The sequence below is a fragment of the Micromonospora purpureochromogenes genome (genome assembly GCF_900091515.1).
Classification (GTDB): Bacteria; Actinomycetota; Actinomycetes; order Mycobacteriales; family Micromonosporaceae; genus Micromonospora; species Micromonospora purpureochromogenes.
In genome coordinates this window covers 2310152-2366944 of record NZ_LT607410.1, presented here as the reverse complement: position 1 = coordinate 2366944, position 56793 = coordinate 2310152, and the positions used below count along the sequence as shown (strand labels likewise).

The window sequence follows — 56793 nt, the reverse complement described above, 5'->3', positions numbered from 1 at the left end:
GTCGCCGGTCAGCCGACCTGGCTCAAGCCCGCCGTCACCCCGCGCGCCGCCGGGGTGCCCGCCCAGGCCGGCCCGGCCCGCCAGGACGTGACAGCCGCCGCCGCGCCGGCTGAGGCGCCGCTGCCGGACGTGCTGACCCCGACCACGCCCGCCGCACCCGCCGCAGCCACGGACACCAACGGGACCGCCTGGGCGGCGCCGACCATGGCGCTGCCGATGGTCGCGACCGGCCTGGTCATCCAGCCCGGCATGGAGCTGCCCATGCCCGACGAGTACGCCGGCCCGCAGGCCGTCGACCGGCTCGCCACCCTGGACGTGGCGGGGGCCGGGTTCGGCGCGCTGGAACGGATCGTCGGCTTCGCCGCCGCCACCCAGGGCACCGCGACCCCCGCCCCGTGGGCGAGCGTGCGGGTGCTGCTGCTGCACGGGGACCACCAGGGCGGCGCCGCCGCCGGCACGGTCCCCGGCGAGTCGTCGCGCCGGGCCCGGCAGGCGCGGGCCGGCCGGGGCGCGCTGGCCCGGCTGGCCGCCGAGAGCGGCGCCAGCCTCCAGGTGGTGGACACCCCGTCCTCGGCGCCGATGGAGCAGGAGCCGGCGCTGGCCGGCGCCGCCGTCGAGTCGGCCCTGCGCTACGGCTGGCGGCTGGCCGAGGAGGCCGCCGACGCGGGCGTACAGCTGCTGGTGCTGGGGGCGTGCGGCGCCGGCACGGAGGCGGCGGCCGCCGCGGTGCTGGCGGCGACCGCCGGCGCGGAGGCTCCGGCGGTGCTCGGCCGGGTGATCACCGCCAGCGGCGAGATCGACGACGCGGCGTGGATGACCCGCTGCGCGGCGGTCCGGGACGCGCTGCACCGGACCCGCCGCTCCCCGCGCGACGCCAAGGACGTGCTGGCCGAGCTGGGCGGCGGCGACATCGCGGTGGCCACCGGCGTGCTGCTCGGCGCCACCGCCCGCCGGCTGCCGGTGATGCTCGACGGCCCGGTCGGCGTGGCCGCCGGCATGATCAGCCGCGACCTGGCCGGGCAGGCCCGGCACTGGTGCGTGCTCGCCGACCACGGCGGCCACCCGGCGGTCCGGCTCGCCGCCGACGTACTCGGCCTGACCCCGCTGCTGGACCTGCGGCTGGACCTGGGCGAGGGGGCGAACGCGCTGACCGCGCTGCCGCTGCTGCGCTCGGTGCTGGCGCTGGCCGCCGCGCTGCCGGCGCACCCCCTGCTCGGCGGCGGGGATCCCGACTCCGAGGAGCCGGACTTCGCCGAGCCGGAACCCGCGGGCCCCGGCCCGACCACCGTGGAGCCGGGCGGCGCCGAACCGGACGTCTCCGAGCCCGACTTCAGCGAGCCGGAGCCGGCCGGCCCGGGGCCGACGACCACGGAGCCGGACCCGTCCGGCTGGCGTGCCGGCTGAGTCGCGGGTCGCCGACGGCCTGCGGCTGGCGCTGACCACCTTCACCACGCTGCCGGTGCGCGCCGGCCGGATCGACCGTCCGACGGCGGGCGCCGCGATGGCGCTCGCCCCGCTGGTCGGGGCGTTGCTCGGCGCGGTGCTCGCCGGGGTGCTGCTGCTGTTGGCCGCGTTCGCTCCCCCGCTGGTCGCCGCCGGGGTGACGGTGGGCTGCGCCGCCCTGCTCACCCGGGGGCTGCACCTGGACGGGCTGGCCGACACCGTGGACGCGCTGGGGTCGTACCGGCGGGGAGCGGCGGCGCTGGAGATCATGAAGAAGCCGGACGTGGGGCCGTTCGGGGTGGTCGCGCTGGTGGTCGTACTCCTGCTCCAGACGGCGGCCCTCGCGGAGCTGGCGGGGCGGTCGTGGCCGGCGGTGCTCGCGGGCGTGGTGGCCGCGACGGCGGCGGGGCGGCTCGCGGTGACGGTGGCCTGCCGGCGCGGGGTGCCGGCGGCCCGGCCGGAGGGGTTGGGCGCGCTGGTCGCCGGGACGGTGGGACCGGTGGCGCCGGCGGTCGGCGCGGTCGCCGTCGCGCTGGCGGCGGTGCCGGCGGTACCGGGCCGCCCGTGGCAGGGGCCGGTCGCCGTCGCGGCGGCGCTCACCGTCGCGGTGGGGCTGCTCCGCCACGTGGTACGCCGGCTCGGCGGTGTCACCGGCGACGTCCTCGGCGCCGCCGTCGAGGTGGTCACCACGCTGGTCTACCTGGGACTGGTGCTGTCCGGCTGAACACGGCACCGGGCGGCGGGTAGCGTTTGCCCCGACAGCACCGGCACGGCCTTCCGGGGGACGACTTGCTCATCACGGACGACTTCCTCCCCATCCCGGTGCCGGAGTCGCTGAGCGCGACGTACCTGGTGCCGATGGCGGGGCTGCCCCGGGTGAGCCCGAAGACGGCGGTGCGGGCGCTGGAGGGCCGGCTGGCCGAGCCGGTGCACGGGTTGGCGACGCAGATGCTGGACAGCCCGCTGATGACCGTGGACACCCGGTCGATCGACGAGTTCCCGCAGTTGCCGCCGGATCTGCTCTCCGCGTTCGGCGCCACCGAGGCGCAGCTCGGCCGGCTGGCCGCGGCCAGCCACCTGGTGGTGGTGCAGGCCGAGTACCGGCCGGGCTGGCCGCCGGCGCACGAGTGGGCGGCCCGCGCGGTGGCCGCCGCGGTCGCCGAGTCCGTCGACGGCGACGTGGTGGACGTGTTCGGGTTGCAGTTCCTCGACCCGGCGGCCGCGCTGCGCTCACTGCCGGACGCCGAGGGCCGGGTACGCCTGGTCGACTGGGTGCTGGTGCCCTATTCCTCCGACGCGGAGGGGCTCTGGTTCACCACCAAGGGGCTGCGCCGCTTCGGCCTGCTGGAGCTGCAGACCCAGGGCGTGCCGGACCACCTCACCCGGGCCTGGGGCGCGGTGATGACCGGGGCCGCCCGGCGGCTGCTGCGGGACTGGACCGACGGGCTGGCCGGCGAGGAGGTGCCGGCGTTCGTGCAGCTGCCCGTGCTGGCCACGGTGACCGGGCACGACATCGCGGTGGCGTACGGCAACCCGGAGCAGCACGGCGCGACCGCCCCGGTGCTGCTGCGGCTGGAGCTGGACCCGGCCACCGACCCGGAGGCCGACTCGTTCCTCAGCCTGCGCCCGCCGCCCGGGCACCCGGGCCCGCCCGGGAAGTACTTCGCCGCGGCCTGCGCGACGCTCTTCTCCGGCATCCAGCCCGACGTCCGCTACGCCCGGCCCGGCGACGCGATGAGCAAGGCGATCGCCACCGCCCGGGCCGGGCTGGACGACATCCGGGCCCGGTTCCTCGCCGGCAAGCTGCCGCCCGAGTCGCAGCTCGTGGTCAAGTACGGCCTGCCCGGCGACGAGGGCCCCGAGTTCGTCTGGGCCGGGGTGACCTCGTGGGAGGTGCCGGAGCGGATCGTGGGGGCCAGCGCCAGCGACGCCAACACCGACCCCACCGTCCGGATCGGCGCCCCCGTCGTGGTCGAGGCCACCGACGTGGTCGACTGGGCCCTCCTCGACGGCACCGGCGTCATCGAGGGCGGCTGGACCCAGGCCGTCCTCGACGCCGGCGAACCCCCCACCGCCTGACCCCCGCCCCCTTTGCCCTCGTTGATCAAGAAGTTTGCGTCGGATCCGGCGCTCGGGCCGACGCAAACTTCTTGATCAACAGGAGGTTACTTGACCGAGGGGGTCACGAAGGGGGGTCGGGTGACCCGCATCTGGGCGCGGCGGCCGCGGATGTCGACCTCGACGAGGTCCCCGTCGGCGAGCTTGGCGTCCGTGTCGAGCAGCGCCAGGGCGATGCCCTGCTTCTTCGTGGGCGAGAACGTGCCGCTGGTGATCGTGCCGAGCTCGGTGTCGCCGGCGTACACGGTCATGCCGGGGCGCGGGATGGCCCGGTCGACGGCCGCCAGGCCGCGCAGCGTACGCCGCGGGCCGGCGGCCTTCTCGGCGAGCAGCGCGTCGCGGCCCCAGAAGGCCGGCTTGTCCCAGCCGACCGCCCAGCCGGAGCGGGCCTGCACCGGCGTGATCTCCAGCGACAGGTCCTGCCCGTGCAGCGGGTAGCCCATCTCGGTGCGCAGCGTGTCCCGGGCGGCCAGCCCGCAGGCCCGCAGCTCGTACGCCGCCCCGGCGGCGAACAGCGCGTCCCAGACCGCGACGGCGTGCTCGGCCGGCACCACCAGCTCGTAGCCCAGCTCCCCGGTGTAGCCGGTGCGGCAGACGGTCAGCTCCACGCCGGCCAGGGTGGCGGCGGAGAAGCTCATGTAGCCGTGCTCCACCGGCAGGCCCAGCCCGCCGAGCAGTTCCGCCGAGCGCGGCCCCTGCACGGCCAGCACCGCGTACGCCTCGTGCTCGTCGGTGACGGTGATCCCGGCCGGCGCGGCGGCGCGCAGCCGGCGCACCACCTCGGCGGTGTTCGCCGCGTTCGGGATGAGGAAGACGTGGTCGTCGGCGTGCAGGTAGGCGATGATGTCGTCCACCACGCCGCCGGTCGCGTCGTCGCAGCAGAGCGTGTACTGCGCCCGGCCCGGGCCGATGCGGCCCAGGTCGTTGCTGAGGCAGGCGTTGACGAAGTCCGCCGCGCCCGGCCCGGTCACCCGCGCCTTGCCCAGGTGGGAGACGTCGAAGACGCCCACGGCGGTACGCACCGCCGTGTGTTCCTTCAGCACGCCGCCGCCGGCGTACTCCAGCGGCATCTCCCAACCCCCGAAGGGGGCGAACTTGGCGCCGAGAGCGGTGTGCCGCTCGTGCAGCGGGGAACGGCGCAGCCGGGTCGCGGCGGCGTCGGAGGTCACGTCCGTCATGGGTGGCAACTTACCGGGGTACCCGCCGCTGGTTAGCATCGGCGGGACCCGCCGGGACAGCCATCGGCGGGACAGCCAAGCTTCCGGCGGGTAGGTTGCCGCCGGAGACCTTCATCGCCGGTACGCGACGACGCGACCGGCCCGGCCCGCCCGGAGTAGCTTCAGTGACATCGCCCAGCACCACCCTGAGCCTGGTCGACACCGACCCCGCCGAGCTTGCCGTCGACGCGATCGTGATCGGCGTGCACAGCCAGACCGGAGAGCAGGACGCCACCAGCGGCCTCGCCGGCACCCTGCTGCTCGCCAGTGGCGCGGAGAGCATCGCCGCCGCCTTCGACGGCAAGCTGACCGAGACGCTTGCGCTGCTCGGCGCGACCGGCGCTCCGGGCGAGGTGACCAAGCTGGCCACGCTGGGCACGGTCACCGCGCCGATCGTCGCCGCGGTCGGGCTCGGCCCCGAGCCGACCGGCGCCGCCCCCGCCCCGGAGACGCTGCGCCGGGCCGCCGGCGCCGTCGTCCGGGCACTCGCCGGCGCGCCCCGGGTGGCGCTCAGCATGCCGCTGCCCGACGACGCCGACGCCCCGGCCGCGCTGCGCGCGGTCGCCGAGGGCGCGCTGCTCGGCGGCTACCGGTTCGCCGGCTACAAGACCAAGCCGCAGCCGACCCGGCGCACGCCGGTGGCCGAGGTGCTGATCTCCGTGCCGGACGCCGGTGACGCGACCGCCCGGGGCGAGATCGACCGGGCCACCGCGGTGGCCGGTGCGGTGCGTACCAGCCGGGACTGGGTGAACACCGCCCCGAACGAGCTGCGTCCGCCGGCCTTCGCCGAGGCCGTCGCGGCGGCCGCCCGCGCGGCCGGGCTCGGCGTCGAGGTGCTGGACTTCGAGGCGCTGCGCGCCGGCGGGTACGGCGGCATCGTCGCCGTCGGGCAGGGCTCGGAGGCCCCGCCGCGCCTGGTCAAGCTCACGTACACCCCGTCGGGTGGCGGCAGCGGCAAGCGGGTGGCGCTGGTCGGCAAGGGCATCACCTTCGACACCGGTGGCATCTCGATCAAGCCGGCGCAGGGCATGTGGGAGATGAAGTCCGACATGGCCGGTGCGGCCGCCGTCGGCGCCGCGATGCTGGCGATCGCCGCGGTGAAGCCGTCGGTGGCGGTGACCGCGTACCTGCCGATGGCGGAGAACATGCCGTCGGGCACCAGCTACCGGCCGGGTGACGTGATCACCATGTTCAACGGCAAGAAGGTCGAGGTGCTCAACACCGACGCCGAGGGCCGCATGATCCTGGGCGACGCGATGGCGCGGGCCTGCGCGGACGGCACCGACTACCTCTTCGAGACGTCCACCCTCACCGGTGGGCAGGTCATCGCGCTGGGCAAGAAGATCGCCGGCGTGATGGGCACCCCGGAGCTGTGCGAGCGGGTCAAGACCGTCGGCGAGTCCGTCGGCGAGCCGGCCTGGCCGATGCCGCTGCCGGACGACGTGCGCAAGGGCATGGACTCCGACGTCGCGGACATCTCCCAGGTCAACGCCGGCATGGACCGGGCCGGGCACATGCTGCAGGGCGGCGTGTTCCTGCGCGAGTTCGTCACCGAGGATGTGGCCTGGGCGCACATCGACATCGCCGGCCCGGGCTACCACTCGGGCGAGGCGACCGGCTACTGGACCAAGGGCGGCACCGGCGTCCCGGTCCGCACCCTGGTGCAGCTGGTCGAGGACGTCGCCGCCAACGGCTGACGCCCACCCCCAACCCACGACCGGGGCGCCTCCCCCACCGGGAGGCGCCCCGCCCGCATTCCACCAAGCTCCGCGCACTTTCCCGGAAAGCGTGGCCATCCGGCGCGGAACAGCCACGCTTTCCGTGAAAGTGCGCCCACGGCGTTGGGGGTGGGCGCGGACCGCGGCGGGGGTCAGAAGAGTTCGGGGCGGCGTTTGCGGCGCTCGTTGTAGTCGCGCATCCGCTGCGGGTAGCCCATCAGGCGGACGTCGTAGATGGGGACGGCCAGCCGGTGGGCGAAGCGGCGGGCCCCCTCGGGGCTGTCGACGCGACGGCGGGTCCACTCCCCGTCGTCGGCGATCAGGATGACGGTGGTCTCGGTGACCGTGGTCCGCGGCTCGATGTACGCCTCGACGCCCCGCCGGGTCCGGACGAAGTTCTCAAGATGGTCCAGATCAGCCCGGTCGGCGGGGCGGCCACGACTGACCGCGCCCGTCTGCTTTCGTCGCCGGAATAGCCCCACCGACTGTCTCCTCCCCCGTGCCGTCATCGAAGACGGTGCCAAGAGTACGTGTCGACGACGTGTCGTTGGGCACCTCGGTACGCGCACCGCATCCCCTAGTGACAAGATGACCGAGGTGGGGTGTGTCCCTGTTGCCCCACCGTGACCCCCGATGCAGCGACGCGACCTGGGAGTTGGACGTGAGCGAGCCGAACGAGACCTTCGACATCGTCATTCTCGGAGGTGGCAGCGGCGGCTACGCGGCGGCGCTGCGTGCCGCCCAGTTGGATCTCTCGGTCGCGCTGATCGAGAAGGGGAAGCTCGGCGGCACCTGCCTGCACAACGGCTGCATCCCCACCAAGGCGCTGCTGCACGCGGCCGAGATCGCCGACCAGACCCGCGAGTCGGAGCAGTTCGGGGTGAAGGCCGAACTGGTCGGCATCGACATGGCGGGGGTCAACTCGTACAAGGACGGCGTGGTCTCCCGCCTCTACAAGGGCCTGCAGGGCCTGGTGGGCAGCGCCAAGAACGTCACCTTCGTGGCCGGTGCCGGCAAGCTGGTCGGCAAGAACGTCGTCGAGGTCGACGGCAAGCGCTACACCGGCCGCAACGTCATCCTGGCCTCCGGCTCGTACGCCAAGAGCCTGCCCGGCCTGGAGATCGACGGCGAGCGGATCATCACCAGCGACCACGCGCTGACCCTGGACCGGGTCCCGGCGTCGGTGATCGTGCTCGGCGGCGGCGTGATCGGCGTCGAGTTCGCCAGCGTGTGGAAGTCCTTCGGCGTGGACGTCACGATCGTCGAGGCGCTGCCCCGCCTGGTCGCCGCCGAGGACGAGGAGTCGTCCAAGGCGCTGGAGCGGGCCTTCCGCAAGCGGAAGATCAACTTCAAGGTCGGCAAGCCGTTCGAGAAGGTCGAGAAGACCGACAACGGCGTCAAGCTGACCATCGCCGGCGGCGAGACCGTCGAGGCCGAGCTGCTGCTGGTCGCCGTCGGGCGCGGCCCGAACACCGCCAACCTCGGGTACGAGGAGCAGGGCGTGAAGATGGACCGCGGCTACGTGCTGACCGACGAGCGGCTGCGCACCAGCGTGCCGAACGTCTACGCGGTCGGCGACATCGTGCCCGGCCTCCAGCTCGCCCACCGCGGCTTCCAGCAGGGCATCTTCGTCGCCGAGGAGATCGCCGGCCAGAACCCGGCCGTGATCGACGAGGCCGGCATCCCGCGGGTCACCTACTCCGACCCGGAGCTGGCGTCGGTGGGTCTGACCGAGACGAAGGCCAAGGAGCAGTACGGCGCGGACAAGGTCAAGACCTACAACTACAACCTGGGTGGCAACGGCAAGAGCCAGATCCTCAAGACGGCCGGCTTCGTGAAGCTGGTCCGGGTGGAGGACGGCCCGGTGGTCGGCGTGCACATGGTCGGCGCCCGGGTCGGTGAGCTCGTCGGTGAGGCGCAGCTCATCTACAACTGGGAGGCGTACCCGGCCGAGGTGGCGCAGCTCGTGCACGCCCACCCGACGCAGAGCGAGGCCCTGGGCGAGGCGCACCTGGCCCTCGCCGGCAAGCCGCTGCACTCGCACGCCTGATCAAGAACTGATTCCGCGGCGTCCGGCGGCAGACGGGCGAGATCGCACAGGGGAATGAAGGAGTCATAAGAGATGCCGGTATCGGTCACCATGCCTCGGCTCGGAGAGAGCGTCACCGAGGGCACCGTCACCCGCTGGCTCAAGCAGGAGGGCGACACCGTCGAGGTCGACGAGCCGCTGCTCGAGGTGTCGACCGACAAGGTCGATACCGAGATCCCGTCCCCCGCGGCGGGCGTGCTGAGCCGGATCGTGGTCGGCGAGGACGAGACCGCCGAGGTGGGCAGCGAGCTGGCCGTCATCGCCGGTGAGGGCGAGCAGGCCGGTGGCGGCGAGGCCGCCCCGCAGCAGGCGGCCGAGCCGGCCGCCGAGCCCACCGCCGCCGCGGCGGGCACCGGCCCGGAGCCCGAGCAGGAGCAGCCCGCGGCGCCGCAGCCGCAGGCCGAGGCCGCCCCGGCGCCGTCGGGCGAGGGCACCCCGGTGAAGATGCCGGCCCTGGGCGAGAGCGTCACCGAGGGTACGGTCACCCGCTGGCTCAAGCAGGTCGGCGAGACCGTCGAGGTGGACGAGCCGCTGCTGGAGGTCTCCACCGACAAGGTCGACACGGAGATCCCGTCGCCGGTCGCCGGCACCGTCCTGGAGATCAAGGTCGCCGAGGACGAGACCGCCGAGGTGGGCGCCGACCTGGCGATCATCGGTGCCGCCGGGGCCGCCCCGGCCCCGGCGAAGCCGGAGCCGAAGCCCGAGCCCAAGGCGGAGGCCAAGCCCGAGCCGAAGCCCGAGCCGAAGCCGGAGCCGAAGCCGGAGCCGAAGGCCGAGGCCAAGCCGGAGCCCAAGGTCGAGGAGCCGACCCCGGGCCTGTCGTACAACGAGCCCGCGGCCGAGGCGGAGACCGCCGCCGAGCCGGCCAAGGCCGAGCAGGCGGCGCAGCCGTCCGCGCCGACCCCGACCCCGCAGCGGCCCACCGCCCCCGCGCAGGGCGGCGGCGAGGAGGCGGCCGGCTACGTGACCCCGCTGGTGCGCAAGCTGGCCGGCGAGCACGGTGTCGACCTCTCCTCGGTCAACGGCACCGGTGTCGGCGGCCGGATCCGCAAGCAGGACGTGCTGGAGGCGGCGGAGAAGGCCAAGGCGGCCAAGGCCGCGCCGGCCCCCGCGCCGCAGCCCGCCGCGGCGGCCCCGGCCAAGCCGGCCGCGAAGCCGCAGCCGAGCGGCAAGCGCGGCACGACCGAGAAGCTGCCCCGGATCCGCAAGGCCATCGCCAAGCGGATGCACGAGTCGCTGCACGAGATGGCGCAGCTCACCACGGTGATCGAGGTGGACGTCACCAAGATCGCCAAGCTGCGGGCGCAGGCCAAGGATTCGTTCCAGCAGCGGCACGGCGTCAAGCTGTCGTTCCTGCCGTTCTTCGCGCTGGCGGCCATCGAGGCGCTGCAGGCGTTCCCGATCGTCAACGCCAGCATGGACCTCGAGGCCGGGACGATCACCTACCCGGACGCCGAGCACCTCGGCATCGCCGTGGACACCGAGCGGGGTCTCCTGGTCCCGGTCATCCACAACGCCGGTGACCTGAACCTGGGCGGCATCGCCAAGCGGGTCGCCGACCTGGCCGAGCGCACCCGGACCAACAAGATCAGCCCGGACGAGATCGCCGGCGCGACCTTCACGCTGACCAACACCGGCAGCCGGGGCGCGCTCTTCGACACCCCGATCGTGCCGTCGCCGCAGTCGGCGATGCTCGGCACCGGTGCCGTGGTCAAGCGCCCGGTCGTGGTCAACGACCCGGAGCTGGGCGAGGTCATCGCGGTCCGCTCGATGATCTACCTGGCCCTCTCCTACGACCACCGGCTGATCGACGGCGCCGACGCGGCCCGTTTCCTGGTCGCGGTCAAGGAGCGCCTGGAGGGCGGCAACTTCGAGGCCGACCTCGGCCTCTGATCCTCCCGTACGCGCACAGGGCGCCCCGGTCACACCGACCGGGGCGCCCTGCGCCGTTCCGCCCTGCGTGCGGCGGTCGCGGAAACCGGTGCCGCACCCGCGTCAGGCCCGGAGGGTCTCCTCGGAGACCGTCCAGAGCCGCTCCGCGGCCTCCGGGTCGCGGGCGTACGGCGCGTAGCCGGTGCGGGTGCCCGGCTGGTTCGGCCCGGCCTCCTGGCAGTCCTCGAAGTAGCGCCCGCCGATGCCGTCGAGCAGCGGTGAGGTGGCGACCAGCACGGACGTGGCCGCGCCCTGCTCGGTGCTCTTCCAGTAGGCCGCGCCGCCGCCGCTCTGCGCGCGCATCCGGTTCAGTTCCTCCTCGCTGATGTAGCGCTGGAGGTTGGTCCGGATCGCCCCGGGCATCAACGCGTTGCTGGTGATGCCGTCGTCGGCCCAGCGCCTGGTCAGCTCCACCGCGAAGAGCACGTTGGCCGTCTTGGACTGCCCGTAGGCCTCCCACGGGTCGTACGGACGCCGGGTGAAGTGGATGTCGTCGAAGACCACCGGCGAGCGCAGGTGGGCCGCCGAGCTGACCGACACGACGCGCGCGCCCCCGGCCGCCGCCAGCGCCCGGTGCAGCCCGGTGGCCAGGGCGAAGTGACCCAGGTGGTTGGTCGCGAACTGCATCTCCCAGCCCTGCGGGGTGCGCATCTCGGGCGAGGCCATGATGCCGGCGTTGTCGACCAGGATGTGCAGCGGCCCGTCCCAGGTGCGCACGAATCCGGCCATCGACGACTGGTCGGCGAGGTCGAGCGGCGCGACGAGGATCCGGTCGTTGCCGGTGGTGTCCGTGATGTCCGCGGCGGCCCGCTGGCCGGCGTCGAGGTTGCGGACGGCGAGGGTGACCTCGGCCGCGGCGGCGGCGAGCGCACGGGCGGTCTCCACGCCGATGCCGGACGCCCCACCGGTGACGACGGCCCGTCGACCGCTGAGGTCGATGCCGCGCACGACGTCCATGGCGGTGGACTCGCGGGAGAACGGCGTGCTGACAGGTGTGCTGGTGGTCATGATCCATCCTTGTCCGAGGCGGCGGCGGGCGGCTGCTGGACGCCGCGGTGCGGCGTTTTCCCACGAAAGGCGCGGAGGTAACGCTGGAGCGATCGCCCGCGATCCCAGGCGTCGGCATGGGCACGTTCTACCGCTCGCCGGGCTGAGCGCGGTGTCCCGGGGAATCGCCTCCGGGCCGAGCCGACGCTGCGAGAGTGGACGGGTGGGCATCGGGCGGTGGCGGTGGCGCAGATGGCTGGGGCCCGCGGTCTCGGTCGCTCCCGGCGCCCGGGTGGACCGCTTCGAGGTCTTCTTCGACCTGGTCTTCGTCTTCTCGTTCTTCATCATCACCCGGGCCACCGCCGTGCAGATCACTGGTTCGGCGTTGCTGCACGGCATGCTGGTGCTGGCGGTGCTCTGGTGGACCTGGGTGGTGCACAGCGTGGTGGCCACCCGGGTCCGGCTCGGCCATGGCTTCGTCCCGGTGCTGATGGTCGTCGGGATGGCGGCGCTCTTCTGCTTCGCGCTCTCCCTGCCGCAGGCGTTCCGCGACCCGCGCGGTGGCGCGGCGGGGCCGGTGGTCGTGGCGGTCAGCTATGTGGTGATCCGCGCGGTGCACTTCATCCTCTACCTGCACGTCGTCCAGGACAGCCCGGACGAGCGCCGGCAGACGCTCCGGTTCGCCCCGGAGATGACGCTCAGCACCCTCCTGCTGCTGGCCGCGGCGTTGATTCCCACCTGGATCGACGACCTGGGCGTAGCGGGGATGGTCCGGGACGGCCTGTGGCTGACGGTGGTGGTGCTCCAGTACTCGACCGGGCTCATCGGCGGCGCCAAGGGCTGGGCGGTGGCCTCAGCCGAGCACTGGACGGAACGCTACGAGCTCATCCTGATCATCGCGCTGGGCGAGTCGGTGATCTCGGTCGGCGTCGGCAGCAATCTGCTCGGCCAGCCGCCGACCTGGCCCGCGGTCGCGGCGGCGGTGCTGGGCATCTTCTTCACCGCCGCGCTCTGGTGGGCCCACTACGACGTGATCGGCCCGGCCGCCCGGATCGCTCTGCACGCCACGCAGGGCCTCTCCCGGGTGGGGATGGCCCGGGACGCGTACGCCTACTTCTTCCTGCCGATGATCGCCGGGATCATCCTGTTCGCCCTGGGCGCCGAGGGGATCGTCCACGAGATCGCCAATCCGTCGGTGCCGATCCATGAGCCGCCGCACGGCCCCGGCGTACCCCTGCTCTTCGGCGGGGTGATCTGCTACCTGTGCGGGAACATGCTGTTCCAGTGGCGCACGCTGGGCACGCTCTCCTGGACCCGGGTCGGCGCCGTGCTCGCGCTCGCCGCCGGCATTCCGATCGGCTCGCACCTGCCCGGGCTGGCCGCCCTCACCCTGCTGACCGCGATCTGCGTGGCGCTGGTGGTCCTCGAGGTGGTGATTATGGCGGACGCCCGGCACGCGCTGCACGAGGTGGTCTTCCAGGAGAGGACCACCCACGAGGCGCGCGAGGCGGAGTGGCGGGCCCGTTGGCACGAGGACGGGACCGACGACAGGGGCACCTCGACGTAGGATCACCGGCAGCGTCGCGGTGCACCCGGCAAGGAGACCGCCGAGGGCATGGAGGCGCGGGACAGCATGGGACCCACGTGCACCCCTCCACCGAGCCGGGCGACCGCCTGACCGCCCTCGGCAACCAGATGATCGAGATCCACCTCTGGCTCCGCGAGGAGCTGGCCGCGCTGCGCGCCGGCCTCGACTCCCGCACCGGTCCGCGCGATCTGCGCGCCCACTGCCTCACCTTCTGCTCCGCGCTCACCCGCCACCACACCGGCGAGGACGGCGGTGCGTTCCGGGTGCTGGCCGAGCAGGCGCCGCAGCTGCGCCCGGTCCTCGACGAACTCGCCGCCGACCACGAGGTGGTCGCGGCCGTCCTGCGCCGCGTCGAGGAGCTGGCCGCCGACCCGGCCGGGGTCGACGGGGTACGCGCCGAACTGGACGGCCTGAGCGCGCTGCTCGAATCGCACTTCGTCTACGAGGAGAAGAAGCTGGTCGCCGCCCTGAACGCGGCGCGCGGCGGGACGACCGAGGAGCTGCTCGGCGTGCCGCTGCCCGAGTGAGGATTCGCCGGTCAGCAGAATGGGCCCGTCCGGGCTGGCCGGCGGGGTCGCCGACGGCGCAGGCTGGCCCGGTGACCGTCTTCTGCCTCCAGGCCACCCCCACCGACGCGGCGAGCTGGCTGGACCTGGCCCGCCGCGCCGAGGCCGCCGGCTTCGACGCGCTGCTCGCCGCCGACCACCCCGGGGCCGTGCCGTCCCCGTTCGTGGCGCTGGCCGCCGCCGCGTCGGTGACCTCGACGATCGGCCTCGGCTCGTACGTGTCGAACCTCGGCGTCCGCGAGCCGATGTTGCTCGCCACCGACGTGGCCACCCTCGACCTGGTCTCCGGTGGCCGGGCCCGGCTCGGCGTCGGCGCCGGCCACACCCCGGCCGAGTGGCGCGCCGTCGGCCGCGAGCGCCCGGACGTCGCCGGCCGGGTACGCCGTTGCGTGGCCGTCGCCGAGGCGGTCCGCGCCCTGCTCGACGGCGACGAGGTCACCGTGGACTCTCCCGAGCTGACCGTGCGGGAGGCCCGACTGACCGCGCCCCGCCCGGTGCAGGACCGGATTCCGCTGACCATGGGCACCGCCAACTCGACGCTGCTGCGCTGGGCCGGCGCGCACGCCGAGGTGGTCGGGCTGACCGGCTTCGGGCGTACCCTCGTCGACGGCCACGCCCACGACGTGCGCTGGCGGACCGACCAGATCGAGGCGCAGCTCGACCACGTCGCGGCCGGCGCGGACGGTCGGGACGACCCGCCCGCGCTGGAGGCGCTGGTGCAGAAGGTGGTGGTCACCGACGACGCGGAGGCCGCAGCGGCGGAGACCGCGCGCGACGTCGGCCTGACCGTCGCCCAGGTGCTGGCCACGCCGTTCGTGCTGATCGGGACGGCGGACGAGATCGCCGCGGCGGTCGCGGAGCACCGGCGCCGCTGGGGCGTCACCCGCTTCGTGGTACGCCGGGACGCCCTCGAACCACTCGCTCCGGTGCTCGCCCGGCTGTCCTGACCTGCAGCAGGAGCGGCCGGGAGTCAGCGGCGAGCCGACTCCGGCCCGGGCGCCACGCGTGTCGCCGTGACGCTGTCGAGCTGATGACGTGGACGACTCACGATCGGCCGTCTCCGGCGTCGGCGACGGACCCACCGGGGGCACGGGTGGCGCGGCCGTCGCGGTCGCCGCCGTGGTCGACGAGGGGCGTGCCAGGGAGCCGCTGGTAGAACCGGATCTTCTCGCGGAGATGGGCGTACTGACGTTCCAGCAGGCGCATCTGCTCCTCGACCCGTTCGGCGTGCCGCTCCAACAGGGCCTGCCGTTGGCCGGCGGTGTGCTCACCGTCGCGGGCCAGCTCGGCGTACCGGCACATCTCGGCGATCGGCATGCCCGTGTCCCGCAGGCAGCGGAACAGCAGCAGCCAGCTCAGGTCGTCGTCGGTGAAGACCCGACGGCCGCCGGAGGTGCGGCCGATGTCGCTGAGCAGGCCGATCTTTTCGTAGTAGCGGAGGGTGTCGAGGCTGAACCCGCTCCGGGTCGCCGCCTCCGAGGGGGTATAGCCGCGCATGTCGTCCAACGCTAGGGCTTGACCTGGAGCGCGCTCCAGGTTGAAGGCTGACCGCATGACGATGACACGGACACTGGGCCGCAGCGGGATCGACGTCAGCGCCCTCGGCATGGGGTGCTGGGCGATCGGTGGACCGCTCTGGGGCCCGGGCGGAGAGCCGTTCGGCTGGGGCGAGGTGGACGACGACGAGTCGGTGCGCACCATCCACCGCGCCCTCGACCTCGGCGTCACGCTCTTCGACACGGCCAGCAACTACGGCGCCGGGCACAGCGAGCGGGTCCTCGGTCGCGCCCTCGCCGGCCGCCGCGACCGGGCGGTGATCGCCACCAAGTTCGGCAACCGCTCGGACGAGCCGACCCGCCGGTGGACCGGCGAGGACGGCAGCCCGGCCTACGCGGTGGCCAGCCTGGAGGAGTCGCTGCGCCGGCTCGGCACCGACCATGTCGACCTCTACCAGTTGCACATCAACGGCCTGCCGGCGTCCGCCGCGCTCGACCTGGTCGACACCCTGGAGGACCTGGTCACCCAGGGCAAGATCCACGCGTACGGCTGGAGCACCGACAGCCCTGCGTCCGCGCGCGCGTTCGCCGAGGCCGGTCCGCACTGCGCGGCGATCCAGCACGACGAGTCGGTGTTCAAGGACAACGCCGAGCTGCTCGCCGTCTGCGACGCGTTCGACCTGGCCAGTCTCAACCGGGGGCCGCTCGCCATGGGCCTGCTCACCGGCTCGACGCGGGCGGTCGGGGCGGACGACGTGCGCGGAAGGGCACCGGAGTGGCTGGTCTGGTTCACCGACGGCCGCCCGGCGCCGCAATGGTCGGCCCGGCTCGCCGAGATCCGGGAGGCGCTCACCGCCGACGGTCGTACCCTCGCTAAGGGTGCGCTGGGCTGGCTGCTCGCGCGCAGCCCACGTACGGTGCCCATCCCGGGCTGCCGCACCGTCGCGCAGGCCGAGGAGAACTTCGGCACCCTCGCCCGCGGGCCGCTGCCGGCCGAGGCGTTCGCGGAGGTGGAACGCCTGCTCGCCGACCTACGCGCCGTGCCGGTCGCCTGATCCGGGGCTGGCCCCGCGACCCGGCGGCTGGCGGGTCGCGGGCCGCTCCCGATGAGCCGATCCGTAAACGGGCTGAACGCATCCGAACCCGCCTCCGTACCCGAAGATATGAGCATGCGGATCCTCATGGCCGGCGCGTCCGGCTTCCTCGGCACCCGGCTGGTCGACCGCTTCACCGCCGACGGGCACCAGGTCACCCGGCTGGTGCGACGGCCGCCCCGGACCCCCGACGAGCGACAGTGGAACCCCTCCGCCGCGCAGCTCGACCCGGCCGTGGTGGCCGAGGCCGACGCGGTGGTCAACCTGGCCGGCGCGGGCGTCGGCGACAAGCGCTGGAACGACGACTACAGGAAGCTCATCCGGTCCAGCCGGGTGGACACCACCACCACCCTGGCCATCGCCATCGCCGGGCTGCCGGCCGCCGACCGGCCGACGGTGCTGCTCAACTCCTCCGCCGTCGGCTGGTACGGCAACACCGGCGACCGGGCGGTCGAGGAGGACTCCCCGGCCGGCGAGGGTTTCCTGGCCGACGTCTGCCGGGTGTGGGAGGCGGCGACCCGGCCGGCCGAGGACGCCGGGGTGCGGGTCGTGCGGCTGCGCACCGGGCTGCCGCTGCACCGCGACGGCGGGCTGCTCAAGCCGCAGCTGCTGCCGTTCAAGCTGGGCATCGCCGGGAAGCTGGGCAGCGGCCGGCAGTGGCTGCCGTGGATCTCGATGCGGGACTGGCTGGACGCCGCGCGGTTCCTGCTCGACCGCGACGACATCGGCGGCCCGGTCAACGTGGTCGGTCCGGCCCCGGTCACCAACGCCGAGTTCACCAAGGAACTGGCCCGCCAGCTGCACCGTCCGGCGATCATGCCGATCCCCGCGCTGGCCCTCAAGGTCGCCCTGGGCGGCTTCGCCCAGGAGGCCCTCACCAGCACCCGCGTCCTCCCCGCCGTCCTCACCAAGGCCAACTTCCCCTACACCCACCCCGACCTGGCCAGTGCGCTGCACGCCGCGCTGACGGAGTGACCCCCCGTTCCAAGGCGGTGATCATGAAGTTGTTGCCCCGACACGCCGGGGCGCGGGGCAACAACTTCAATGATCGACGGGGTGGGGACGGGGGTCAGCAGCCGATGATCCAGTAGGAGGGGGCGGTCTGCTTGAGGGTGCTGGTGTTGAAGGTGTTGTAGAGCCCCATTCGTTGGTTGCTGCCCAGGGCGTAGGCGTAGCCGCCGGACTGGTAGGCGCGGCCGGCGGTCACGTGGGCGTAGTTGCTGGCGGTGACGCAGGTGGGGGCGGTGGTCGGGGTCGGGGAGGCCGTGGCGGTGGGGGTGGGGGTGACGCCGTCGCCGAGGCCGAAGAAGAGGGCGTCCCGGTAGGTCGAGCAGATGGTGTCCAGGAAGTACGAGGTCGCGGTGCCGCACTGGTCGGCGGCCGAGCCGGGGTCGACCGGCGTGCCGTGGCCCATGCCGGAGACCCGGTAGAGCCGGACGGCGTCGTTGCCGTACACCTCCAGGCTGGTGCCGCCGGTCAGTGACGCGGTGCTGGTCGGGGTCTGCGACACACCGAGCACGTTGGTCCACTGGTCGCGGGACTCGGTGGCGTTCATCGGCACCACCGTGGTGTCCGAGGTGCCGTGCCAGATGGCCACCCGGGGGCGGCGGCCGGTGTAGCCGGAGTAGGCGTTGCGGACCAGGTCGCCCCAGGCCGCCGGGCTCTTGTCCACCCCGGTGTACTGGCAGGTGTTGGTCGACGCCGGCGGCGAGCAGCGGTACGGCAGCCCGGCGATGACCGAGCCGGCGGCGAAGACGTCCGGGTAGGTGGCGAGCATGACCGAGGTCATCGCCCCGCCGGCGGACAGCCCGCTGACGAAGATCCGGTTGCCGTCGAGGCCGTAGTTGGTCTTGGCGTGGTCGACCATCTGCTTGATCGACAGCGCCTCGCCCTGGCCTCGGCTGATGTCCCCCTCGACGAACCAGTTGAAGCAGCTCAGCGACTGGTTGGCGCTGGACTGCTGAGGCACGATCAGGGCGAACTTCCACTGGTCGGCGTACTTCTGCCAGCCGGAGTTGGCGAAGTAGCCGGCGGCGTTCTGGGTGCAGCCGTGCAGCAGCACCACGGCCGGGGCGTTGGCCGGCAGCCCGTCCGGGCGGTAGGCGTACATGGCGAGGTTGCCCGGATTCGAGCCGAAGTTGGTGACCTGGGTCAGCGTGGCGGCCTGGGCGGGCACGGCGACCGCGACCAGGGCGGCCGCGGCGACGACGACGCCAGCCAGCGCCCCGGCGAGCCGGGCGAGTACGGATGGGGAACGGTGCACGGCGACCTCCTGTTGCGGTGTGTGAACTGGGTCACCCCCGAGTTGCCGAGACGTTACGTCCGTGTTTCAGAGCAGCGACATGGCCAGCGCTCACACATTCGTCATCGCCGATGTGGCGGTCGGGGGCCCGGCACCCCGGACCCCCGACCCCACCCTCAGCAGTTGCGCAGCTCCGGGCTCTGGTTGCGGATCTGCGCCAGCGGCGAGACGAACTGCCGGTGGGCGTCGCCGCCGACCAGCGCCGGCGGGAAGGCCGCCACCCGGTGGCAGTTCTGGAAGGCCAGCGTCACGTTGAAGTGCCGCTCCAGCCCGCCCCGGATGGCGTCGCTGGCCAGCGCGCGCAGCAACTGCCCGCGCTCGGCCTCCGACGGCGGCGGCACGGCGTGCTCGGCCATCCGGCCGCCGTCGGCCGCGCGCGCGGCGACGTCGGCGACCACCGACCAGGCGTACGGCAGGGACCGCCGGACACAGTCGACGAACTCCTCGTCGTCGACCCGGCCGGCCTCGGCCCGCTCCAGCAGGGCGGTGGGTACGTCGAGAGACATGGCGCTCCTCCGATCTGCGCACTGACGCGCGATCTGCGCGATGGCGCGACTTCTGCAATTGGAAGTCATTTCCAACAAGGAATCAAGGTTCCGCGCCCGACCGGCTTTCGTGTCTGAGCGGTGCCGCCAGATCCGGTTGGTAACGTCCGCTCCGTGCCGACCTCCCCGACCCTGGCCGCCGACCAGCCGCCCGCCGCCGCACCCGCCACCGGCCAGGGTCGCCGGGCCGATCTGAGCGTGGTGCTGGCCGCCGTGGTGCTGGCCGTCTGGGTGACCAGCGGCCTCTGGCGCGACCCGAGCAGCCGGGCGATCACGGTCAACTCCAGCGACCAGGCGCTCTTCGAGTGGCTGCTCGCCTTTGGTGGGCACGCGCTGACCCACGGGGAGAACCCGTTCTTCACCCACCTGGTCAACGTCCCGGACGGGGTGAACCTCGCGGTCAACACCTCGATCACCGTCTACGCGGCGGTCTTCGCCCCGCTGACGTACCTGATCGGGCCGCCGGCGACGTTCCTGGTGATCCTCACCCTCAACCTGGTCGCCACCGCGCTGGCCTGGTACTGGCTGCTCTCCCGGCACCTGGTCCGCAGCCGGCTGGCCGCCGGTGTCGGGGCGCTGTTCATCGCCTACTCCCCCGGCATGGTCTCGCACGCCAACGCGCACCTGAACTGGACCGCCGGCTGGCTGGTGCCGCTGCTGACCTGGGGGGTGTTCGCGCTGCGCCGGCCCGGGCGCTGGCTGCGCGGCGGGATCGTGCTCGGCGTGCTGGTCGCGGTCGCGTTCTCGATCGCCGCCGAGGGGCTCTTCTTCACCGCGCTGGCGCTCGCCGTCTTCCTCGCCGTCTGGGCGCTGCACCCGGCCCGGCGGGCCGAGGCGCGGGCGGCGCTGCCGCCCTTCCTGCGCGGGCTCGGCGTGACCGCGCTGGTGGCGGGGGCGCTGCTGGCGTACCCGCTCTGGCTGCACTTCGCCGGCCCGCAGCGCTTCCACGGCACCGGTTTCGACGCCGTGATCCACTCCGAGGACATCGCCGCGTTCGGGGCGTACCCGCAGCGGTCGCTGGCCGGCGCGGCGGGCCTGGGCACCAACCTGGCACCCAACCCGACCGAGGAGAACTCCTTCTTCGGACTGCCGCTGCTGCTGCTCGCCGTGGCCTGCTTCGGGGCGCTGTGGCGGCGGGCCGATGCGGGCCGCCGGGCCACGCTGGCCGCGCTGGGCGTCACCGCCGCGCTCTTCTCGGTGCTGTCCTGGGGGTCGCTGGCGAAGTGGGACGGGCGGCGCACCGACCAGCTGCTGCCGTTCGGCCTGCTGGACGGGCTGCCGGTGGTCAACGCCGCGCTGCCGTCCCGGCTGGCGCTGGTGGTCGCGCCGGTGATCGGCCTGCTGCTGGCGTACACCGTCGACCAGCTCCGGGGCGAACCGCCCCGGCGACGGCGCGTGGCGACGGCGTGGGCTGTCGGCTTCGCGGCCGCGCTGGTGCCGCTGCTGCCCACGCCGCTGGCGACCAGCGCCCGACCGCCGGTGCCGGAGTTCATCACGGCCGGGACCTGGCGGCAGCACGTCTCGCCCGGCGGGGTGCTCACCCCGCTGCCGCTGACCCTGGACGTGACGCCGGACGGGCAGCGCTGGCAGGCGTACGCGCTGGCGCACCGGCAGGGCGAGTTCCGCATCCCGGCCGGCTTCTTCCTCGGCCCCGGCGGCCCGGACGGCCGGGGCCGGATCGGCCCGCCGCCGCGCACCTTCGACACGCTGATGGACCAGGCCGGCCGCACCGGCCTGGTGCCGATCGTCACCGAGGGCAGCATCCAGCTCTGCCTGGCCGACCTGCGGTACTGGGGCGTCGAGGCGGTGGTGTTGCCGGACGAGGTGCACGGGGCCAAGTACGACCTCGACGAGGACGCCCTGCGCCGTACCGCGACGGCCCTGCTCGGCCCGCCGCGGCGGGTCGACGACGTCTGGCTCTGGGAGGTTCCCGCCGCCCGACGCGACGAGGCTCACCCCCGGTGAGCCCCGGGTGCGGGTCTAGGCTTGTGAGGTGACCGCGACGACTTCCGGCCTGACGGCCGTCCGCGCCGGCCTGCTCGACTACCAGGCCGCCTGGGACGAACAGCGCCGCCTCCACGAGTCGGTGGTGGCGGGCGAGCGCGACACCGTGCTGCTGCTGGAGCACCCGAGCGTCTACACCGCCGGCAAGCGCACCGAGCCGTGGGACCGCCCGATGGACGGCACCCCGGTCGTCGACGTGGACCGGGGCGGCAAGATCACTTGGCACGGGCCGGGCCAGCTCGTCGGCTACCCGATCCTGCGCCTGCCGGACCCGGTGGACGTGGTCGCCTACGTGCGCCGCACCGAGCAGCTGCTGATCGACGTCTGCGCCGAGTTCGGGCTGGCCGCCGGCCGGGTCGAGGGGCGCAGCGGCGTCTGGGTACCCGAGGACGACCGGGGTCCGGCCCGCAAGGTGGCCGCCATCGGCATCCGGGTCGCCCGTGGGGTGACCCTGCACGGCTTCTCGATCAACTGCGACTGCGACCTGACGTACTTCGACCGGATCGTGCCCTGCGGCATCCGCGACGCGGGCGTCACCTCGCTCACCGCCGAGCTGGGCCGACCGGTCAGCGTTGCCGACGTCCTCCCGGTGGTCGAGCGTCGGCTGCCCACCCTGCTCGGCTGAGCCCAGTGCACGTCGATCTCGTCACCGTCGTCGTCGCCGAGTACGACCCGGCGATCGCCTTCTTCACCGAGGTGCTCGGCTTCGACCTGATCGAGGACTCCCCCTCGCTGACCACCGACGGGCGCCCCAAGCGCTGGGTCGTCGTCCGCCCGCCCGGGGCGCAGACCGGCCTGCTGCTCGCCCGCGCCGACTCCGAGCGCCAGGAGCGCGCGGTCGGCGACCAGGTCGCCGGCCGGGTCGGCTTCTTCCTCCAGGTCGACGACTTCGACGCGGTGCACCGGCGGATGGTCGACGCGGGGGTCGAGTTCGTGCGACCGCCGCGCACCGAGCCGTACGGGCGGGTCGCCGTCTTCCTCGACATCGCCGGCAATCGCTGGGACCTGCTCGGCCCCGGCTAGTCCGGCATGAGTATCACGGGCAGGTCGCCGTCGCCGTAACGGTCCTCGCGGGTGAGGATCGCCGCGTCGTATTCGAAGCTGGCCATGATGGTGGAGGCCAGGTCGACGCGGCCAGTGAACGCGCGCCAGTAGCTCAGTTCGTGCCAGGTGTGCCCGTCGGTGGGCAGGACGGCGCAGGCGTCGAGGGTCAAGAGCCGGTGGAGGGTGACGCGGTCTTTCGGGTCGTCGACCAGCGCGAGGGTTTCGGCGGCGGTTACGGCGGTGACGCCGAAGCGGTTGCGGTCGGCGATGACCTCGTGCAGCGGTTCGGCGGCGTGCACCGATCCGGCGACGTAGGCCAGCAGCGCGGAGCGGTCCAGCAGCAGCCGGACCGGCCGGTCCTCGTCTTCGGTGCTCACGCGGCCGGCTCGTCGAGAGCGCCGGCGGCGCCAGCGGCCTCGTCGCGCATGTGCTGGCGCACGCGCTCGCGGACCTCCTGGCGACGCTCCGGCGGCCATTCGGCCTCGACGGCGGCGCGGCGGGCGCGAGCGGCGGCCACACCCCGCTCAGTGATCTCGATGCCGGCGTGGGCCAGCTCGGCGTCGAGGGCGTCCAAGCGCATCCGGTCACGGACGGCCTGGGTGATGTAGGCAGAGGCGTTGGGCTCCTGCTCCAGGCGTTCGGCGACGTCGGGCGGGACGGAGATCGACAGCTTCCTCACCGGTTTGGTCATACCGCAGAGCATACGCCAGTAGCACCGCCACCTGGCTGATCGCGACCGGCAATACCGGGCGTGATCAGGGAAGGCAACGAGCAAGGTCGCGAGGGTGGCTCGTATCCTCGGGGTTCCGCTCGCCAGCGCACACCTGGCACTAACCCACTGACGACCAGCGGCGGGCCGTCCCTTCACGGATGTCCCGCCGCTGCCGTTCATCGTCGTGGCCACCGGTGCGGCCACGTTGGCGTCACCGGTGGCCACGACCGCCTTGCCAAGCAGCAGCACGCCATGATCATGGTGCCCGCCGTACCGTTGCACGACCTCGGGCCGATGTACAGCGCGACGCGGAGACCCGGCGCGGCTCTTCGAAAGCCGATCAGGTCCACTTGGGTCGGCAACGATAGCTTTAGAAGGTGGGCCGCGGTCGGCTCCGGCACTCCGCTGCGGTGCGACAGCGCAAGGGACGAAGCCGACCCGGTGATCATCGGCGCTACACCCTCCGCTGCGGTCGCGGATCGGTGCCGAACATGCGGGCGGCGATCTCGCCAGCGGCGAAGCCGCCGATGCCAGCGCCCGCAACGGCCTCCGTGAGAATGGCACCCTGCAGATGGATCACCGCGCCGAACGCGGTGACGGCGAATGCCACGACGATCGTCGGCAGCGGACCGGCGTCGGCGACGATGCGCCGCGCGACCTGGCCGCCGATGAGGGCGAGACCCCCCGCACCGATCAGCGATTCCTGCAGGGTGTGACCGGTCAGCAGGAGCCCGGCAGCACCGCCGAGCACCAGAACGACAGCGGCAACCCCGGTCCAGGTGCCGCTGCTGCGCTGGACCGGCGTGTTCTGACTCGACCTCGAGTCGCAAGGCGCCAGGTCTTCTGTGCCGGCCGGTGGTTCGGTCATACTCGCCATGTGGGTTCCCCCTCGGGATTCCAGCAGGGGCGTCTACCTCGATCGTGAGCGCGAAGCGGTAGACGCCCCTGAGCCTTGCCGACGTGGTTGCGTCAGCGTAGAAATGGCACCACGTCCGAGTGGATCTCCAGAAGACGTGAAAGTTCGCGGATGCAAACTTCCCGACGCCCGGCCGGATGGATCGGAAGTTCCCCGCAGTTGGATGATCGAGAATTTCGCTTGGGTCTCCTCACTGACCTGTCAGAACACTCGTTGTCAGCGATCCCCCCTCGTTGTCAGCGATCCCATCACGTGATCATGAAGACCAAATTTCCCATGTCCGGGAAATTTGAAAAAGACTCACTTCCCTTCGCCGGGAAGTGGCTCCTGCCGTCTAGCCCACCAGCCCTCGCCGGTTTCAACTTCCACAGAGGACGGATGTTGTCCGTTATGTGCCAATCGGTGCGCCCAAACATTTCCTTGTAGCCGGAAGTTGACTGCCTCCACCCGGATCACCCCTGAAAAGATACGATCCGTGAGCACCCTGAGGCAGCCCGCGAATCCCTTGAGTAAGGCGCTCCGCGAGCTCATGGAGAGCCGGCATGGCAAGGAGTACGGCTCAATGCGGCGCCTAGCGGACAAGGTCCAGGAAGCTACCGAGAGCCCAGATCCGTACAAGACGATCGCTCGTCAGCTCGACGGCAGGCCCAGATGGCAGCTCGTTGAATGGGTTCTCGATCACTGCGCCCCGGATGACGCCGAAGAGAGCTGGCGCGAGCACCAGGTCGAACGCCTTGCCGGCATCTACTACTCGGTGCACCAGGAAAGACCGCCTCGCTATGCCGGCAGGCTGATCGTCAATGGGGCGACGGTGGAAGACGCGATCTCCTCACCGGAAGAGGCTCGTGACCCCACCACTCGTGTCCTGCTGCTGCAAGAAGAACTCGCACGGCTCCAGGACAGTTTCGAACGCGGTGAGGAGCTCTCCGCCCGGCTTCGTGATCAAGCTGCCAGCCTTCAGGGTCAACTCGACTCACTCCAGAAGGACTACAGCACCCTTGAGTCGGCTCACGACCTCATCCGTCAAACGAAGCAGGAACTCGACGGGTTGGTCGCCACGCTTCAGGAGCGTGTCCGTACCGCCGAAGAGACTGCTGAATCGCTTGAGCGACGCGTACGCAATGCACATGAAGAGGCGAACTTCAGCCAAGCGGCTCTTGAGCAGAAGAAGCGCGAGTATGAGGAGCTTGAGCAGCGCGAGTCCCGGACACGTGTGGATCTCGCCGAAGCGCGCGACATCGCCGACGAGCGCTACCACGAACTCGATCGCTACCGGCAGGAGTCCGACGAAGCTCAGCAACGACTGCGCAACCAGATCATCAGTCTGGAGCGGGACATTATCGAACTCCACGAACGGCTTCGGGGGCTTGACTCCCGAACGTCGAACCCACCACCGTCCTCGCCCCGACCTCCTGTAGCCGATACGCAGAAGCCTCGGCAGTCGGGTCACGGCGGCCAACGGGGACCTGAGTACGACTGGATGCGTGACGACGGCGACCAGAACCTCTTCCGCTGACAGGGGGACGGCTCCGGCACCTACGCCGCCGCTCTCGGTGAGTCCTCGCAGCGCCGGCCGACCTGAGTCGGCCCGCGCTGTCGATTCAGCGGGTGATGTTGGCGAAGTCGTCAGGGGCCGAAGTCGCAGCCACCGTACTGCGCGGCGGCGGCGTAGAGCGCCTTCATGATCACGTCGGTCGGGGCGAACAGGCCGTACCGGCGGATCAGCTCGCCGCCGGTCATCTCGCACGCTGGGCCGGCCTGCTCGTGGAGGTATCCGCCCATGATCTTGGTGTTCGCCTCGACCAGGTCGTACGGGCGAGGGCTGCCGGTGAGGTGTTGCGCGGCGGCGAAAATCGCGTCGGGGATGTGGTAGCCGACCCCGGCCGGGTGCTGGGTCAAACGGCGGGCGGCGGCGCGCAGGGTGACCGCGGGGCCCCCGTTTGCGGCGTGTCGGGGTGTCCCGCGCTCCGGACACCCCGGCACCCCGCAAACGGGGACGAGCTGGGCGGGGCGGCTGATCGTCATCGTGGTTCTCCTGCTGCGCGCCCACGGGTGGCCTAGCTAGGCGGGAGCCGTCGGACGGTCGTACCCCGGCCCTACGGTGGCGCGATGACCGACAACGACACCCCCTGGGAGCCGCCGCTCGCGGGCACCGAGGTCGCGCACCTGGTCGGCGCGCTGGACCGCCTGCGGACGACCTTCCGCTGGAAGGCCGACGGCCTCGACGCGGCCGGGCTGCGGGCCCGGGTCGGCGCCTCCGCGCTGACCCTCGGCGGCCTGCTCAAGCACCTCGCCGTCGTGAGGACGACATGTTCACCGTCCGGCTGAGCGGCGCGCCGCTGGGCCCGCCGTGGGACCTTGCCGCCTGGGACAGCGAGGCGTGGCCGTTCACCTCCGCCGCCGCCGACAGCCCGGACGAGCTCTACGCGCTCTGGGACGGCGCCGTGGCCCGGTCCCGCGCGAGGCTGGCGACGGCCCTCGCCGACGGCGGGCTCGACCAACTCGTCCACGCCTGCGCCCCCGACGGCACCCGGGCCAGCCTGCGCCGGCTCGTCTGCGACCTGATCGAGGAGTACGGCCGGCACACCGGCCACGCCGACCTGCTCCGCGAGGCGGTGGACGGGCTGACCGGTGAGGACCCGCCGCCCGGGTGGCGCCCGCGAGCGGGGCAGCCGATCCCGGGCAGCTGACGCGGACGAGGCGACCCCGGCCCGACCCCGGTCAGCCGATCGGCAGCCGGGTCAGCCAGTCCTGCCAGGCCTGCTCGGCGCGAGCCGGGTCCGAATCGGCGGCGAAGAGGTGGTGCCCGAGCACCAGGACGTTGCCCCGGTCCGGGCCGGAGTGCAGGAACCGGTAGAGCGCGTCCGAGGTCCGTACGCCGAAGTACGTCGGCAGGCCGACGAGGTCGACCACCCCGTCGACCGGCGGCAGCCCGGGCAGCTCGAGCCGGACCGGCTCGCCCCCGGTGACCGGGCCGGTGAGCCCGAACGCGCCGGCCACGGCCGCCCAGACCTGGTCCGGTTCGCCCGCCCCGGGCCGGAACGCCGCCACCGGGGTGCCGGCCCGGCCGGCGAAGTGCGCCAGGTACGCCGCGAGCGTCTCCAGGTACATGTCCCAACCGGTCCGCATGGCCTCGTACTCGGTCTCCCAGTTGTCCCCGAGGACGCCGCTGTGCACCAGCCGCAGCACAGTGCCGCCCTGCTCGCGGCCCTCGATCAGGTACTCGATGGCCATGAAGGTGCCGTCCGGCCCCGGGTCGCTCCGGTACGCGAACCGCTTACCGGGCTCCCAGGCCGTCACGGTCGACTCGGCGACCTCACCGGCCATGGTGAACCGGGTCCGGCCGCCCTCGCGGGGCTCGACCTCGCTGCGGCCCATGAACCACGAGTCGATGCCCGGGCCGGTCGCGATCGCCGCCCACACCTGCTCCGGCGTGCCGGGCAGCGCGATGTCCTTGCCGAGTTCGAACGGGTGTCCCATGGGGTGCCTCTCTCTGTGAAGTGTGCGAAGTGGTCGTCGAGCGGGGATCAGTGGGCGCGGACCGGGGTGATCGTCAGGACTCCTCGGCTGCGCCGGTCGGGAGGTCGACGCTGGGGTGCAGGGCGAGGACCACCCGGTGCCGTCGGCCCCCGGGAGCCTGTTCGTCGTGGTACCGGCCGACCAGGTCGGCGACGGCGGCCGCCAACTCCTCTGCGAACGCGGCCCGGTCGCTCGCCGAGGCGAACCGGACGTCGGCGTCCACGGCGAAGGTGGCGACGCGCTTCCCGGCCCGGTCCGCGCCGGTGATCAGCGCGCCGACGTCCTGGACGAGCCGGGCGGCGAGCGCCAGCAGCCACCGCGCGGAGAGCCGGTCGGGCGCCTGGGCCGGATCCGGGCGCACGGCGGCGAGGGCGGCCGGCGAGATGACGTACGACGCCGCGGTGGCGCGCATGACCCGCTCGGTCACGTTGCCCTTGCGGCGCTCCTCGACCAGCTCGATCAGGCCGTGCTGCTCCAACGCCCGGAGGTGGTAGTTGACCTTCTGGCGGGCCAGCCCGACCCGGGCCGCGAGCATCGTCGCCGAGGCCGGCTCGGCGAGCGCGGCAAGCAGCCGGGCGCGCACCGGGTCCAGCGACGCCTCGGCGGCCGCCGGGTCCTCGATCACTGCGATGTCGAACATGTCCCCAGCCTCCCACCGACAATTTTTCTTGTCAAGACAAGGCCACTTGTCGGTGGAAGCGACGCCCACGCGTTCGACGCCCTGAAAGGCCTCGCCGTCCTCATCGAGGTCGTCGAGGATCTCGGACCGATGGCCCGCCGCACCCTGCGCGCCAGACTCCGCCCCCACACCTGACCCGCCCCGGCCCGGTACGGACCGGGGCGGGGACCCGTCAGGGGGTGAGGCGGTGCAGGTCGCGGGGGAAGGCGGTGACCTCGCGGACGTTGGCGGCGCCGGTCAGCCGGGCGACGAAGCGTTCCAGGCCGATGGCGAAGCCGCCGTGCGGGGGCATTCCGTGCCGGAACGCGTCGACGTAGCCGGCGTACGGCTCGACCGGCTCGCCGCGTGCGGCCAGCGCGGCCAGGTAGTCGTCGTAGCGGTGCAGCCGCTGCCCGCCGGTCACCAGCTCCATCCCCCGGAAGAGCAGGTCGAAGCCGTTGGAGTACGCCGGCCGCTGCGGGTCCGGGTGGGTGTAGAAGGGCCGCTTCGCCATCGGGTACCCGGTGACGAAGAGGAAGTCCGAGCCGTGCTCGGCCCGCGCCCACTCCCCCAGCGCCCGCTCGTGGGCGGGGGCGAGGTCCGGCTCGTCGGCCGGCGCGCCGGCGATCCGCAACGCCTCGGTGAAGTGCACCGCCGGGATCTCGGCCGGCACCTCGGGCAGCCCGATGCCGAGGGTCGCCACCGCCGCGCCGGCCCGGTCCGCCACGCCGGCCAGCATCCCGGCGAGGGTGGCGCGCAGCACGGCCATCACGTCCCGGTGGTCGGCGACGAAGCCCAGCTCCACGTCGAGCGAGGTGTACTGGGCCAGGTGCCGGACGGTGTCGTGCGGCTCGGCCCGGAACACCGGACCGACCTCGCAGACCCGCTCGAAGACGCCCACCATCAGCTGCTTGTAGAACTGCGGCGACTGCGCCAGGTACGCGGGCCGGCCGAACCAGTCCAGCGCGAAGACGTTCGCCCCGCTCTCGGTGGACGAGCCGACCACCTTGGGGGTGTGGATCTCCACGAAGTCACGGGCGTCGAGGGTGGCCCGGAACCCGGCCACCGCCGCCGCCGAGATCCGCAGCGCCGCCGAGCGGGTCGGGTGCCGCAGCGCGGTGGGCGCGTGGTCGAGCTGGGTGGGCAGGGTCGCGGTCAGCGTCGGCCGGTACAGGTCGAACGGCGGCGGCACGGCGGCCGGGCCGAGTGGTCGTACCGTCGGGTCGGTCAGCTCGACCCCGGCGGGCGCCGTCGGGTTCGCGACCACGGTGGCGGTGACCTCGACGACCGTCTCCTCGGTGAGCTTCTCCAGCGCGGCGCGGACGGCCGGGTCGGTGACCACGACCTGGCTCAGGCCGGCGGCGTCCCGCACGATCAGGAAGGCCACCGACTTGAGCAGCCGGCGGCGGTGGGTCCAGCCGGCGATCCGGACGGTCCGCCCGACGTGGGCGGGAAGCTGGGTGGAGAGGATGCGTTGCACGGTGGTACCTCCTCGATCGATCGCAACGCGATCCCAGGGAGGTGTGGGCGAGCGGGAACCTCGCGGTGCCACCACACCTTCGCCCCCGCAGGCGGGGGCCTCGTTCGTCGCCTTTTCACCGGGGCCGGCCGGGCGGGCTCTACTGGGCGCGAACGCCGTTCTTCCCGCAGCTCAGGAGGGTCTTCGCGCCCCGGCGCCAGACCGCCTTCCAGCATCCGGCGGCTCTCTGCACTGGCGGGTCGGGGCCCTACTCGGCTCCGTCACAGCTCTGCGGCAGACGCTAGCACCACTCCCGGGAGGCGTGTGACGGGGTTTTTCGGCCCCCGGTGTCCGGTGTCACAACATCTGCGGCGTGACGCCGGTCGCCCGCGGTTCATCGACCGCCACCGCCGGGCGTAGTCTCGGTTTCGTGACGATCGAGCACTCCACGCCGACGACCGAGCAGGCCGGCCGTACCGCGACTGCCGCACCTGAGGGGCGGCGGCTGCTGCGGATCGAGGCCCGCAACGCCGAGACGCCGATCGAGCGCAAGCCGCCGTGGATCAAGGTCAAGGCCAAGATGGGCCCGGAGTACACCCAGCTGCGCGGCCTGGTCTCGCGCGAGGGGCTGCACACCGTCTGCCAGGAGGCCGGCTGCCCCAACATCTACGAGTGCTGGGAGGACCGCGAGGCCACCTTCCTCATCGGCGGTGACCAGTGCACCCGGCGCTGCGACTTCTGCCAGATCGACACCGGCAAGCCGGCCGAGTTCGACGCCGACGAGCCACGTCGGGTCGCCGAGTCGGTCGCCGCGATGGGGCTGCGCTACGCCACCATCACCGGCGTCGCCCGCGACGACCTGCCCGACGGCGGGGCCTGGCTCTACGCCGAGACGGTCCGCCAGATCCACGCCCTGCAGTCCGGCTGCGGCGTCGAGCTGCTGATCCCCGATTTCAACGCGGTCCCCGAGCAGCTCGCCGAGGTGTTCAGCTCCCGTCCCGAGGTGCTGGCGCACAACGTCGAGACGGTGCCGCGGATCTTCAAGCGGATCCGGCCGGCGTTCCGCTACGAGCGCTCGCTGGACGTGATCCGCCAGGCCCGCGCCGACGGCCTGGTCACCAAGAGCAACCTGATCCTGGGCATGGGCGAGGAGCGGGCCGAGGTCTCCCAGGCGCTGCGCGACCTGCATGAGGCGGGCTGCGAGCTGATCACCATCACCCAGTACCTGCGCCCCTCCCCCCGGCACCACCCGGTCACCCGCTGGGTCAAGCCGGAGGAGTTCGTCGAGCTGCGCGAGGAGGCCGAGGAGATCGGCTTCGCCGGCGTGATGAGCGGGCCGCTGGTGCGCTCGTCGTACCGGGCCGGGCGGCTCTACAAGCAGGCGCTGGAGGCCCGCGAGGGCGTCACCGCCGCCGGCTGAGGCCGGCCGACGGCCACGTCACCGGCCGCCGGCCCCGGCCCGGATGCCATGATCGCAGGCATGACCACCGGGGTACGCCAGGCGGCGCGCGACGCCACCCGCCCCCGCGCGCCCCGGTGGCCCGCGCCGGTGGTGCTCGCCCTGCTGGTCGGCCTGGCCGGGGTGGGATACCGCCTCGCGTTGCTGCTCGGGGACACCCCGCGCACCAACAGCGACGAGGCGACCATGGGGCTCGCCGCGCTGCACATCGCCCGGGGCGAGGACTTCCCGGTCTTCTTCTACGGGCAGGCGTACATGGGTGCGCTGGAGGCGTACCTGGCCGCGCCGCTGGTCGCGCTGGCCGGGCCCTCGGTGCTCGCGCTGCGGCTGCCGCTGCTCGCCCTGTACGCGCTTTTCCTGCTGCTGAGCTGGCGGCTGACCCGCCGCCTCGGCGGGGACCGCTGGTTCGCGCTGCTGGTGGTCGGGCTGCTGGCGCTGGGCGCGGACCGGATCGTCAAGAACCAGCTCATCGCCGGGGGCGGTTATCCCGAGCTGAACCCGATCGGGGCGGGCCTGGCCCTGCTGACCCTGGACCTGGTCACCGGCCGGCCGGCGGGACGCCGGTGGCGCCTCGCCGGGTTCGGCTTCCTCGCCGGGTTGACCGTCTGGGTCGATCCGCTGCTGCTGCCGTACGTGCTGGCGCTCGGGGCGGTGCTCGTCACGATCACCGGGCGGGACCTGCGCGGGCGCCGCGGCGTCCTGCTGGCCGGGGCCGCGCTGCTGGGGGCGGCGCCACTGCTCGGGTACGGCCTGACGCACGGCCACAACCCGCTCGCCGCAGTCGTCACGGCCGGCGGCGGGGACGCGGTGGCGAGCTGGGCGGACCGGCTGCACGGCGGGCTGGTGCTCGGGCCGGCGCTCGGCATGGGCCTCTGCTCCCCGGGGCACTGCGCGACCTGGCAGCTCTGGTGGGCGCTCGCCCTGCCGGTGCTGCTGGTGCTGGCCGCGGTGTCGGCCTGGCGGGCGTGGCGCGCCGACGGCGCTCGGGCGGTGCGGGCCGACGGCGCTCGGGCGGTGCGGGCTGACGGCGCTCGGACGGTGCGGGCTGACGGCGCTCGGACGGTGCGGGCCGGCGCGGCGGTACGGCTCGCGCTGCTGGCCGGGGCGCTGGGCACGCTGGCGGCGTACACGGTCAGCAGCGCCGCCGGGCGGACCCCGGTGGAGAGTTCCCGCTACCTGTCCTGCCTGGCCATTTCGCTCCCGGCGCTGCTCTGGCCGCTGTGGACCGTGGCGCGGCGACGCGGTCCGGTCGACCTCCCGCGGCTGGCGGCCGTCGGCGCGCTGGTCGCTCTGCTCGGCACCGCCACGATCGCCACCGCCGACGCGCTGGCCACCGTGCCCACGAACCGGGCGGAGGCGCAGCGGCACCGCGCGCTGGTGGAAACGCTGCGCGAGCGGGGCGTCCGGCACGTGTACGGGGAGTACTGGACCTGCAACCGGCTCACCTTCGCCACCGGCGAGGAGATCGTCTGCGCGGTGCTCGACGAGACGCTGCACCCCGGCCTCGACCGGCTGCCCGCCTACCCCCGCGCGGTCCGCGAGTCACCGGCCCCGGCCTACGTCGCCCCGGTCGGCTCCCCCCTCGCCCGGCGGCTGGACCGCACCCCACCCCCGGCCCGACACCCGCTCACGGTCGCCGGCTGGCGCATCTGGCTCCCCCACCCCTGACCCACCCCACTCCACCCCACCCCACCCCCCACCTTTGCCGCGCACTTTCAGGGAAAGCGTGGCCTCGTGGCCGGAAATAGCCACGCTTTCTCTGAAAGTGCGCCCCGGGCGGGGGGTGGTCGTCGGGCGAGGCGGGTGGGGTGGGGGGTGGGGTCAGCGTGGGGGGTTTAGGAGGTTGAGGCGGTGGGCTAGGGCGGCGGCCTCGACCCGGTTGGTGACGTCCAGCTTGGCGATGATCCGGGAGACGTGCACGCTCGCGGTCTTCGGCGAGATGAACAACTGCTCGGCGATCCGGCTGTTGCTGTGCCCCTCGGCGACCAGCCGCAGCACCTCCTGTTCCCGGGAGGTGAGCAGGTCCGCGCCGGGGCGACCCCGGCTCGCCCCGCGCAGGCCGACCCGGCGGGCCAGGGTGGCGGCCTGCTCGGCCAGCGGGGTCGCGCCCAACCGCTGGGCGATCCCGGCGGCCTCCGCCACCGCCTCGGCGACCTCGTCCCGCTCCCCCGCCGACGCGGCCGCCTCGGCCAGCGCCAGCAGGGACCGCCCCAGCGGGTACGGCTGGCCGTCGACCCGCCACGCCCGCACCGCCGTACGCCAGACGGGCAGCGCGCGACCGCCGACCGTCAGCAGCGCGGCGACCTGGGCCGCGTGGGCCTGCTCGGCGGGCTGCCGGACGGGCAGCTCGGCGGCGAGCGCGCTGACCGCCGCGGCCAGCTCCCGGTCCTCGACCCGGGCGGCGGTGCGGGCGGCGGCGCTGAGCACCGGCCACCCCTCGCGGGGCAGGTGCGGCAGGCGGTCGTCGGCGAGCGCGGCGCGGGCCGCCCGGACCGCCTCGACCTTGTCGTCGGCCGCCAGCGCCGCCTCGATCCGCAGTTCGTGCAGGGGCAGCCGGTGGTTCGGCCACAGGTACGGCCGGGCGAGGAAGCCCAACGCGCGGCCGACGAGCTCGTCGGCGGCGGGGTGGGCCCGGGCCAGCCGCAGCCCGGCGCGCAGCTGGAGCCAGTGCAGGCCGGAGACGCCGGGCGGGTCGATCCGGGCCGCGTCGGCGCAGGCCGCGTCGGCCTCGTCCCAGCGGCCCAGGGCGAGCAGCGCCTCGGCCTGGTTGGACAGCAGGTACGCCCCGGTGGAGCGGCTGATGCCGACCCGGCGCGCCTCGCTCACCCCGGCGGCGGCCGCCTCGGCGGACTCGGCGTACCGGCCCAGCTCGAAGAGCACGTCGGAGAGGTGGACCAGCGCGCTGACCAGCGCCGGCGCGTTGCCGGCGGCGCGGGCCAGCGCCTCGGCCCGGCGCAGCTCGGCCAGGCCGAGGTCCGGGGCCTGGTCGGTGCGGCAGAGCATGGCGATCCGGGTGGGCAACAGGGCGAGGTCCTCGCCGACCGCCTCGGCGACCGTGCGCGCCTCGGCGGCGACCGCCGCGGCCAGCTGCGGATCGATCTTCACCAGGTGCGCGGCGATGTCGGCGAGCAGGCGGACCCGCTCCGGTCCGTCCGGCACCCCACCCGCCAGCCGGTACGCCTCGCGCAGCTCGGCGCTGCCGTCGCTCTTGCCGAGCAGGGCGAGCAGCCGTCCCCGCCGGTCCAGCAGCCGGGCGGCGCGCAGCGGCGCGGCGTCGGCGTCCACCTCGGCCAGCGCGGCGCGGGTGAGGGTGAGCCCGCGGCTGTAGTCGCCGGCCGTGGTGGCGGCGTCCAGGGTCTCCTCCAGCACCGCCAGGTGGTCCATCCCGAGCCGGTCGGCGGCGTCGGGCACCAGTTCCCACAGCTCCAGCACCCGCTCCAGCAGCCGGCTCTGCTCCGCGTACGCGTACCGGTCGGCGGCGGCGCAGGCCGCCGCGCGGGCGGTGACCAGGGCGCGGGGGTGGTCGTGGGCGGCGTACCAGTGGTGGGCCAGCTCGGCCGGGGCGCGGCCGGCGGCGACCAGGTGCGGCTGCGCCTCGATGGCGGCGGCGTACCGGGCGTGCAGCCGGGCGTGCTCGCCGGGCAGCAGCTCGTCGTGGACGGCCTCGCGGACCAGGGCGTGCCGGAACTCGTAGTCGCCGTCGGGGTCGGCGACGACCAGTTGGGCGGCGACGGCGGCGCGCAGCGCGTCCTCCAGCTCGGGCTCGGGCAGGCCGGCGACCTCGGCGAGGAGCTGGTGCGCGAAGCGGGTGCCGCCGGCGGCGGCGATGCGCAGCACCCGCTGCGCGGCGTCGGGGAGCCGGTCGACCCGGGCCAGCAGCAGGTCGCGCAGGGTCTCCGGCAGGGTGGCGCAGCCGACCGGGTCGCCGGCCGCGGCCAGCTCCTCGATGAAGAACGGGTTGCCCTGGGTACGTTCGTGGACGTCGTCGACGGCCCGGGCCGCCGGTTCGGCGCCGAGGATGTCGGCGAGGATCGCGGCGGTGCCGTCCCGGTCGAGGCGGGCCAGCTCGATCCGCTCGACACCGCGGGCCCGGTCCAGCTCGGCCAGGAACGGCCGCAGCGGGTGGCCCCGGTGCAGCTCGTCGGTGCGGTACGTGCAGACCAGCAGCAGCCGGGCGGTGCGGGCGGCCCGGACCAGGAAGCCGATCAGGTCGCGGGTGGACCGGTCGGCCCAGTGCAGGTCCTCGATCACCAGCACCAGCGGCTGGTCGGCGGCGAGCCGGTGGAACAGCTCCCCGACCAGGTCGAACAGGTAGCCCCGGGGGGCGTCGGAGAGGGCCGGCCCGGCCGGCGCGGCGACGGCGGCGGGTCCCCGGCCCAGCTCGGGCAGCAGGCGGGCGAACTCCGGCTCGTACCCGTCGAAGACGCCGGGACCGTCGCGGCGCAGCACCTCGCGCAGCGCGGCGGCGAACGGCGCGAAGGGCAGGCCGGCCTCGCCCAACTCCAGGCACTGACCGACCAGCAGCCGGGCGCCGGCGGCGCCGGCCAGCGCGCCGAACTCCTCCAGCAGCCGGGTCTTGCCGACGCCGGCCTCGCCGCCGACCAGGACGGTGGTGGGTTCCCCGGCCCGGGCGCGGGCCAGGGCGGTGCGCAGCGACCCGACCTCGCCCTGACGGCCGACGAGGACGGTGCTGGCGGCGCGTACGGTCACGGCACCGAGCATGCCACGCCCGCCGCCGGCACCGGCCCCACCGACCGGGCGGTCCGGGACCGCCACCCCGGTGGGGCCGGTGGTCGCCGCCGCGGCGGCGGGGCCGGTGGTCGCCGCCGCAGCGGCGGTGGCCACGGTCGTCACCGGCGGGCGGCGTCGGTGCGGCCCGGGCGGCTGCGGCGGCTCAGCCAGCTACGGCCGTGCCGGCGCGGCAGGGACCGGGCCAGCCGGGCCGCCTCGGCGTCGGCCTGGAGCTCGGCGGCGTGGCTGCGGTGGAGGGAGAGGAGGAATTCTGCGTCGTTGCCGAACATGTCGGGCTCCTTCGGTGTCGTCGTTCGCTGATGTCGACTTTCCGCGCGAAGGTGCCCCCGGGGCATGGGTGTGCCGCCTGATCTTCGGCCGGGCGCCCTCCTTACCGGGGCCGGAAACGCCCGCTGAGGCGGCGTAAGGTACTCAGCCGGCCGCGGATCATCTGCACCGGCGGGGACCACTAGACTCTGGGGCATGGCAAAGCCCCAGGAGAAGGTCTCGATCGGCCAGCGGCTGAAGCAGATCGGGATGGTGTTCCAGTTCACCGCCAAGCAGGACAGGTGGTTCGCGCCGCTGACCGCTGCGGCGGTGCTGATCCCGCTCGCGCTCACCGTGGTCGCGGTGATCCTCTGGGGCTGGCTCTGGCTGCCGGTGGGCATCCTGATCACCCTGCTCGCCGTGCTGATCGTGCTCAACCTGCGGTCCAACAAGGCGATGATGAACGCGGCCGAGGGGCAGCCCGGCGCGGCGGCGCAGATCATGGAGAGCATGCGCGGCGACTGGCGGGTCACCCCGGCGGTCAGCTCCACGACCCAGATGGACATGGTCCACCTGGTGATCGGCCGCCCCGGCGTGATCCTGCTGGCCGAGGGGAACCCGCAGCGGGTGCGCGGCCTGCTCGGCCAGGAGAAGCGCCGGCTGGCCAAGGTGATCGGCTCGGCGCCGCTCTACGACTACGTGATCGGCCAGGGCGAGGGTGAGCTGCCGATCCGCAAGCTGCGGATGACCCTGATGCGGCTGCCGCGCAACCTGCAGGGCAAGGACGTCAACGCCCTGGACAAGCGGCTCAAGGCGCTCACCGCCCGCCCGCAGATGCCCAAGGGCGCGATCCCGAAGAACATGCGGCCGCCGCGCGCGTTCCGCCAGACGCGGGGCCGCTGACCCCCGACGTACGCGAAGAGCCGGGCCCCCGAGGGGCCCGGCTCTTTTCGGTGACACTCCCCGCCCCTGACGGGCTGGGGCGGGTCAGGGGCGGGTGGGGCGGGGCGCGTCGGCGATCACCGAGCCGGTGAGCCGGTCGTGCAGCCCGCGCCGGTGCTCGTCCATGATCAGCGCGGGTACCAACAGGGCGAGCAGCAGGCCCCGCAGCAGCGCCCGGAGCAGCCCGATCCGGCCACCGTCGGCCCAGCCGACGCAGCGCACCCTGGTGATGTACATGCCGGGGGTCTGCGCGAAGAGGCCGAGGAAGAAGCCGTACTCCAGGATCAGTACCAGCGGCGCGGCCCAGCCGTCGCTGACCGGGTCGGCGAAGCCGCGGGCGACCAGCAGGCAGAGCACCCAGTCGATCACCAGGGCACCGAACCGGCGGCCGAGGCTCGGCGGGGTGAAGGACGGATCGGCGGCGGGCGGCACCGGTGCCGCGGCGTGCGGGTTGGTCACGACGGTCAAGGGTAGTCAGCGCCCCGCCGGCGGTGGCCGGGGTGGGCAGCGGACGCCGGATCGGCACGTATCGCGGAATCGGGCCAACCGTATCAATTGGCTATACACCCTCCCAGCGGGTATCGTCCGAACGGTGACCCGCCGAGGGCTGAGCGGCGCCGATGACGCTCCGCGAGCGACGTAACACGGCGGAAACAGAGGAGACACGGCCGGGCAACCGCACGGCCATAGCGTCGTCAGTGCCCAGCCACCGGAGTGGACGTGCCAGGAGGACGTGTGTTTGCCAATCCCGAGGAACTCCTGCGATACCTCAAGAACGAGGACGTGAAGTTCGTCGACGTACGTTTCTGTGACCTGCCCGGCGTGATGCAGCACTTCAATCTGCCGGTCGAGTCCTTCGACGACAGCGTCTTCACCGACGGCCTCGCGTTCGACGGCTCGTCGATCCGCGGCTTCCAGGCGATCCACGAGTCGGACATGCTCCTGCTCCCGGACGTCGCGAGCGCGTTCATCGACCCGTTCCGCGCGCAGAAGACCCTCGCGCTGAACTTCTTCATCCACGACCCGTTCACCCGCGAGGCCTACTCCCGGGACCCGCGGAACGTGGCCAAGAAGGCCGAGGCGTACCTGGCGGCCAGCGGCATCGCCGACACCGCGTACTTCGGCGCCGAGGCCGAGTTCTACATCTTCGACTCGATCCGCCACGAGACCTCCGCCCACCAGTCGTTCTACTACATCGACTCGATCGAGGGCGCGTGGAACTCCGGCCGTGAGGAAGACGGCGGCAACCGCGGCTACAAGACCGCCTACAAGGGCGGCTACTTCCCCGTGCCGCCGGTGGACCACTACGCCGACCTGCGCGACAGCATGGTCCGCCGGCTGATCGACGCCGGCTTCACCGTCGAGCGCTCGCACCACGAGGTCGGCACCGCCGGCCAGTCGGAGATCAACTACAGGTTCTCCACCCTGCTGCACTCGGCCGACCAGCTCCAGCTCTTCAAGTACCTGATCAAGAACGAGGCCTGGGCCGCCGGCAAGACCGCCACCTTCATGCCCAAGCCGCTCTTCGGCGACAACGGCTCCGGCATGCACACCCACCAGAGCCTCTGGCTCAACGGCGAGCCGCTGTTCTACGACGAGACCGGCTACGCCGGCCTGTCGGACACGGCCCGCTGGTACATCGGTGGTCTGCTGCACCACGCGCCGTCGCTGCTGGCCTTCACCAACCCGACGGTCAACTCGTACCGCCGGCTGGTGCCGGGCTTCGAGGCGCCGGTCAACCTGGTCTACTCCCAGCGCAACCGCTCCGCCTGCACCCGCATCCCGGTCACCGGCAGCAACCCGAAGGCCAAGCGGGTCGAGTTCCGGGTGCCGGACCCGTCCAGCAACCCGTACCTCGCCTTCTCGGCGATGATGATGGCCGGCCTGGACGGCATCAAGAACAAGATCGAGCCGCCGGCGCCGATCGACAAGGACCTCTACGACCTGCCGCCGGAGGAGTGGGGCGACGTCAAGCAGGTGCCCGGCTCGCTGCCGGCCGTGCTCGACGCCCTCGAGGCCGACCACGACTACCTGCTCGACGGCGGCGTCTTCACCCCCGACCTGATCTCCACCTGGGTCGGCTGGAAGCGCGCCAACGAGGTCGACCCGGTCCGTCTGCGCCCGACCCCGCACGAGTTCGCCATGTACTTCGACTGCTGAGCAGTCGTCCGACACCGGAACGGGCCGGCTCCGCGATTCGCGGAGCCGGCCCGTTCCGTCGTCCGGCCCCTTGATCGACCCCGTTTGCGGCGTGTCGGGGTGCCCGCGCCGTCCGACACCCCGACACGCCGCAAACGGGTGCAGGGTCAGGGTCGGGTGGCGGGCGGGGCGGGGCGGCCTCGGCGCCACCGGTGCCACGCCCATGCCGCGAGTGCCACCACCAGCACGGTCATGGCGATCGCGCCGGGTGCCTTGGTGTACCGGGCCAGGGACGTCCCGTCCGGCAGGGCCAGGAAGGTGGCCACCGCGGCGGGCAGCACGAACCACCCGGTCCGGGTCGCCGACACGGCGAGCAGCAGCAGCGGCCAGGTCGCGTACCAGGGGTGGAAGACCGGGGCGAGCACCACCGTGGCGGCCAGCGCGACGCCGGCGGCGTGCAGGGTCACCCGGGGGCGGGCCACCGCCAGCCGGCGCACCCGCTGCCGGACGTCGTTGAGGGCGCGCAGCGCCGACCAGGCCCGCCACCAGAGCACCACCAGCAGCACCGCGAGCAGCACCAGCGCCACCGCCCGGATGACCGGCACCGCGCCCGGCTCCCGCCCGGCCATCTCGCCGAGGTAGTCCACGACGACGCCCACGGCGGTGGGCGGGGAGGTCCACTGCTCGGCGTCGCCGCTGCGGGCCAGCCCGGCGAGCCAGCCCAGGCCGAGCCCGGACAGCGCCGAGGTGGCGGCCAGCGCGGCCAGCACGCCGCCGGCCAGCCAGCCCCCGTCCCGCAGCAGGGCGCGCGGGGTGTACCGGCCGAGCACCGCCGCGAGGGCCGCGAACGGCAGCACCACCACGGCGGTGGCCTTCACGGTCACCGCCAGGCCCAGCAGCACCCCGGCGGCCAGCAGCGCCGTCGGCCGGCCGGGCAGCCGGACCAGCACCAGCAGGCCGAGCAGGAGCAGCCCGAGCATCACCGCGTCGTTGTGCGCCCCGGCCACCAGGTGCACCCCGACCAGCGGGCAGGCCAGCGCCAGCCAGGCCGCCCGGGCGGTGGGCACCCCGGCGGCCCGGGCCAACCCGGGCAGGCAGAGCGCGGCCAGCAGCACCCCGGCCAGCGCGACGAGCCGCAGCAGCACGACGGTGCCGACCAGGCCGCCGCCGAGGGTCGCGGCCAGCGCGGCGAGCAGCACGAAGAACGGGCCGTACGGCGCGGGGGTGTCCCGCCAGATCGGCGCGACCGACTCCACCCAGGGGCAGCCGGCCGCCGCCACCCCCACGTCGTACGGGTCGTGGCCGGCGGCGTACGCCCAGCCCTGGCAGGCGTACGAGTAGACGTCCCGGCTGCCCAGCGGCGGCGCGGCCAGCAGCGGGAGCAGCCACAGCCCGGCGGTCAGGTACGCCCACCGGGTAGACGGGGCGCCCCGGCGCAGCGACCACCAGGCCCCGACCAGCAGCGCCGTGCCGAGCAGCCAGCAGCCCAGCGCCCAAGGGGCGTTTCCGGCGTGCCAGGGGCCGGCGGGCGGGATGTCCGGCAGCGCCCCGCCCAGCCACCCGGCGACGGTGAGCAGCACCGCGCCAAGCAGGCCGGCGTACCGGGCGAGCCGGGCCCGGCCGGTGGTCGGCGGGCCGGGCTCGGTCACCGGCAACCTCTCCTCAGGCGGCGGGGGCCGGCCGGCGGGCCGCCCGAGCCGACCGTACCAACCGGACGGCCACCACGATCACCAACAGCGTCATCAGCGGCGCACCGGGCATCTTGGTGAACCGGGCCAGGCCGGTGCCGTCGGCCAGCACCAGGAACGACGACACCAGCGCGACCAGCGAGAACCATCCGGTACGCCGCGCGGTGGCGGCCAGCACGGTCAGCGGCCAGATCCAGTACCAGGGGTGGAAGAGCGGGGACAGGGCCACCGTGGCGGCCAGGGCCAGCCCGGCGTGCCAGAGCGGATCCCGGGTACGGGCCCGCCACCACAGCCACACCAGCAGCACGGCGAGCACCAGCACGCCGATCGCCCTGGTCACCGGCAGCGCGTCGACGTGCGCGCCGAAGAGCGCCGCGACGTACCCGACGGTCTGCCCGACCGCGGTGGACGGCGAGGTCCAGGCGATCACCAGGCTCCCCTGCTCCAGCCCGCTGATCCAGCCGAAGCCCAGGCCCGCCGCGAAGCTCGCCCCGAGCGCCGCCGCGAGCGCGCCGCCGACCACCGGGCCGCCGTCCCGGATCAGCGTCCGGATCCGGTACGGCCCGGCCATCGCGGCCAGCGCGGCGAACGGCACCACCACCAACGCGGTGATCTTCACGGCGGCGGCGAGCCCGAGCAGCACTCCCCCGGCCAGCAGCGCCCAGCGGCGACCGGGCCGGGACGCCACCACCGCCAACCCGGCGACCATCAGGCCGACCATCAGCGCGTCGTTGTGCGCGCCGGAGATCAGGTGCACGCCGACCAGGGGGGACGCCAGGGCCAGCCAGAGCGCCCGCGGCACCGGCACCCCGCAGCGGCGGGCCAGCACCGGCAGGCACCAGGCGGTCAGCGCCACCCCGGCCAGCGCCAGCAGCCGGAACAGCGCGGCGGCGGCGGTGAGCGAGCCGGTGGCCTTGACGATCGCGCCGGAGATCATGACGAACAGCGGCCCGTACGGCGCGGGGGTGTCCCGCCAGATGTACGAGATGGTGTCCAACCACGGGCAGGGCAGCGCGGAGACGCCCTGCTCGTACGGGCTGATCCCGGCCGCGTAGCTCGCGCCCTGGCAGGCGTACGCGTAGACGTCCCGGCTGCCCAGTGGCGGCGCGACCAGCAGCGGGACCAGCCAGAGCCCGGCGGTGACCAGCGCCCAGCGGGCGGACGGCACCCGGTCGCGCAGCGACCACCAGGCCCACGCCATCAGCGCGGTGCCGGCCAGCCAGAGGCCGATGACCAGCGGCCCGTGCCGGCCCTGCCAGATGCTGACCGGGGTGGGGCGCAGCGGGGAGTCCGGCAGCGCGCCACCGAGGTACGCGGCGACGGCGAGCAGCGTCGAGCCGGCCAGGCCGATCCAGCGCGAGAGGTGGTGAGGCACGTCCGACATGCTGCCAGTACGGTGGTCGCGGACCGGAGGTGGGCATGCGGCGCAGCAGGGTGGTGGGGCTCTCCGCCGGCTGCGCCGCCGTGGCCGGCGCGGTGTGGCTGGCGCTGCCGCCGATGGGTTCGGACCTCTCCGCCCAGGTCGCCCGGGCCGACTTCTTCGCCGCGCACGGCACCTCCCTGGTCGACCTGCGCTGGTACGCCGGCATCCACCCGCTCGGCTACAGCCTGGTGACGCCGCCGCTGATGGCCACCCTCGGGGTGCGCGTCACCGGCGTGCTCGCCCTGGTCGCGGCGGCCACCGCGTTCGCGGCGCTGCTGGTGCGCACGCCGGTGCCCCGGCCCCTGCTCGGCAGCCTGGTCGGGGTGTTCACCATCACCGGCAACCTGGTCTCCGGGCGGGTCACCTACGCCCTCGGCGTGGCGTTCGGGCTGGCGGCGCTGCTGGCGCTGACCCTGCCGACGCACGGCCCGCCGGGCCGCCGCTGGGCCCGCCCCGTCCTGGTCGCGGCCGGCGCGCTGCTGGCCTCGGCGACCAGCCCCGTCGCCGGCCTCTTCGTCGGCCTGGCCGGCGCGGCGCTGCTGCTCACCCGCCGGTACGCCGACGGCGTGCTGCTCGGCGTCGCCGCCGCGCTGCCGCTGGGGGTGACCGGGCTGCTCTTCGGTGAGGGCGGCTGGATGAACATCAGCCGCACCGACACGTTACGGACGGTGCTGACCAGTCTGCTGGTGGCGGCGCTGGTGGCGTACCGGCCGGTGCGGGTGGGGGCGCTGCTGTCGGCGGCGGGGGTGCTGGCGGCGGCACTGGTGCACACCCCGGTCGGGTTGAACGCCACCCGGCTGGTGGTGATGTTCGCGCTGCCGGTGCTGGCCGCCGCCGCCCGCCCGCCTCGCCGGCCGACCGGGATGGCCCGGTGGGGTCGGGCGGCGGGTGGGGTGGCGCTCGCCGTGCTGCTGGCGGCGGTCTGCGCGTGGCAGCCGCCGGTCGTCGCCGCCGACCTGCGCAGCGTCGACGACCCGACCGCCGCCCGGTCGTTCTTCGCGCCGCTGCGGGCCGAGCTGGCCCGGCGCGGGCTCACCGGCCGGGTGGAGGTGCCGCCGACCCGCAACTACTGGGAGGCCGCCCAGCTCGGCGAGCTGCCACTGGCCCGGGGCTGGCTGCGGCAGGCGGACATCGCCCGCAACCCGCTCTTCTTCACCACCGTGCCGGGGGCCGCCGGCACCGGCGTGCCGCTGACCGCCGAGAGCTACCGGGCCTGGCTCGACGAGTTCGCCGTGCAGTACGTGGCGGTGCCCGACGCGCCGCTGTCCTGGGTCGGCCGGGCCGAGGCCGAGCTGGTCTCCGCCGGCCTGCCGTACCTGAGGGAGGTCTGGTCGGACGGGCGGTGGCGGCTCTACGCGGTGGCCGACCCGACGCCGATCGTGGGCGCTCCCGGCGAGTTCGTCGGGCAGGACGGGTCCTCGCTGACGTTCCACACGTCCGCCGCCGGCACGATCCCGGTCCGGGTGTGGCACACCCGCTGGCTGGCCGCCTCCGGTGGCGCCACCGTCGCCGCGGACGGGGACTGGACGACGGTCACCGTGCCGGGCGCCGGCACCTACACCCTGGGCGGGTGAGGGACCGCCGGCCGGCGGACCCGGCCGGGTGTCCCCGCCACGCCCTTTCGAGCTGATGTCGTAGACGATTCACGGCGGCGGCACCAGATCCGTAGGGCGAAAAGCCGGCTGAGTCGTCTGCGTCATCAGCTCCACAGGGCCGCACGGCCGGCCCGGCCAGGACGGGCCGGGCCGGTCAGCCGAGGTCGCGGCGTACCGGGGAGGGACGGGCGCGGACGTGCAGCCGCTCCCCCTGCGGCCCGAAGAGGCTGAGGATCTCCAGCGGGCTGTCGTACGGGTTGCCGAACCAGTGCGGCGTACGGGTGTCGAACTCGGCGACCTCCCCCGCCTCCAGGGTCAGCTCGTGGCTGCCGAGCAGCAGCCGGCACCGCCCGGAGAGCACGTAGAGCCACTCGTACCCCTCGTGCACCTGCTGCTCGGGCTCCCCCGGCCGCCCGCCGGGCGGGTAGATCATCTTGTAGGCCTGCACCCCGCCGGGACGGCGGGTCAGCGGCACGATGGTGACCCCGTTGCGGTCCACCGACCGGAGCCGGACCCGGGGGTCCCCGGTCTCCGGCGCGCCGACCAGGTCGTCGAGCGGCACCCGGTGGAACCGGGCCAGCGGGAGCAGCAGCTCCAGGGTGGGCCGTCGGCCGCCGGACTCAAGCCGGGACAGGGTGCTCACCGAGATGCCGGTGGCGGCGGAGAGCTGGGCCAGCGTCACGGCGCGCTGCTGGCGCAGGGCCCGCAGGCGGGGCCCGACCGCCGTCAGCACCTCGTCCGGGGCCGCGGTGTCGTCCGCCATCCGTTCGTTTGCCATCTCGGCAACGATACTTGTCAGCCCGGGAAGCAGCGCGGACGATCCGGGGCATGGGCGGGACGGACCCGCCCGGAGGGGGAACGAGGATGCGGGAGCACCGGATCTACGACGTGGTGGTGGTCGGCGGCGGCGCGGCGGGGCTCAGCGGCGCGCTCACCCTGGGCCGGTCCCGCCGGTCGGTGCTGGTGATCGACGGCGGGGCGCCGCGCAACGCCCCCGCCGGGCACGTGCACAACTACCTCACCAGCGAGGGCGTCGCCCCCGCCGACCTGTACGCGACGGGCCGGGTGGAGGTCGCCGGGTACGGCGTCGAGGTCGTCGACGGCACGGTCACCAAGGCGCACCGGGTCGAGGGGCCGCACGACCGGGCCCGGTTCGAGGTGGAACTGGCCGACGGAGAGCTGGTGCGGGCACGGCGGCTGCTGGTCACCACGGGGTTGGTCGACGAGCTGCCCGCGATCCCGGGGCTGGCCGAACGCTGGGGCCGGGACGTGCTGCACTGCCCGTACTGCCACGGCTGGGAGGTGCGGGACCAGGCCGTGGGCGTGCTGGCCACCGGGCCGATGACCACCCATCACGCGCTGCTGTTCCGTCAGCTCACCGACGACGTGGTGGTGTTCACGCACACCGGCCCGCCGCTGGCCCCCGAGCAGGCCGAGCAGCTCGCCGCCCGCGGCGTACGGGTGGTCGAGGGCGAGGTGACGGGGCTGGAGGTGACCGACGACCGGCTCACCGGCGTACGGCTGCGATCCGGGGAACTCGTCGCCCGGCAGGCGCTGGTGGTCGGGCCCCGGTTCGCCGCGCGGGCCGACCTGCTGGCCGGGCTCGGCCTGATGACCAGCGAGTTCGTCGTCGGCGGGCACGTCTTCGGCGACCACGTCGCCGCCGACGCCAGCGGGGCGACCCCGGTGCCGGGGGTCTGGGTGGCCGGCAACGTGACCGACCCGCAGGCCACCGTGATCGCCGCCGCGGCGGCGGGGGTGAAGGCCGGCGCGGCGCTCAACGCCGACCTGATCGCCGAGGAGACCGACCGGGCGGTCACCGCGCTGCGCGCCCGCACCGGCGCCGACACCGAGGCCGGGACCGGCGCGGACGGCGTCGCCGGGACCGGTGCGGACGTGGTGGACGCCGAGACGGCGCGGCACTGGGACGAGCTCTACCAGCGGCGGGAGCGGATCTGGAGCGGGCGGGCCAACCCGCATCTGGTCGACGTCGTCGATCCGCTGCCGGCGGGCACCGCGCTCGACCTCGGCTGCGGCGAGGGCGCCGACGCGATCTGGCTGGCCGGTCGGGGCTGGCGGGTGACCGCGGTGGACGTCTCCACCACCGCCCTGGACCGGGCGGCGGCCGAGGCGGCCACGGCCGGGGTGGCGACCCGGATCGACTTCCAGCGGCACGACCTGACCCGCACCTTCCCGGAGGGGTTGTTCGACCTGGTCTCCGCGCAGTTCCTCCAGTCGCCGCTGGAGTTCCCCCGGGCCGAGGTGCTCCGGGCGGCGGCGCGGGCGGTGGCGCCCGGGGGCCGGCTGCTGATCGTCGAGCACGGCGAGGTCCCGCCGTGGTCCCGACTGGCCCACCCGCACGTGCGCTTCGCCACCCCGGAGGAGACGCTGGCCGAACTCGACCTGGACCCGGACGGCTGGCGGACCGAGCGGTTGGACGCGCCCCGGCGCGAGGTCACCGACCCGGACGGGCAGCCGGCCACCCTGGTCGACCACCTGGTGCTGGTCCGCCGCCGCTGACGGCGCTCAGGCCTCCAGCACCCGTTCCATGGCCGCCCGGGACCGCCGGGCGGTGCGCAGGTACTCGTCGAGGAACTCGCCGGGGTCGTCGCGGCCGAGCAGCCGGACGACCCCGGCCAGCTCCACGCCGTGCCGGGGCAGTTGGTCGCCGGCGCGGCCCCGGACCAGCATGAGCGCGTTGCGGACCTGCGCGGCGAGCGTCCAGCCGGCGGCCATCCCGGCGGCGTCCGCCGGGTCGACCAGGCCGGCGTCCCGGGCCGCCGCCAGCGCGTCGAGGGTCCGGGTGCCCCGCAGTTGCGGATACGCCCCGGCGTGCCGGAGCTGGAGCAGCTGCACCGCCCACTCGACGTCGGCCAGGCCACCCCGCCCCAGCTTGGTGTGGGTGGCCGGGTCGGCGCCGCGGGGCAGCCGCTCGTTCTCCACCCGGGCCTTGATCCGGCGGATCTCCACCACCTGCTCGCGGCTCAGCCCGTCGGCCGGCCAGCGGACCGGGTCGATCAGCGCCTCGAACTCGGCGCCAAGGTCGGCGTCGCCGCAGACGAACCGGGCGCGCAGCAGCGCCTGCGCCTCCCACACCTTCGACCAGCGGGCGTAGTACTGCGCGTACGCGGCGAGGCTGCGCACCAGGGGGCCCTGCCGGCCCTCGGGGCGCAGGTCGGCGTCGACGCCGAGCGGCGGGTCGGGGGCGGGCACGCCGAGCAACCGGCGCAGCTCCTCGGCGATGCCGTGGGCGGCGTCGCTGGCCGCCCGCTCGTCCGCCCCGGCCGGCGGGTCGTAGACGAAGAGCACGTCGGCGTCGGAGAGGTAGTTCGACTCGTACCCGCCGAGTCGGCCCATGCCGATCACGGCGAACCGCAGTCCGCCGGGCCCCGGCTTGGCGGCCCGCGCGGTGCGCAGCGCGGCGGTGAGCGTGGCGTCGGTGACGTCGGAGAGCGCGGTGCCGACCCCGGTGACATCGGCCAGGGGCGCGGCGGCCGGCGAGCCCCGCTCCGGGCGTGGGGCGAGCCCGCCGGCCCGGCTCAGCAGGTCGGCGCAGGCGATCCGGACCAGCTCCCGCCGGCGCAGCGCGCGTACCGCCCGGATCGCCTGCTCCGGGTCGGGGTACCGGCCGGCGGCGGCGGCGAAGCCGTCGCAGAGCACCTCCCGGGTACGCGGCGTCAGCTCGCTCTCCTCCGCCAGCAGGCGCAGCGCCTCGGGCTCCCGGGCCAGCAGGTCGGCGGTGTACCGGGAGGAGGAGAGCACCCGGGCCAGCCGGCGGGCCACCGGGCCGGAGTCGCGCAGCAGCCGCAGGTACCAGGGGGTGCTGCCGAGCTTGTCGGAGACCTGGCGGTAGTTGAGCAGGCCGCGGTCCGGCTCGGGGGCGTCGGCGAACTCGCTGAGCAGCACCGGCAGCAGGGTGCGCTGGATGGCGGCGGTGCGGCTGACCCCGCCGGTGAGGGCCTGGAGGTGGCGCAGCGCCCCGGCGGGGTCGGCGAAGCCGAGGATCTCCAGCCGGTGCCGGGCCGCCTCCGGGGTGAGCCGCAGCCCGTCGGCGGGTACCCGCGCCACCGACTCCAGCAGCGGCCGGTAGAGCAGCTTGGCGTGCAGCCGGCGTACCTCGGTGGCGTGGGCGACCCACTCGGCGCGGAAGCTCTCCACGGCGCTGCGGCCCGGCGTGGCGGTGCAGCCGAGCGCGGCGGCGAGCCAGCGCAGCGCGGCCGGATCGGTCGGCACGGTGTGGGTCCGGCGCAGGCCCTGGAGCTGGAGCCGGTGCTCGACGGCGCGCAGGAAGCGGTACCCGCGCAGCAGCGCCTCGCCGTCGGCGCGGCCGACGTAGCCGCCGGTGACCAGCGCGCGCAGCGCCGGGATGGTGCCGGGCACCCGCAACGACTCGTCGCCGCGGCCGTGCACCAGTTGCAGCAGCTGGACGGCGAACTCGATGTCGCGCAGCCCGCCCGGCCCGCGCTTGATCTCGCGGTCCAGCTCCTTCGGCGGAATGTTGTCGATGATCCTGCGGCGCATGGCCCGGACGTCGGAGACCGCCTCGGGCCGCTCGGCGGCGGTCCAGACCAGCGGGGCGAGCGCCTCGATCCACTCCCGCGCCAGGGCCAGGTCGCCGGCGGCCGGCCGGGCCTTGAGCAGGGCCTGAAACTCCCAGGTCCGGGCCCAGCGCTGGTAGTAGGCCAGGTGGCTGGCGAGGGTGCGCACCAGCGGCCCCCGGTTGCCCTCCGGGCGCAGCGCGGCGTCCACCGGCCAGGCGACCAGCCCGCAGACGCCGATCAGCCGGGCGGCGACCGTGGTGGCGATGGTCAGGTCCGCGTCGTCGGCGGCCACGAAGATCACGTCGACGTCGGAGACGTAGTTCAGCTCGTCGCCGCCGCACTTGCCCATCGCGACCACCGCGAGCCGGGGCCGGGGCGTGCCCGCGGGCAGCTCGTCGACGGCGATCTCGTACGCCGCGGCCAGGGTCGCGTCGGCCAGCGCGGAGAGCGCGGTCATGGTCTGCTCCAGGCCGCGCCCGCCGGTGAGGTCGGCCGCCGCGATCCGCAGCAGCGCCAACCGGTACGCCTGCCGCAGCACCGCCACCGGCGCGGTGGCGGCGGTCAGCCGCCCGGCGGCGGCGAGGTCCAGCCGGCCGTCGGCGGTGGGCGCGAGCCCGTCCGGTGCGGTGGCCAGCACGGTCCACTGCTCGGGGTTGGCGACCAGGTGGTCGCCGAGCGCCGACGAGGCGCCGAGCACGGCGACCAGCCGGCGGCGCAGCCCCGGGTCGGCGTGCACCGCGTCGAGCAGCACGGGCGGGTCGACGGCCCGGCGCTCCGCCTCGACCAGCCGGTGCAGCTGGCGCAGGGCCAGGTCCGGGTCGGCGGCCCGGGCGAGCGCGGCCAGCAGCTCGGCGGCCGGCTCGTCGACCGGCTCCTGCTCCTCGACCCGCCACAGCCCGAGGCCGTCCGGGCCGAGCAGGTCGGCCGCGCGGGAGCCGCCGTCGGACTGCGCGGTGCCGAAGCCGTACCGGGCGAGCCGTCCCCTGGCCGGTCTGGTCATCTCACTGCCCGAGCAGCGGCAGGCTTCGCCGGGTGGGCTCGTCGCCCAGCTCGCCGAGGGCCAGCGCGGCGAAGCGGATCGCGAACGGCTGCCAGACCTCCTCCACGTCGGCCATCACCCGGTCGCAGGCGGCCACCACCAGCTCCGGGTCGTAGCCCAGCTCGGCCAGCAGGTCGGAGTCGCGGGCCCAGTCGGCGATCATCGCGGTGTCGCACTCGATGTGGAACTGCAAACCCCAGGCCCGGTCACCGAGGCGGAACGCCTGGTGCGGGTAGCGGGTCGAGGCGGCCAGCAGGGTGGCGCCCCGGGGCAGCTCGGTGATCTCGTCGGTGTGCCACTGGAGCACGTCCGGGATCAGCGGCACGTACCGGAACAGCGGGTCGGCGTCGGCGGCGTCCCGCTTGCCGACCACGCCGGGGCCGACCTCCGGGCCGGACGGGCTCCGCTCGACCAGGCCGGCGTGGGCGGTGGCCAGCAGCTGCCCGCCGAGGCAGACGCCGAGGGTCGGCACCCGGTACCGGACCGCCTTGCGCAGCAGCCCCTCCAGCGCCGGGAACCAGGGCGCGCCGGGGCTGCCGTCGGGCAGCGGATACGCCTGCTGCTCGCCGCCGAGCACCACCAGCGCGGCGTACCCCGCCAGGTCGGCGGGGAGCTCGTCGCCGGCGTGCGGGCGGAGCACCCGCAGGTCGAGGCCCCCCTCGGTCAGCCACTCCCCCAGCCGGCGGAGGTCGTCGGTCGGGTCATTCTCGATCACCAGCGCGGTCGCCACGGTGTCGAGGCTATCGGGTGCGCCGGCGCCGACCCGGAACGGCTCGGCCGCCCACCGCGCCGACTAGGCTCTGCCGCTGTGATCACCGACGAATGCCTGCGCCCGCCGGTCCTGCGCCCCGGTGACACGGTGATGCTCGTGTCGCCGTCCGGCCCGACCCGGCCCGAACGGGTGGCCCGGGGCGTCGAGCTGCTGACCGGTTGGGGGCTGCGCCCGGTGCTGGCGCCGAACGCGTACGCGCGGCGGGGCTACCTGGCCGGCGACGACGCGCTGCGCGCCGCCGACCTGAACACCGCCTTCGCCGACCCGGAGGTGCGCGGGGTGATCTGCACCCGGGGCGGTTACGGCGCGCAGCGGGTGGTCGACCTGATCGACATGGCCGCGGTACGGCGGGACCCGAAGGTGGTCGCCGGCTTCTCGGACATCACCGCGCTGCAGTTCGCGCTCTGGCGGGGCGCCCGGCTGGCCGGGGTGCACGGCCCCGGCGCGGCCTGGCTGGACGAGCGCCTCCCGCTGCGCTCGGCGGAATCGCTGCACGCCGCGCTGATGACCACCGAGCCGGTGACCGTCGCCGCCACGCCGGACGAGGAGACCTTCGCCGTCCGGGTGCCCGGCCGGGCGGCCGGTCCGCTGCTCGGCGGCAACCTCTGCCTGATCACCGCCTCCATCGGCACCCCGGACATGCCCGACCTGACCGGCGCGGTGCTGTTGATCGAGGAGGTGCAGGAGCCCCCGTACAAGGTCGACCGGATGCTGACCCACCTGCGCCGGGCGGGCGTGCTGGACGGCGTGGCCGGGGTGGCGGTCGGCCAGTTCACCGAGTGTGCCGACGGCTGGGACACCACGGTCACCGACGTGCTCACCGAGTGCCTGGGCGATCTCGGCGTCCCGGTCCTCGGCGGCCTACCAGTCGGCCACGGCGTCGGCCAGCTCACCGTCCCGGTCGGCACCCGCGCCACCCTCGACGCCGACGCCGGCACCCTCACCGTCTCCCCCGCCGTCCGCTGACCCACCCCGCCCCGATGCGGGGGTGGGATTTTCAGCTGGGTGACAGGGTCGGCACGGGTGCGGCCCAGGTTCGGTGGTCACTGTCGGTGAGGTCATCGCACCAACCACCGATCACTGGAGGACTGATGTCCCGCACGATGTCGAAGAAGCACCTGCTGGCCGGGCTCGCCGCCGCCGGAGTGCTCGGCGTGGGGATCGCCGCCCCCACGGTGGCCTTCGCCGAGGACGCCACCCCGTCGCCCAGCGCCAGCAGCAGCACCGACCAGGGCACCGACCGGCAGCAGCAGAAGGCCGACCGCCAGGGCGAGTTCGCCGAGGCGCTGGCCAAGGAGCTCGGCGTGCCCACCGAGAAGGTGACCGCCGCGCTGGAGAAGCTGCGCGAGCAGCGCAAGGCCGACCGCCCGGAGCGCCCCTCCGCCGAGGACCGGCAGGCGGCCCTCAAGGACCGGCTGGCCCAGGCGGTCAAGGACGGCAAGCTCACCCAGGAGCAGGCCGACGTCATCACCAAGGCCGCCGAGGCCGGCGTCTTCCCGGGCCCGGGCGGCCGTGGCCACCACGGCGGCGAGGGTATGACCGGCAGGTGACCCGGGTGGCCCCGCCGTGGCCCTCCCCCGGCCGTCGGTCTCCTCCCGGCCGGCCCACCCCCAGCGGCGGGGCCATCCCCGTACCCGATCCGACCGCGCGCCGGCCAACCCGGCCGGCGCGCGGCGGCCCTCCGGCCCGGCGGCGCTGCCGGGCCGGACGGGTCGGGCAACCTCAGCACCTGCCCGTCCGGGCGACCGTGCCGGGCGGGCAGGCGGCGGGCTCACGCCCCGGCGGGCGGCGGCGCGAAGACGCCGAAGTGGTTGCCGGCCGGGTCGAGCAGGTGGGCGAAGGTGAGGCCGTTGTCGTTCGACTTGAGCGGCACCAGCACCTTGCCGCCGGCCGCCTCGGCCCGCCGGCAGGTGTCGGCCACATCGGCCACCTGCACGTAGAACACCGCGTAGTTCGGGCCGGCCCCGCCGGTGGCCCGGATCGCGCCCTGGATCGACCCCTCCGGCCCCGGCTCCACCACCCGGTACGACGTCTCGGGGCTGCCCTGTTCGGTGAACGCCCAACCGAACACGTCGGCGTAGAACCGCCCGGTCTCCTCGGGCCGGTCGGTGCCGACCTCGAACCAGCTGACCGCGTTGGTGATCGTGGACATGTGTCGCCTCCCGTCGCAGGCCCGACCGGTCGGCCGGGCTCGTCAGGAGTCAGCCTCGGGGTCGTCCGCGACACCGTCCTGTCGGTGTTTCCCCGACGATTCGGCCCCGCAGCCGGACGCTCAGACCAGGCTCAGCGCGCGGACCCGCTCGTGCGGGATGTCCAGGTCGTCGAGGCGCAGCTCGCGGGTGACCACCTCGGGCAGCGCCGCCACCCCGAGGATCCGATCGGTGCGGAAGCAGCGCAGCCCGTCCCGCAGCCGGCACCAGGCGAGCAGGTACCAGTGTCGGGGGTTGCCGAGGTAGCCCAGCGGTTCGACCTCGCGTACCGACGCCGTGCCGGCGCCGTCGGCGTACCGCAGGCGCAGCACGCGCCGCGCGGAGACCGCGTCGGCGACGACGGCCGGGACGGGCGTGGCCGGCCCGTCGCCGATCAGGTGCACCCGGTCGGCGAGCCGGTGCGCCTCGGCCGCGTCGACGGCCGGCATGACCGCCAGCAGCTTACGCAGGGCGGTGGCGCCCGCCCCGGCGAACGGCGTGCCGCCGAGCCGGTGCAGCGCGACGGCCATCGCCACCGCCTCGGCGGCGGTGAGGTTGACCGGTGGCAGGGTGTGCGCCCGGTCGACCACGTAGCCGCCGGTGCGGCCGGGCTCGGCCCAGATCGGCACGCCGGAGCCCTGCAGGGCGCTGATGTCCCGCTCGATGGTGCGGGTGCTCACCTCGAAGCGCCCGGCCAGCCAGCGGGCGCTGCGCGGCCGGGGCGACACCGCCCGCAGCTCCTCCACCAGGGCGTAGAGGCGGTCGGTGCGATTCACCCCCGCAACCTAGGCCGGGGGTACGACAGCGACGCTCAGGCGGTGCGCTCAGGCGATGCAGGCGCAGACGATCAGCGCGGCGCCGAAGTGGGTGGCGGCGCTGACCCGGGCCGCAGGGTGCGGCTCGTCGGAGCAGATGATCTCGCCCAGCCGGCCCGGCGTCAGCAGGTCGAGCACGAAGAAGGCCAGCGCCATGATGGCCAGCCCGATCAGCCCGAAGATCACCGTGGAGGCGAGCCCCTTGGCGAAGTCGCTGTAACTGGTCAGGATCGCGGTGAAGACGATCCCGGCGATGCCGAGCTGGTTGGCGGCGAGCAGCAGCGCGGCGTTGCCGTTGCGGCGCACCCAGATCAGCTCGCGCAGCCTCCCCGGGGTCAACACGTCGACCAGTAGGAAGCCGGCCGCCATCAGGGCCACCCCGACGACCCCGAACACCACGCTCTGCCACGCCCCGCTGAGCAGATCCTCCAGCACCGACTGCCTCCCGGCCTCCTACGCCCGGCGAGGGTGCCGGCGCGGTGATCGAGACGATAGCGGCACCGCGCCACCGCGATCTAGAGCGACAGGTATCGCTGCCGCTCGTACGGGGTGACCTCGCGGCGGTACTGCTCCCACTCGGCGCGCTTGTTGCGCAGGAAGAAGTCGAAGACGTGCTCGCCGAGCACCTCGGCGATCAGCTCCGAGCCGGCCATCACGTCGATCGCCTCGGCGAGGTTCTCCGGCAGCGCCTCGTACCCCATGGCCCGCCGCTCGGCGCTGGTCAGCGACCAGACGTCGTCCTCGGCGCCCGGCGGCAGCTCGTAGCCCTCCTCGATGCCCTTGAGGCCGGCGCCGAGCAGCACCGCGAAGGCGAGGTACGGGTTCGTCGCCGAGTCCAGCGAGCGGACCTCCACCCGGGCCGAGTTCGGCTTGCCGTACGCGGGCACCCGGACCAGCGCCGAGCGGTTCAGGTGACCCCAGCAGACGTACGCCGGGCTCTCGGTGATCCGGTCCGGCAGCGCCAGCGGGAAGAGCCGCTTGTACGAGTTGACCCACTGGTTGGTGACCGCGGTGTACTCGCGGGCGTGCATCAGCAGGCCGGCGATGAACGACTTGGCCACCTTGGAGAGCTTCATCGGGTCGCCGGCGTCGTGGAACGCGTTGCGCTCCCCCTCGAACAGCGACAGGTGGGTGTGCATGCCGCTGCCGGGCTGGTCGGTGAAGGGCTTCGGCATGAAGCTGGCCTGCACGCCGGTGGAGAGCGCCACCTCCTTGACCACGTGCCGGAAGGTCATGATGTTGTCGGCGGTGGTCAGCGCGTCGGCGTAGCGCAGGTCGATCTCCTGCTGGCCGGGGGCCACCTCGTGGTGGCTGAACTCCACCGAGATGCCGATCCGTTCCAGGGCCAGCACGGCCTGGCGGCGGAAGTCCCGCGCCACGGCGTGCGTGGTGTGCTCGAAGTAGCCGCCGGTGTCCACGGGCACCGGCAGCGACCCGTCCATCGGCCCGTTCTCCAGCAGGAAGAACTCGATCTCCGGGTGGGTGTAGAAGGTGAAGCCCTTCTCGGCTGCCTTGGACAGCATCCGGCGCAGCACGTGCCGCGGGTCCGCCCAGGAGGGACCACCGTCGGGGAGCAGGATGTCGCAGAACATCCGGGCGCTCTCGCCGCTGACCCCGCCCTCGAACGGGAAGACCTGGAAGGTGGTCGGGTCCGGCATGGCGACCATGTCGGACTCGAAGACCCGGGCGAAGCCCTCGATCGCGGAGCCGTCGAACCCGATGCCCTCCTCGAAGGCGGCCTCCAGCTCGGCGGGGGCGACCGACACGCTCTTGAGCGTGCCGAGCACGTCGGTGAACCACAGCCGGACGAACCGGATGTCCCGCTCTTCCAGCGTACGGAGGACGAACTCCTGCTGACGGTCCACTTCCCCAACCCCTCGCGACACTCTTTGTCCGCCTTCGACCGGGCTGCGCCCGACCTGACCGCCCAGTCTCCCCGGGCCTCGTTACGCCGACGTTACGCGAAGCACCGCCGCCCGTCCCGTCGTGTCCCGCCCGCCGTCGGCCACCCGGGAGGGTGGCCGCCGTCTCGTCCCGGCCAGCGCGTCGGTACGCCGGCGCTGGGGCAAGATGAGGACATGCCCACCCTGCGTCTCGCCCTGTCACAGGTCAACCCGACCGTCGGCGACCTCGCCGGCAACGCCGAACTGGTCCGCACGTGGAGCCGCCGCGCCGCCGACGCCGGCGCCCAGCTCGTCGCCTTCCCGGAGATGATGCTGACCGGCTACCCGGTCGAGGACCTGGTCTTCCGCCGCTCCTTCGTGGCGGCCTCGAAGGCCGCGCTGGAGCAGCTCGCGGCCGACCTGGCCGCCGACGGCCTCGGCGACCTGCCGGTCGTGGTCGGCTACCTGGACGCGGACGGCCCGCCGCAGGTCAGCGGGGACGCCCAGCCGGGCCGGGGCGCCCGCAACGCCGCCGCGCTGCTGCACTCGGGCGGCGTCGTGGCCACGTACTTCAAGCACCACCTGCCCAACTACGGCGTCTTCGACGAGGACCGCTACTTCCTTCCCGGCGACGCCCTCACCGTCGTGCGGGTCGGCGGGGTGGACGTGGCGCTGACCATCTGCGAGGACCTCTGGCAGGCCGGCGGCCCGTTCGCGGTGGCCCGGCAGGCCGGCGTGGGGCTGGTGGTCAACATCAACGGCTCGCCGTACGAGCTGAACAAGGACGACATCCGGCTGCCGCTGGTCCGCCGCCGGGCCGCCGAGGCCGGCGCGACCATCGCGTACGTCAACATGATCGGCGGCCAGGACGAACTGGTCTTCGAGGGCGACTCGATGATCGTGGGGGCCGACGGCACCCTGCTCACCCGCGCCCCGCAGTTCGTCGAGCACCTGCTGGTGCACGACGTCGAGGTGCCCGCGGCGGGCGAGCACGGGGCGGACGAGGAGGAGCTGGCTGACGGGATGCGGGTGATCCGCCGTACCGTCGAATCCCTCCCGCCGGCGCCGACAGGCCCGGCGGCCGCCGGCGGGGTGATGGAACCGGTCGCCGACGAGGCCGAGGTGTGGCAGGCGCTGGTGCTCGGCCTGCGCGACTACGTCAACAAGAACCGCTTCCCGTCGGTGGTGCTGGGCCTGTCCGGCGGCATCGACTCGGCGGTGGTGGCCGCGCTCGCCGTCGACGCGCTCGGGCCGCAGCGGGTGGTCGGGGTGTCGCTGCCCAGCCAGCACTCCTCGGAGCACTCCCGGTCCGACGCCGAGGACCTGGGCAAGCGGACCGGCCTGGACTACCGGGTCGAGCCGATCCAGCCGATGGTGGACACCTTCCTGGCCAACATGTCGCTGTCCGGGGTGACGGTGGAGAACCTCCAGGCGCGGGTCCGGGGCGTGATCCTGATGGCGCTGTCGAACCAGGAGGGCCACCTGGTCCTCACCACCGGCAACAAGAGCGAGCTGGCGGTGGGCTACTCAACCCTGTACGGCGACTCGGTCGGCGGCTTCAACCCGGTCAAGGACGTCTGGAAGACGCTGATCTGGCGGCTGGCGAAGTGGCGCAACGCCGACGCGGCCAGCCGGGGCGACACCCCGCCGATCCCGGAGAGCTCGATCGGCAAGCCGCCGTCGGCCGAGCTGAGCCCGGGCCAGCTGGACAGCGACACGCTGCCCGACTACGACGCGCTCGACCCGATCCTGATCGGCTACGTCGACGGCGACCTGGGCCGGAAGGGGCTGGTGGAGTCCGGTCACGACCCGGCCGTGGTGGACCGGGTGCTCCGGATGGTGGACACCGCCGAGTACAAGCGCCGGCAGTCCGCCCCGGGCACGAAGATCTCCATCAAGGCGT

General features: G+C 74.0%; 51 protein-coding genes (2 of these 51 only partly in view). 26 read left to right on the top strand and 25 right to left on the bottom strand.

Going from position 1 to position 56793, the window contains the following annotated elements; genetic code table 11:
- The 3 genes from GA0074696_RS11090 to GA0074696_RS11080 all read left to right on the top strand — a co-directional run.
- Positions 1 to 1404 carry the 3' portion of a bifunctional adenosylcobinamide kinase/adenosylcobinamide-phosphate guanylyltransferase gene (locus GA0074696_RS11090; RefSeq protein ID WP_088961022.1) on the top strand. The gene continues 513 nt to the left of window position 1, outside the view, so the window shows 1404 of its 1917 coding nt (coding positions 514-1917); its start codon lies off the left edge, out of view; it ends in the stop codon at positions 1402 to 1404.
- On the top strand, positions 1394 to 2167 hold the full coding sequence (gene cobS, locus GA0074696_RS11085) for an adenosylcobinamide-GDP ribazoletransferase (RefSeq protein WP_088961021.1): 774 nt from the start codon (positions 1394 to 1396) through the stop codon (positions 2165 to 2167). The genes GA0074696_RS11090 and cobS overlap by 11 nt, the downstream gene beginning before the upstream one ends.
- A gap of 65 nt (positions 2168 to 2232) precedes the next feature.
- Positions 2233 to 3522 (top strand): DUF2314 domain-containing protein, encoded by a 1290-nt coding sequence (locus GA0074696_RS11080; RefSeq protein ID WP_088961020.1) that lies wholly within the window; start codon positions 2233 to 2235, stop codon positions 3520 to 3522.
- Positions 3523 to 3608: 86 nt separating this feature from the next.
- Here the strand turns inward: GA0074696_RS11080 and gcvT are convergent, their stop codons facing one another.
- On the bottom strand, positions 3609 to 4739 hold the full coding sequence (gene gcvT, locus GA0074696_RS11075) for a glycine cleavage system aminomethyltransferase GcvT (RefSeq protein ID WP_088961019.1): 1131 nt from the start codon (positions 4737 to 4739) through the stop codon (positions 3609 to 3611).
- A gap of 164 nt (positions 4740 to 4903) precedes the next feature.
- On the opposite strand from gcvT, the gene GA0074696_RS11070 reads away from it, so the two are divergent.
- Positions 4904 to 6475: a leucyl aminopeptidase gene (locus tag GA0074696_RS11070; RefSeq protein ID WP_088961018.1), complete on the top strand. Its 1572-nt coding sequence runs from the start codon at positions 4904 to 4906 to the stop codon at positions 6473 to 6475.
- 173 nt (positions 6476 to 6648) lie between these two features.
- Here GA0074696_RS11070 and GA0074696_RS11065 read toward each other — a convergent pair whose 3' ends face one another.
- The gene (locus tag GA0074696_RS11065) at positions 6649 to 6978 is read right to left on the bottom strand and encodes a hypothetical protein (protein ID WP_088961017.1); all 330 of its coding nucleotides are present in this window, start codon (positions 6976 to 6978) and stop codon (positions 6649 to 6651) included.
- Positions 6979 to 7157: 179 nt separating this feature from the next.
- Here GA0074696_RS11065 and lpdA point away from each other — a divergent pair, with 179 nt between their 5' ends.
- Complete coding sequence (gene lpdA, locus GA0074696_RS11060) at positions 7158 to 8546, top strand: dihydrolipoyl dehydrogenase (RefSeq protein ID WP_088961016.1); 1389 nt, start codon at positions 7158 to 7160, stop codon at positions 8544 to 8546.
- 72 nt (positions 8547 to 8618) lie between these two features.
- Positions 8619 to 10478, top strand: a complete 1860-nt coding sequence (sucB, locus tag GA0074696_RS11055) for a 2-oxoglutarate dehydrogenase, E2 component, dihydrolipoamide succinyltransferase (protein ID WP_088961015.1) — start codon at positions 8619 to 8621, stop codon at positions 10476 to 10478.
- A gap of 102 nt (positions 10479 to 10580) precedes the next feature.
- On the opposite strand, the gene GA0074696_RS11050 is transcribed toward sucB, so the two are convergent.
- Positions 10581 to 11525: an SDR family NAD(P)-dependent oxidoreductase gene (locus tag GA0074696_RS11050; protein ID WP_088961014.1), complete on the bottom strand. Its 945-nt coding sequence runs from the start codon at positions 11523 to 11525 to the stop codon at positions 10581 to 10583.
- 208 nt (positions 11526 to 11733) lie between these two features.
- Here GA0074696_RS11050 and GA0074696_RS11045 point away from each other — a divergent pair, with 208 nt between their 5' ends.
- From GA0074696_RS11045 to GA0074696_RS11035, 3 genes are all read left to right on the top strand, one after another.
- The gene (locus tag GA0074696_RS11045; protein WP_088964493.1) at positions 11734 to 13071 is read left to right on the top strand and encodes a low temperature requirement protein A; all 1338 of its coding nucleotides are present in this window, start codon (positions 11734 to 11736) and stop codon (positions 13069 to 13071) included.
- A 77-nt stretch (positions 13072 to 13148) separates the two neighbouring features.
- Positions 13149 to 13619: a hemerythrin domain-containing protein gene (locus tag GA0074696_RS11040; protein ID WP_231925331.1), complete on the top strand. Its 471-nt coding sequence runs from the start codon at positions 13149 to 13151 to the stop codon at positions 13617 to 13619.
- Positions 13620 to 13690: 71 nt separating this feature from the next.
- Positions 13691 to 14605: a TIGR03621 family F420-dependent LLM class oxidoreductase gene (locus GA0074696_RS11035; protein ID WP_088961013.1), complete on the top strand. Its 915-nt coding sequence runs from the start codon at positions 13691 to 13693 to the stop codon at positions 14603 to 14605.
- A 97-nt stretch (positions 14606 to 14702) separates the two neighbouring features.
- Here GA0074696_RS11035 and GA0074696_RS11030 read toward each other — a convergent pair whose 3' ends face one another.
- Complete coding sequence (locus GA0074696_RS11030; protein ID WP_088961012.1) at positions 14703 to 15155, bottom strand: MerR family transcriptional regulator; 453 nt, start codon at positions 15153 to 15155, stop codon at positions 14703 to 14705.
- A gap of 55 nt (positions 15156 to 15210) precedes the next feature.
- Here GA0074696_RS11030 and GA0074696_RS11025 point away from each other — a divergent pair, with 55 nt between their 5' ends.
- On the top strand, positions 15211 to 16209 hold the full coding sequence (locus GA0074696_RS11025; RefSeq protein ID WP_088961011.1) for an aldo/keto reductase: 999 nt from the start codon (positions 15211 to 15213) through the stop codon (positions 16207 to 16209).
- A 114-nt stretch (positions 16210 to 16323) separates the two neighbouring features.
- The gene (locus tag GA0074696_RS11020) at positions 16324 to 17223 is read left to right on the top strand and encodes a TIGR01777 family oxidoreductase (RefSeq protein WP_088964491.1); all 900 of its coding nucleotides are present in this window, start codon (positions 16324 to 16326) and stop codon (positions 17221 to 17223) included.
- Positions 17224 to 17317: 94 nt separating this feature from the next.
- On the opposite strand, the gene GA0074696_RS11015 is transcribed toward GA0074696_RS11020, so the two are convergent.
- Both GA0074696_RS11015 and GA0074696_RS11010 read right to left on the bottom strand, forming a co-directional pair.
- Positions 17318 to 18511, bottom strand: coding sequence for an extracellular catalytic domain type 1 short-chain-length polyhydroxyalkanoate depolymerase (locus tag GA0074696_RS11015; RefSeq protein WP_088961010.1), 1194 nt, complete (start codon positions 18509 to 18511; stop codon positions 17318 to 17320).
- A gap of 155 nt (positions 18512 to 18666) precedes the next feature.
- Complete coding sequence (locus tag GA0074696_RS11010; RefSeq protein ID WP_088961009.1) at positions 18667 to 19056, bottom strand: SCO5389 family protein; 390 nt, start codon at positions 19054 to 19056, stop codon at positions 18667 to 18669.
- 153 nt (positions 19057 to 19209) lie between these two features.
- Between GA0074696_RS11010 and GA0074696_RS11005 the strand changes: the two genes are divergently transcribed.
- The 3 genes from GA0074696_RS11005 to GA0074696_RS10995 are packed head-to-tail and all read left to right on the top strand — an operon-like array spanning position 19210 to position 22122.
- Complete coding sequence (locus GA0074696_RS11005; protein WP_172894257.1) at positions 19210 to 21060, top strand: glycosyltransferase family protein; 1851 nt, start codon at positions 19210 to 19212, stop codon at positions 21058 to 21060.
- Between the two features lie 28 nt (positions 21061 to 21088).
- Positions 21089 to 21724, top strand: a complete 636-nt coding sequence (gene lipB / locus GA0074696_RS11000; protein ID WP_088961007.1) for a lipoyl(octanoyl) transferase LipB — start codon at positions 21089 to 21091, stop codon at positions 21722 to 21724.
- Between the two features lie 5 nt (positions 21725 to 21729).
- Positions 21730 to 22122, top strand: coding sequence for a VOC family protein (locus GA0074696_RS10995; protein WP_088961006.1), 393 nt, complete (start codon positions 21730 to 21732; stop codon positions 22120 to 22122).
- On the opposite strand, the gene GA0074696_RS10990 is transcribed toward GA0074696_RS10995, so the two are convergent.
- The 3 genes from GA0074696_RS10990 to GA0074696_RS10980 form a co-directional block, all read right to left on the bottom strand.
- On the bottom strand, positions 22119 to 22520 hold the full coding sequence (locus GA0074696_RS10990; protein WP_088961005.1) for a hypothetical protein: 402 nt from the start codon (positions 22518 to 22520) through the stop codon (positions 22119 to 22121). The genes GA0074696_RS10995 and GA0074696_RS10990 overlap by 4 nt on opposite strands.
- Positions 22517 to 22834 carry a hypothetical protein gene (locus GA0074696_RS10985; protein WP_088961004.1) on the bottom strand — a complete coding sequence of 106 codons (318 nt, stop codon included), beginning with the start codon at positions 22832 to 22834 and terminating at the stop codon, positions 22517 to 22519. Before GA0074696_RS10985 ends, GA0074696_RS10990 begins: the two co-directional genes overlap by 4 nt.
- 475 nt (positions 22835 to 23309) lie before the next feature.
- The gene (locus GA0074696_RS10980; RefSeq protein ID WP_157745871.1) at positions 23310 to 23723 is read right to left on the bottom strand and encodes a hypothetical protein; all 414 of its coding nucleotides are present in this window, start codon (positions 23721 to 23723) and stop codon (positions 23310 to 23312) included.
- 523 nt (positions 23724 to 24246) lie between these two features.
- Between GA0074696_RS10980 and GA0074696_RS30720 the strand changes: the two genes are divergently transcribed.
- Complete coding sequence (locus tag GA0074696_RS30720) at positions 24247 to 25287, top strand: hypothetical protein (RefSeq protein ID WP_157745870.1); 1041 nt, start codon at positions 24247 to 24249, stop codon at positions 25285 to 25287.
- A gap of 110 nt (positions 25288 to 25397) precedes the next feature.
- On the opposite strand, the gene GA0074696_RS10970 is transcribed toward GA0074696_RS30720, so the two are convergent.
- Positions 25398 to 25796, bottom strand: a complete 399-nt coding sequence (locus GA0074696_RS10970) for a hypothetical protein (protein ID WP_157745869.1) — start codon at positions 25794 to 25796, stop codon at positions 25398 to 25400.
- Positions 25797 to 25880: 84 nt separating this feature from the next.
- Between GA0074696_RS10970 and GA0074696_RS32550 the strand changes: the two genes are divergently transcribed.
- Complete coding sequence (locus GA0074696_RS32550) at positions 25881 to 26099, top strand: mycothiol transferase (RefSeq protein WP_197700828.1); 219 nt, start codon at positions 25881 to 25883, stop codon at positions 26097 to 26099.
- Positions 26081 to 26461: a mycothiol transferase gene (locus GA0074696_RS10965; protein WP_197700827.1), complete on the top strand. Its 381-nt coding sequence runs from the start codon at positions 26081 to 26083 to the stop codon at positions 26459 to 26461. Before GA0074696_RS32550 ends, GA0074696_RS10965 begins: the two co-directional genes overlap by 19 nt.
- A gap of 31 nt (positions 26462 to 26492) precedes the next feature.
- Here the strand turns inward: GA0074696_RS10965 and GA0074696_RS10960 are convergent, their stop codons facing one another.
- The 3 genes from GA0074696_RS10960 to aspS all read right to left on the bottom strand — a co-directional run bounded on the left by GA0074696_RS10960 (position 26493) and on the right by aspS (position 29428).
- A complete protein-coding gene (locus GA0074696_RS10960) occupies positions 26493 to 27251 on the bottom strand; it encodes an SRPBCC family protein (protein ID WP_088961000.1) in 759 nt (252 codons plus the stop codon).
- Between the two features lie 73 nt (positions 27252 to 27324).
- Positions 27325 to 27930 carry an ArsR/SmtB family transcription factor gene (locus GA0074696_RS10955; protein WP_172894255.1) on the bottom strand — a complete coding sequence of 202 codons (606 nt, stop codon included), beginning with the start codon at positions 27928 to 27930 and terminating at the stop codon, positions 27325 to 27327.
- A gap of 211 nt (positions 27931 to 28141) precedes the next feature.
- Entirely contained in the window at positions 28142 to 29428 is a 1287-nt protein-coding gene (gene aspS, locus GA0074696_RS10950) for an aspartate--tRNA(Asn) ligase (RefSeq protein ID WP_088960999.1), read from the bottom strand.
- A 409-nt stretch (positions 29429 to 29837) separates the two neighbouring features.
- Here aspS and lipA point away from each other — a divergent pair, with 409 nt between their 5' ends.
- The gene (lipA, locus tag GA0074696_RS10945) at positions 29838 to 30827 is read left to right on the top strand and encodes a lipoyl synthase (RefSeq protein ID WP_088960998.1); all 990 of its coding nucleotides are present in this window, start codon (positions 29838 to 29840) and stop codon (positions 30825 to 30827) included.
- 60 nt (positions 30828 to 30887) lie between these two features.
- Entirely contained in the window at positions 30888 to 32534 is a 1647-nt protein-coding gene (locus GA0074696_RS10940) for a hypothetical protein (protein ID WP_088960997.1), read from the top strand.
- Between the two features lie 153 nt (positions 32535 to 32687).
- On the opposite strand, the gene GA0074696_RS32245 is transcribed toward GA0074696_RS10940, so the two are convergent.
- Both GA0074696_RS32245 and GA0074696_RS31160 read right to left on the bottom strand, forming a co-directional pair.
- Positions 32688 to 35711, bottom strand: coding sequence for a helix-turn-helix transcriptional regulator (locus tag GA0074696_RS32245; protein WP_269458718.1), 3024 nt, complete (start codon positions 35709 to 35711; stop codon positions 32688 to 32690).
- A gap of 5 nt (positions 35712 to 35716) precedes the next feature.
- Entirely contained in the window at positions 35717 to 35887 is a 171-nt protein-coding gene (locus GA0074696_RS31160; RefSeq protein ID WP_172894252.1) for a hypothetical protein, read from the bottom strand.
- A 193-nt stretch (positions 35888 to 36080) separates the two neighbouring features.
- On the opposite strand from GA0074696_RS31160, the gene GA0074696_RS10930 reads away from it, so the two are divergent.
- Positions 36081 to 36767 carry a DUF4191 domain-containing protein gene (locus tag GA0074696_RS10930; RefSeq protein ID WP_088960996.1) on the top strand — a complete coding sequence of 229 codons (687 nt, stop codon included), beginning with the start codon at positions 36081 to 36083 and terminating at the stop codon, positions 36765 to 36767.
- An 84-nt stretch (positions 36768 to 36851) separates the two neighbouring features.
- On the opposite strand, the gene GA0074696_RS10925 is transcribed toward GA0074696_RS10930, so the two are convergent.
- Positions 36852 to 37265 carry an RDD family protein gene (locus GA0074696_RS10925; protein WP_088964488.1) on the bottom strand — a complete coding sequence of 138 codons (414 nt, stop codon included), beginning with the start codon at positions 37263 to 37265 and terminating at the stop codon, positions 36852 to 36854.
- Positions 37266 to 37541: 276 nt separating this feature from the next.
- Here GA0074696_RS10925 and glnA (GA0074696_RS10920) point away from each other — a divergent pair, with 276 nt between their 5' ends.
- On the top strand, positions 37542 to 38966 hold the full coding sequence (gene glnA, locus GA0074696_RS10920; protein ID WP_088960995.1) for a type I glutamate--ammonia ligase: 1425 nt from the start codon (positions 37542 to 37544) through the stop codon (positions 38964 to 38966).
- 146 nt (positions 38967 to 39112) lie between these two features.
- On the opposite strand, the gene mptB (GA0074696_RS10915) is transcribed toward glnA (GA0074696_RS10920), so the two are convergent.
- The gene (gene mptB, locus GA0074696_RS10915; RefSeq protein ID WP_088960994.1) at positions 39113 to 40594 is read right to left on the bottom strand and encodes a polyprenol phosphomannose-dependent alpha 1,6 mannosyltransferase MptB; all 1482 of its coding nucleotides are present in this window, start codon (positions 40592 to 40594) and stop codon (positions 39113 to 39115) included.
- A 13-nt stretch (positions 40595 to 40607) separates the two neighbouring features.
- A complete protein-coding gene (mptB, locus tag GA0074696_RS10910) occupies positions 40608 to 42008 on the bottom strand; it encodes a polyprenol phosphomannose-dependent alpha 1,6 mannosyltransferase MptB (protein ID WP_172894610.1) in 1401 nt (466 codons plus the stop codon).
- Positions 42009 to 42052: 44 nt separating this feature from the next.
- Between mptB (GA0074696_RS10910) and GA0074696_RS10905 the strand changes: the two genes are divergently transcribed.
- Entirely contained in the window at positions 42053 to 43630 is a 1578-nt protein-coding gene (locus tag GA0074696_RS10905; protein ID WP_088960992.1) for a hypothetical protein, read from the top strand.
- Positions 43631 to 43805: 175 nt separating this feature from the next.
- On the opposite strand, the gene GA0074696_RS10900 is transcribed toward GA0074696_RS10905, so the two are convergent.
- On the bottom strand, positions 43806 to 44429 hold the full coding sequence (locus GA0074696_RS10900) for a helix-turn-helix domain-containing protein (protein WP_407940573.1): 624 nt from the start codon (positions 44427 to 44429) through the stop codon (positions 43806 to 43808).
- An 86-nt stretch (positions 44430 to 44515) separates the two neighbouring features.
- On the opposite strand from GA0074696_RS10900, the gene GA0074696_RS10895 reads away from it, so the two are divergent.
- Positions 44516 to 46171, top strand: a complete 1656-nt coding sequence (locus GA0074696_RS10895) for a methyltransferase domain-containing protein (RefSeq protein ID WP_088960990.1) — start codon at positions 44516 to 44518, stop codon at positions 46169 to 46171.
- A gap of 6 nt (positions 46172 to 46177) precedes the next feature.
- Here the strand turns inward: GA0074696_RS10895 and GA0074696_RS10890 are convergent, their stop codons facing one another.
- On the bottom strand, positions 46178 to 49192 hold the full coding sequence (locus tag GA0074696_RS10890; protein ID WP_088960989.1) for a bifunctional [glutamine synthetase] adenylyltransferase/[glutamine synthetase]-adenylyl-L-tyrosine phosphorylase: 3015 nt from the start codon (positions 49190 to 49192) through the stop codon (positions 46178 to 46180).
- 1 nt (position 49193) lies between these two features.
- Positions 49194 to 49961, bottom strand: coding sequence for a type 1 glutamine amidotransferase (locus GA0074696_RS10885; protein ID WP_088960988.1), 768 nt, complete (start codon positions 49959 to 49961; stop codon positions 49194 to 49196).
- A 78-nt stretch (positions 49962 to 50039) separates the two neighbouring features.
- Here GA0074696_RS10885 and GA0074696_RS10880 point away from each other — a divergent pair, with 78 nt between their 5' ends.
- Together GA0074696_RS10880 and GA0074696_RS10875 are read left to right on the top strand one after the other, a co-directional pair.
- The gene (locus tag GA0074696_RS10880) at positions 50040 to 50969 is read left to right on the top strand and encodes a S66 peptidase family protein (RefSeq protein ID WP_088960987.1); all 930 of its coding nucleotides are present in this window, start codon (positions 50040 to 50042) and stop codon (positions 50967 to 50969) included.
- A 125-nt stretch (positions 50970 to 51094) separates the two neighbouring features.
- Positions 51095 to 51553 (top strand): hypothetical protein, encoded by a 459-nt coding sequence (locus GA0074696_RS10875; protein ID WP_088960986.1) that lies wholly within the window; start codon positions 51095 to 51097, stop codon positions 51551 to 51553.
- Positions 51554 to 51774: 221 nt separating this feature from the next.
- Here the strand turns inward: GA0074696_RS10875 and GA0074696_RS10870 are convergent, their stop codons facing one another.
- From GA0074696_RS10870 to glnA (GA0074696_RS10855), 4 genes are all read right to left on the bottom strand, one after another.
- Complete coding sequence (locus GA0074696_RS10870; protein WP_088960985.1) at positions 51775 to 52155, bottom strand: VOC family protein; 381 nt, start codon at positions 52153 to 52155, stop codon at positions 51775 to 51777.
- Between the two features lie 120 nt (positions 52156 to 52275).
- Positions 52276 to 52968: a helix-turn-helix transcriptional regulator gene (locus tag GA0074696_RS10865; protein ID WP_088960984.1), complete on the bottom strand. Its 693-nt coding sequence runs from the start codon at positions 52966 to 52968 to the stop codon at positions 52276 to 52278.
- 48 nt (positions 52969 to 53016) lie between these two features.
- A complete protein-coding gene (locus GA0074696_RS10860) occupies positions 53017 to 53442 on the bottom strand; it encodes a DUF350 domain-containing protein (protein ID WP_088960983.1) in 426 nt (141 codons plus the stop codon).
- 80 nt (positions 53443 to 53522) lie between these two features.
- On the bottom strand, positions 53523 to 54872 hold the full coding sequence (glnA, locus tag GA0074696_RS10855) for a type I glutamate--ammonia ligase (protein ID WP_088960982.1): 1350 nt from the start codon (positions 54870 to 54872) through the stop codon (positions 53523 to 53525).
- 213 nt (positions 54873 to 55085) lie between these two features.
- On the opposite strand from glnA (GA0074696_RS10855), the gene GA0074696_RS10850 reads away from it, so the two are divergent.
- A protein-coding gene (locus GA0074696_RS10850; protein ID WP_088960981.1) for an NAD+ synthase crosses the window boundary here: on the top strand, positions 55086 to 56793 show its 5' portion. It continues 53 nt past the right edge of the window; the window shows 1708 of its 1761 coding nt (coding positions 1-1708); it begins with the start codon at positions 55086 to 55088; its stop codon lies off the right edge, out of view.

What these genes read in the sequence shown, in the direction of transcription:
- gcvT (WP_088961019.1), bottom strand. Translation starts at nt 4,739, where the DNA reads ATGACGGACGTGACCTCCGACGCCGCCGCGACCCGGCTGCGCCGTTCC.
- sucB (WP_088961015.1), top strand. Translation starts at nt 8,619, where the DNA reads ATGCCGGTATCGGTCACCATGCCTCGGCTCGGAGAGAGCGTCACCGAG.
- GA0074696_RS11050 (WP_088961014.1), bottom strand. Translation starts at nt 11,525, where the DNA reads ATGACCACCAGCACACCTGTCAGCACGCCGTTCTCCCGCGAGTCCACC.
- GA0074696_RS11030 (WP_088961012.1), bottom strand. Translation starts at nt 15,155, where the DNA reads ATGCGCGGCTATACCCCCTCGGAGGCGGCGACCCGGAGCGGGTTCAGC.
- GA0074696_RS11025 (WP_088961011.1), top strand. Translation starts at nt 15,211, where the DNA reads ATGACGATGACACGGACACTGGGCCGCAGCGGGATCGACGTCAGCGCC.
- GA0074696_RS11020 (WP_088964491.1), top strand. Translation starts at nt 16,324, where the DNA reads ATGCGGATCCTCATGGCCGGCGCGTCCGGCTTCCTCGGCACCCGGCTG.
- GA0074696_RS11010 (WP_088961009.1), bottom strand. Translation starts at nt 19,056, where the DNA reads ATGTCTCTCGACGTACCCACCGCCCTGCTGGAGCGGGCCGAGGCCGGC.
- GA0074696_RS10985 (WP_088961004.1), bottom strand. Translation starts at nt 22,834, where the DNA reads ATGACCAAACCGGTGAGGAAGCTGTCGATCTCCGTCCCGCCCGACGTC.
- GA0074696_RS10980 (WP_157745871.1), bottom strand. Translation starts at nt 23,723, where the DNA reads ATGACCGAACCACCGGCCGGCACAGAAGACCTGGCGCCTTGCGACTCG.
- GA0074696_RS10970 (WP_157745869.1), bottom strand. Translation starts at nt 25,796, where the DNA reads ATGACGATCAGCCGCCCCGCCCAGCTCGTCCCCGTTTGCGGGGTGCCG.
- GA0074696_RS32550 (WP_197700828.1), top strand. Translation starts at nt 25,881, where the DNA reads ATGACCGACAACGACACCCCCTGGGAGCCGCCGCTCGCGGGCACCGAG.
- GA0074696_RS10965 (WP_197700827.1), top strand. Translation starts at nt 26,081, where the DNA reads ATGTTCACCGTCCGGCTGAGCGGCGCGCCGCTGGGCCCGCCGTGGGAC.
- GA0074696_RS10960 (WP_088961000.1), bottom strand. Translation starts at nt 27,251, where the DNA reads ATGGGACACCCGTTCGAACTCGGCAAGGACATCGCGCTGCCCGGCACG.
- GA0074696_RS10955 (WP_172894255.1), bottom strand. Translation starts at nt 27,930, where the DNA reads ATGTTCGACATCGCAGTGATCGAGGACCCGGCGGCCGCCGAGGCGTCG.
- GA0074696_RS10940 (WP_088960997.1), top strand. Translation starts at nt 30,888, where the DNA reads ATGACCACCGGGGTACGCCAGGCGGCGCGCGACGCCACCCGCCCCCGC.
- GA0074696_RS31160 (WP_172894252.1), bottom strand. Translation starts at nt 35,887, where the DNA reads ATGTTCGGCAACGACGCAGAATTCCTCCTCTCCCTCCACCGCAGCCAC.
- GA0074696_RS10930 (WP_088960996.1), top strand. Translation starts at nt 36,081, where the DNA reads ATGGCAAAGCCCCAGGAGAAGGTCTCGATCGGCCAGCGGCTGAAGCAG.
- GA0074696_RS10905 (WP_088960992.1), top strand. Translation starts at nt 42,053, where the DNA reads ATGCGGCGCAGCAGGGTGGTGGGGCTCTCCGCCGGCTGCGCCGCCGTG.
- GA0074696_RS10900 (WP_407940573.1), bottom strand. Translation starts at nt 44,429, where the DNA reads ATGGCAAACGAACGGATGGCGGACGACACCGCGGCCCCGGACGAGGTG.
- GA0074696_RS10895 (WP_088960990.1), top strand. Translation starts at nt 44,516, where the DNA reads ATGCGGGAGCACCGGATCTACGACGTGGTGGTGGTCGGCGGCGGCGCG.
- GA0074696_RS10890 (WP_088960989.1), bottom strand. Translation starts at nt 49,192, where the DNA reads ATGACCAGACCGGCCAGGGGACGGCTCGCCCGGTACGGCTTCGGCACC.
- GA0074696_RS10875 (WP_088960986.1), top strand. Translation starts at nt 51,095, where the DNA reads ATGTCCCGCACGATGTCGAAGAAGCACCTGCTGGCCGGGCTCGCCGCC.
- GA0074696_RS10870 (WP_088960985.1), bottom strand. Translation starts at nt 52,155, where the DNA reads ATGTCCACGATCACCAACGCGGTCAGCTGGTTCGAGGTCGGCACCGAC.